Annotated in this window: 58 protein-coding genes and 3 pseudogenes (2 of these 61 cut by a window edge); 26 read left to right on the forward strand and 35 right to left on the reverse strand. The window is 48.7% G+C overall.

The genetic code is table 11. The features are described from left to right. The 12 genes from R9X49_RS11105 to R9X49_RS11160 form a co-directional block, all read right to left on the reverse strand. Positions 1-516, reverse strand: the 5' portion of a protein-coding gene (locus R9X49_RS11105) for a lysis system i-spanin subunit Rz (RefSeq protein WP_319848403.1). 15 nt of this gene lie to the left of the window's left edge; only the first 516 of its 531 coding nucleotides appear in the window; its start codon is at positions 514-516; its stop codon lies off the left edge, out of view. Continuing rightward, a complete protein-coding gene (locus R9X49_RS11110) occupies positions 513-1,136 on the reverse strand; it encodes a glycoside hydrolase family 19 protein (protein WP_319848405.1) in 624 nt (207 codons plus the stop codon). Before R9X49_RS11110 ends, R9X49_RS11105 begins: the two co-directional genes overlap by 4 nt. Positions 1,137-1,138: 2 nt before the next feature. Beyond that, positions 1,139-1,471: a phage holin, lambda family gene (locus R9X49_RS11115; protein ID WP_226309225.1), complete on the reverse strand. Its 333-nt coding sequence runs from the start codon at positions 1,469-1,471 to the stop codon at positions 1,139-1,141. A 107-nt stretch (positions 1,472-1,578) separates the two neighbouring features. Beyond that, a complete protein-coding gene (locus tag R9X49_RS11120) occupies positions 1,579-2,433 on the reverse strand; it encodes a DNA/RNA non-specific endonuclease (protein ID WP_319848406.1) in 855 nt (284 codons plus the stop codon). Between the two features lie 626 nt (positions 2,434-3,059). Continuing rightward, positions 3,060-3,767, reverse strand: coding sequence for a bacteriophage antitermination protein Q (locus R9X49_RS11125; protein WP_319848407.1), 708 nt, complete (start codon positions 3,765-3,767; stop codon positions 3,060-3,062). Further along, positions 3,764-4,777 carry a DUF968 domain-containing protein gene (locus tag R9X49_RS11130; RefSeq protein ID WP_319848408.1) on the reverse strand — a complete coding sequence of 338 codons (1,014 nt, stop codon included), beginning with the start codon at positions 4,775-4,777 and terminating at the stop codon, positions 3,764-3,766. The genes R9X49_RS11125 and R9X49_RS11130 overlap by 4 nt, the downstream gene beginning before the upstream one ends. Further along, positions 4,774-5,748: a toprim domain-containing protein gene (locus R9X49_RS11135; RefSeq protein ID WP_319848409.1), complete on the reverse strand. Its 975-nt coding sequence runs from the start codon at positions 5,746-5,748 to the stop codon at positions 4,774-4,776. The genes R9X49_RS11130 and R9X49_RS11135 overlap by 4 nt, the downstream gene beginning before the upstream one ends. Further along, a complete protein-coding gene (locus tag R9X49_RS11140; protein ID WP_319848410.1) occupies positions 5,745-5,918 on the reverse strand; it encodes a hypothetical protein in 174 nt (57 codons plus the stop codon). The genes R9X49_RS11135 and R9X49_RS11140 overlap by 4 nt, the downstream gene beginning before the upstream one ends. After that, on the reverse strand, positions 5,915-7,447 hold the full coding sequence (locus tag R9X49_RS11145; protein WP_319848411.1) for a DEAD/DEAH box helicase: 1,533 nt from the start codon (positions 7,445-7,447) through the stop codon (positions 5,915-5,917). Before R9X49_RS11145 ends, R9X49_RS11140 begins: the two co-directional genes overlap by 4 nt. Before the next feature lie 182 nt (positions 7,448-7,629). Continuing rightward, positions 7,630-7,929, reverse strand: a complete 300-nt coding sequence (locus R9X49_RS11150; protein WP_319848412.1) for a hypothetical protein — start codon at positions 7,927-7,929, stop codon at positions 7,630-7,632. 54 nt (positions 7,930-7,983) lie between these two features. Further along, positions 7,984-8,448: a YmfL family putative regulatory protein gene (locus R9X49_RS11155; RefSeq protein ID WP_319848413.1), complete on the reverse strand. Its 465-nt coding sequence runs from the start codon at positions 8,446-8,448 to the stop codon at positions 7,984-7,986. 25 nt (positions 8,449-8,473) lie between these two features. Beyond that, positions 8,474-8,728 (reverse strand): Cro/Cl family transcriptional regulator, encoded by a 255-nt coding sequence (locus tag R9X49_RS11160; protein ID WP_319848414.1) that lies wholly within the window; start codon positions 8,726-8,728, stop codon positions 8,474-8,476. Between the two features lie 71 nt (positions 8,729-8,799). Here R9X49_RS11160 and R9X49_RS11165 point away from each other — a divergent pair, with 71 nt between their 5' ends. The 14 genes from R9X49_RS11165 to R9X49_RS11230 all read left to right on the forward strand — a co-directional run bounded on the left by R9X49_RS11165 (position 8,800) and on the right by R9X49_RS11230 (position 17,707). Further along, positions 8,800-9,528 carry an XRE family transcriptional regulator gene (locus R9X49_RS11165; RefSeq protein ID WP_319848415.1) on the forward strand — a complete coding sequence of 243 codons (729 nt, stop codon included), beginning with the start codon at positions 8,800-8,802 and terminating at the stop codon, positions 9,526-9,528. 416 nt (positions 9,529-9,944) lie between these two features. Beyond that, entirely contained in the window at positions 9,945-10,169 is a 225-nt protein-coding gene (locus R9X49_RS11170; protein WP_319848416.1) for a hypothetical protein, read from the forward strand. Then, a complete protein-coding gene (locus R9X49_RS11175; RefSeq protein ID WP_319848417.1) occupies positions 10,108-10,659 on the forward strand; it encodes a DUF2335 domain-containing protein in 552 nt (183 codons plus the stop codon). The genes R9X49_RS11170 and R9X49_RS11175 overlap by 62 nt, the downstream gene beginning before the upstream one ends. A gap of 530 nt (positions 10,660-11,189) precedes the next feature. After that, a complete protein-coding gene (locus tag R9X49_RS11180) occupies positions 11,190-11,348 on the forward strand; it encodes a DUF1391 family protein (RefSeq protein WP_319848418.1) in 159 nt (52 codons plus the stop codon). A gap of 750 nt (positions 11,349-12,098) precedes the next feature. Next, the gene (locus tag R9X49_RS11185) at positions 12,099-12,470 is read left to right on the forward strand and encodes a hypothetical protein (RefSeq protein ID WP_319848419.1); all 372 of its coding nucleotides are present in this window, start codon (positions 12,099-12,101) and stop codon (positions 12,468-12,470) included. A gap of 40 nt (positions 12,471-12,510) precedes the next feature. After that, a complete protein-coding gene (locus R9X49_RS11190; protein ID WP_319848420.1) occupies positions 12,511-13,323 on the forward strand; it encodes a YfdQ family protein in 813 nt (270 codons plus the stop codon). Between the two features lie 78 nt (positions 13,324-13,401). Beyond that, positions 13,402-14,241 (forward strand): ParB N-terminal domain-containing protein, encoded by an 840-nt coding sequence (locus R9X49_RS11195; protein WP_319848421.1) that lies wholly within the window; start codon positions 13,402-13,404, stop codon positions 14,239-14,241. After that, positions 14,216-14,437: a hypothetical protein gene (locus R9X49_RS11200; protein WP_243405585.1), complete on the forward strand. Its 222-nt coding sequence runs from the start codon at positions 14,216-14,218 to the stop codon at positions 14,435-14,437. Before R9X49_RS11195 ends, R9X49_RS11200 begins: the two co-directional genes overlap by 26 nt. Before the next feature lie 40 nt (positions 14,438-14,477). Further along, positions 14,478-14,717: a DUF4060 family protein gene (locus R9X49_RS11205; protein ID WP_319848422.1), complete on the forward strand. Its 240-nt coding sequence runs from the start codon at positions 14,478-14,480 to the stop codon at positions 14,715-14,717. Then, the gene (locus R9X49_RS11210; protein ID WP_319848423.1) at positions 14,714-15,796 is read left to right on the forward strand and encodes a DGQHR domain-containing protein; all 1,083 of its coding nucleotides are present in this window, start codon (positions 14,714-14,716) and stop codon (positions 15,794-15,796) included. The genes R9X49_RS11205 and R9X49_RS11210 overlap by 4 nt, the downstream gene beginning before the upstream one ends. Beyond that, entirely contained in the window at positions 15,793-16,038 is a 246-nt protein-coding gene (locus R9X49_RS11215; RefSeq protein WP_319848424.1) for a hypothetical protein, read from the forward strand. The genes R9X49_RS11210 and R9X49_RS11215 overlap by 4 nt, the downstream gene beginning before the upstream one ends. A 1-nt stretch (position 16,039) precedes the next feature. After that, a complete protein-coding gene (locus R9X49_RS11220; protein ID WP_319848425.1) occupies positions 16,040-16,561 on the forward strand; it encodes a hypothetical protein in 522 nt (173 codons plus the stop codon). Next, positions 16,554-16,937, forward strand: coding sequence for a hypothetical protein (locus tag R9X49_RS11225; protein ID WP_319848426.1), 384 nt, complete (start codon positions 16,554-16,556; stop codon positions 16,935-16,937). Before R9X49_RS11220 ends, R9X49_RS11225 begins: the two co-directional genes overlap by 8 nt. A 212-nt stretch (positions 16,938-17,149) precedes the next feature. After that, the gene (locus R9X49_RS11230; RefSeq protein WP_319848427.1) at positions 17,150-17,707 is read left to right on the forward strand and encodes a 3'-5' exonuclease; all 558 of its coding nucleotides are present in this window, start codon (positions 17,150-17,152) and stop codon (positions 17,705-17,707) included. Positions 17,708-17,931: 224 nt separating this feature from the next. On the opposite strand, the gene R9X49_RS11240 is transcribed toward R9X49_RS11230, so the two are convergent. Then, positions 17,932-19,152 carry a tyrosine-type recombinase/integrase gene (locus R9X49_RS11240; RefSeq protein WP_319848428.1) on the reverse strand — a complete coding sequence of 407 codons (1,221 nt, stop codon included), beginning with the start codon at positions 19,150-19,152 and terminating at the stop codon, positions 17,932-17,934. Positions 19,153-19,544: 392 nt separating this feature from the next. On the opposite strand from R9X49_RS11240, the pseudogene R9X49_RS11245 reads away from it, so the two are divergent. The 3 genes and pseudogenes from R9X49_RS11245 to R9X49_RS11255 form a co-directional block, all read left to right on the forward strand. After that, positions 19,545-20,107 (forward strand): annotated as a pseudogene (locus R9X49_RS11245) (tyrosine-type recombinase/integrase); the annotation flags it as partial. Between the two features lie 322 nt (positions 20,108-20,429). Next, positions 20,430-21,551 (forward strand): DUF262 domain-containing protein, encoded by a 1,122-nt coding sequence (locus R9X49_RS11250; protein ID WP_319848429.1) that lies wholly within the window; start codon positions 20,430-20,432, stop codon positions 21,549-21,551. Beyond that, the gene (locus tag R9X49_RS11255; protein WP_319848430.1) at positions 21,548-22,198 is read left to right on the forward strand and encodes an MAE_28990/MAE_18760 family HEPN-like nuclease; all 651 of its coding nucleotides are present in this window, start codon (positions 21,548-21,550) and stop codon (positions 22,196-22,198) included. The genes R9X49_RS11250 and R9X49_RS11255 overlap by 4 nt, the downstream gene beginning before the upstream one ends. A 45-nt stretch (positions 22,199-22,243) precedes the next feature. Here R9X49_RS11255 and R9X49_RS11260 read toward each other — a convergent pair whose 3' ends face one another. Further along, entirely contained in the window at positions 22,244-23,506 is a 1,263-nt protein-coding gene (locus R9X49_RS11260; RefSeq protein WP_319848431.1) for an N-6 DNA methylase, read from the reverse strand. Between the two features lie 458 nt (positions 23,507-23,964). Here R9X49_RS11260 and R9X49_RS23170 point away from each other — a divergent pair. Then, positions 23,965-24,108, forward strand: a pseudogene (locus tag R9X49_RS23170) (integrase arm-type DNA-binding domain-containing protein); the annotation flags it as partial. A gap of 134 nt (positions 24,109-24,242) precedes the next feature. On the opposite strand, the pseudogene cml reads toward R9X49_RS23170, so the two are convergent. The 10 genes and pseudogenes from cml to R9X49_RS11310 form a co-directional block, all read right to left on the reverse strand. Continuing rightward, positions 24,243-25,415: pseudogene (gene cml, locus R9X49_RS11265) on the reverse strand (CmlA/FloR family chloramphenicol efflux MFS transporter); the annotation flags it as partial. Between the two features lie 353 nt (positions 25,416-25,768). Continuing rightward, a complete protein-coding gene (locus R9X49_RS11270) occupies positions 25,769-27,178 on the reverse strand; it encodes an FAD-binding protein (protein ID WP_319848432.1) in 1,410 nt (469 codons plus the stop codon). Positions 27,179-27,198: 20 nt separating this feature from the next. Then, positions 27,199-28,077: a TauD/TfdA family dioxygenase gene (locus R9X49_RS11275; RefSeq protein ID WP_319848433.1), complete on the reverse strand. Its 879-nt coding sequence runs from the start codon at positions 28,075-28,077 to the stop codon at positions 27,199-27,201. A gap of 238 nt (positions 28,078-28,315) precedes the next feature. Then, positions 28,316-28,537 (reverse strand): acyl carrier protein, encoded by a 222-nt coding sequence (locus R9X49_RS11280; protein WP_010300175.1) that lies wholly within the window; start codon positions 28,535-28,537, stop codon positions 28,316-28,318. Positions 28,538-28,552: 15 nt separating this feature from the next. After that, the gene (locus R9X49_RS11285) at positions 28,553-29,986 is read right to left on the reverse strand and encodes an AMP-binding protein (protein ID WP_319848434.1); all 1,434 of its coding nucleotides are present in this window, start codon (positions 29,984-29,986) and stop codon (positions 28,553-28,555) included. Then, positions 29,983-31,101 carry a membrane-bound O-acyltransferase gene (locus tag R9X49_RS11290; RefSeq protein WP_319848641.1) on the reverse strand — a complete coding sequence of 373 codons (1,119 nt, stop codon included), beginning with the start codon at positions 31,099-31,101 and terminating at the stop codon, positions 29,983-29,985. The genes R9X49_RS11285 and R9X49_RS11290 overlap by 4 nt, the downstream gene beginning before the upstream one ends. 129 nt (positions 31,102-31,230) lie before the next feature. Further along, entirely contained in the window at positions 31,231-32,367 is a 1,137-nt protein-coding gene (locus R9X49_RS11295) for a D-alanyl-lipoteichoic acid biosynthesis protein DltD (protein WP_319848435.1), read from the reverse strand. Between the two features lie 832 nt (positions 32,368-33,199). Then, on the reverse strand, positions 33,200-33,829 hold the full coding sequence (locus R9X49_RS11300) for a hypothetical protein (RefSeq protein WP_319848436.1): 630 nt from the start codon (positions 33,827-33,829) through the stop codon (positions 33,200-33,202). 11 nt (positions 33,830-33,840) lie between these two features. Next, positions 33,841-34,554: a hypothetical protein gene (locus tag R9X49_RS11305; protein WP_319848437.1), complete on the reverse strand. Its 714-nt coding sequence runs from the start codon at positions 34,552-34,554 to the stop codon at positions 33,841-33,843. 187 nt (positions 34,555-34,741) lie between these two features. Further along, the gene (locus tag R9X49_RS11310) at positions 34,742-35,635 is read right to left on the reverse strand and encodes a LysR family transcriptional regulator (RefSeq protein ID WP_319848438.1); all 894 of its coding nucleotides are present in this window, start codon (positions 35,633-35,635) and stop codon (positions 34,742-34,744) included. Positions 35,636-35,999: 364 nt separating this feature from the next. Here R9X49_RS11310 and R9X49_RS11315 point away from each other — a divergent pair, with 364 nt between their 5' ends. Continuing rightward, positions 36,000-36,440 (forward strand): cupin domain-containing protein, encoded by a 441-nt coding sequence (locus R9X49_RS11315; RefSeq protein ID WP_319848642.1) that lies wholly within the window; start codon positions 36,000-36,002, stop codon positions 36,438-36,440. An 85-nt stretch (positions 36,441-36,525) separates the two neighbouring features. On the opposite strand, the gene R9X49_RS11320 is transcribed toward R9X49_RS11315, so the two are convergent. Beyond that, a complete protein-coding gene (locus R9X49_RS11320; RefSeq protein ID WP_319848439.1) occupies positions 36,526-36,849 on the reverse strand; it encodes a PTS lactose/cellobiose transporter subunit IIA in 324 nt (107 codons plus the stop codon). 499 nt (positions 36,850-37,348) lie between these two features. Between R9X49_RS11320 and R9X49_RS11325 the strand changes: the two genes are divergently transcribed. The 3 genes from R9X49_RS11325 (at position 37,349) to R9X49_RS11335 (ending at position 41,196) form a co-directional block, all read left to right on the forward strand. Continuing rightward, positions 37,349-38,365, forward strand: coding sequence for an iron ABC transporter substrate-binding protein (locus R9X49_RS11325; protein WP_319848440.1), 1,017 nt, complete (start codon positions 37,349-37,351; stop codon positions 38,363-38,365). Between the two features lie 195 nt (positions 38,366-38,560). Next, positions 38,561-40,138 carry an iron ABC transporter permease gene (locus R9X49_RS11330; RefSeq protein WP_319848643.1) on the forward strand — a complete coding sequence of 526 codons (1,578 nt, stop codon included), beginning with the start codon at positions 38,561-38,563 and terminating at the stop codon, positions 40,136-40,138. 2 nt (positions 40,139-40,140) lie between these two features. After that, on the forward strand, positions 40,141-41,196 hold the full coding sequence (locus tag R9X49_RS11335; protein ID WP_319848441.1) for an ABC transporter ATP-binding protein: 1,056 nt from the start codon (positions 40,141-40,143) through the stop codon (positions 41,194-41,196). Between the two features lie 28 nt (positions 41,197-41,224). On the opposite strand, the gene arnF is transcribed toward R9X49_RS11335, so the two are convergent. The 8 genes from arnF to R9X49_RS11375 form a co-directional block, all read right to left on the reverse strand. Further along, entirely contained in the window at positions 41,225-41,617 is a 393-nt protein-coding gene (gene arnF / locus R9X49_RS11340) for a 4-amino-4-deoxy-L-arabinose-phosphoundecaprenol flippase subunit ArnF (protein ID WP_319848644.1), read from the reverse strand. Then, positions 41,617-41,958: a 4-amino-4-deoxy-L-arabinose-phosphoundecaprenol flippase subunit ArnE gene (gene arnE / locus R9X49_RS11345; RefSeq protein WP_319848442.1), complete on the reverse strand. Its 342-nt coding sequence runs from the start codon at positions 41,956-41,958 to the stop codon at positions 41,617-41,619. The genes arnF and arnE overlap by 1 nt, the downstream gene beginning before the upstream one ends. Then, positions 41,955-43,625 carry a lipid IV(A) 4-amino-4-deoxy-L-arabinosyltransferase gene (gene arnT, locus R9X49_RS11350; protein WP_319848443.1) on the reverse strand — a complete coding sequence of 557 codons (1,671 nt, stop codon included), beginning with the start codon at positions 43,623-43,625 and terminating at the stop codon, positions 41,955-41,957. Before arnT ends, arnE begins: the two co-directional genes overlap by 4 nt. A 17-nt stretch (positions 43,626-43,642) precedes the next feature. Further along, positions 43,643-44,536 (reverse strand): 4-deoxy-4-formamido-L-arabinose-phosphoundecaprenol deformylase, encoded by an 894-nt coding sequence (gene arnD / locus R9X49_RS11355; RefSeq protein WP_319848444.1) that lies wholly within the window; start codon positions 44,534-44,536, stop codon positions 43,643-43,645. Further along, the gene (arnA, locus tag R9X49_RS11360) at positions 44,533-46,551 is read right to left on the reverse strand and encodes a bifunctional UDP-4-amino-4-deoxy-L-arabinose formyltransferase/UDP-glucuronic acid oxidase ArnA (protein ID WP_319848445.1); all 2,019 of its coding nucleotides are present in this window, start codon (positions 46,549-46,551) and stop codon (positions 44,533-44,535) included. Before arnA ends, arnD begins: the two co-directional genes overlap by 4 nt. Then, complete coding sequence (gene arnC, locus R9X49_RS11365) at positions 46,548-47,531, reverse strand: undecaprenyl-phosphate 4-deoxy-4-formamido-L-arabinose transferase (protein WP_319848447.1); 984 nt, start codon at positions 47,529-47,531, stop codon at positions 46,548-46,550. The genes arnA and arnC overlap by 4 nt, the downstream gene beginning before the upstream one ends. Continuing rightward, entirely contained in the window at positions 47,524-48,672 is a 1,149-nt protein-coding gene (gene arnB, locus R9X49_RS11370; RefSeq protein WP_319848448.1) for a UDP-4-amino-4-deoxy-L-arabinose aminotransferase, read from the reverse strand. The genes arnC and arnB overlap by 8 nt, the downstream gene beginning before the upstream one ends. 212 nt (positions 48,673-48,884) lie before the next feature. Beyond that, positions 48,885-50,051 carry a nucleotide sugar dehydrogenase gene (locus tag R9X49_RS11375; protein ID WP_319848449.1) on the reverse strand — a complete coding sequence of 389 codons (1,167 nt, stop codon included), beginning with the start codon at positions 50,049-50,051 and terminating at the stop codon, positions 48,885-48,887. Between the two features lie 676 nt (positions 50,052-50,727). On the opposite strand from R9X49_RS11375, the gene R9X49_RS11380 reads away from it, so the two are divergent. The 3 genes from R9X49_RS11380 to ybcJ all read left to right on the forward strand — a co-directional run bounded on the left by R9X49_RS11380 (position 50,728) and on the right by ybcJ (position 53,698). Then, the gene (locus R9X49_RS11380) at positions 50,728-52,275 is read left to right on the forward strand and encodes a sensor domain-containing diguanylate cyclase (protein WP_319848450.1); all 1,548 of its coding nucleotides are present in this window, start codon (positions 50,728-50,730) and stop codon (positions 52,273-52,275) included. 314 nt (positions 52,276-52,589) lie between these two features. After that, positions 52,590-53,453: a bifunctional methylenetetrahydrofolate dehydrogenase/methenyltetrahydrofolate cyclohydrolase FolD gene (folD, locus tag R9X49_RS11385; protein ID WP_319848451.1), complete on the forward strand. Its 864-nt coding sequence runs from the start codon at positions 52,590-52,592 to the stop codon at positions 53,451-53,453. 32 nt (positions 53,454-53,485) lie between these two features. Further along, positions 53,486-53,698: a ribosome-associated protein YbcJ gene (gene ybcJ, locus R9X49_RS11390; protein ID WP_319848452.1), complete on the forward strand. Its 213-nt coding sequence runs from the start codon at positions 53,486-53,488 to the stop codon at positions 53,696-53,698. A 79-nt stretch (positions 53,699-53,777) separates the two neighbouring features. On the opposite strand, the gene cysS is transcribed toward ybcJ, so the two are convergent. Then, complete coding sequence (cysS, locus tag R9X49_RS11395) at positions 53,778-55,163, reverse strand: cysteine--tRNA ligase (protein WP_319848453.1); 1,386 nt, start codon at positions 55,161-55,163, stop codon at positions 53,778-53,780. A gap of 349 nt (positions 55,164-55,512) precedes the next feature. Beyond that, entirely contained in the window at positions 55,513-55,944 is a 432-nt protein-coding gene (locus R9X49_RS11400) for a DoxX family protein (protein ID WP_010307428.1), read from the reverse strand. Positions 55,945-56,365: 421 nt separating this feature from the next. Between R9X49_RS11400 and ppiB the strand changes: the two genes are divergently transcribed. Beyond that, positions 56,366-56,398: the 5' portion of a peptidylprolyl isomerase B gene (gene ppiB / locus R9X49_RS11405; RefSeq protein ID WP_180741836.1), read on the forward strand. Its footprint extends 462 nt past the window's final position; only the first 33 of its 495 coding nucleotides appear in the window; the start codon lies at positions 56,366-56,368; the stop codon falls past the right edge of the window.

Genomic DNA, 56,398 nt, shown 5'->3' on the forward strand with positions numbered 1-56,398 from the left:
ACCCTGCATCTCTAGCTCCCTGATGTATCTATGCAGGTAAATCAACTTCTCCTTGTCGTCCTTTATTCCAGCTCTGATATCGAGAATGTTTCGTCCAGCAGTTGTAGAGAGTTGGACGGCGGCTGCATTGCCCATGCTGCTGGCGCTGCGTACTGTTCCCGAGCTGAGCTCACAGGTTGCAAGGGCGGCACTGGCGAACTGCACGCGACGCTTACCGCTGACAATATCAGCGCGCAGGCGCTCATTTTCACGTTTCGCATTTTCCCGCTCCTTCGCATGTTCGGCGTCTAACGCTGCTATTTGCTGCTGAAAACTGTGCTCACGGCTACGAGCTGCTTCGCTATCTGCTGCCGCTCTGTCTGATACGGATTTCAGCACCAGCGCGTGCTCACTTTTCAGTGTCGCTATATCAGCGTCATAACTCGTTGATGTGATCCACCAGCAGAATGCGCCACCGGCGATTATTCCAGCCACCAGCACACCAGTGGCTAATTTCCAGTTAGGGATGATGCTCATACCAGAACCTGTCGAGCACGTTCGAAGCGCTCACGCCGATCGGTCAACCCATTACTCCCGCCGTTTATCAATCGGGTTACAGCAACAACGTCATCAGCCACAGCACCGCATTTACGTGAATTCCAGAACCATGCGGCAGAACGCATCGCATAAATGTCCTGTTCTAATAGTTCAGGTTTAGCAGTCAAATCCAAGCCCAATACCGCACCACAATGCATGTAGTTCGTCGCACCTGTGACTTGAATCAACCCGCGCCCGCGGAAGTTCCAGCCGTCACCCGCAGCCTTGTTCCCCATTCTCCCGCCATAAACCAGATTCGCTATTGCCGCCTGTCGGTTCAGAGGAACGGATTTTTCACCAGGCTGACGCCCCAGCATTGAAATCTGCTCAGCGCTCAGACGATGACCGAATGTCGCTTTCAAGCCATTCTGGCTGTAGTTGAACGACTCAACGATGTGAGAAAATCCGGCTGACTCATGACCCACTTGAGCAATAAACATCGCTTGTGCCACTGGCTGAGTGATGCCGTATACATCGAATGTGTCCTTAATAACCGGATACCAACGTGCAGCCAACTCGGCGCTGATATTAGCCGCCATTTGAAATTGTGATTGATTCATACTTATACCTGCGAGTTAGTGTCACCAGTCTTGCTGCCAACAACACGGCGAAGAATAGAGCTGATGTAATCAATGCCAAGGAATCCGATGAACACACTACCCATCGAGGCAAAGCTTGAATCCCATCCCAAAGCAGATAAGCCATCATTGATGTAGTAAGCCACCAGTGAACACATTGCAGCATCGAGCAATCGTCGTGACCAACTGTCGCGACCAACATACGCCGCTCGCAAAAGTGCCATGATTGCGGCAGCAACTGAGTAACCGACTTCTTTCTGTGTAAACCACGCAATAATTTGCGCCCACATGTCGGGGTTTTTGTCTGGCATTTTCATAGTCTCCACCTCCGTCTCGCGGGGCTGTGTGATTTAAGGGTAAAGAAAGCCCGCCACTGGCTTGCAGCGGGCTATGTGATTTATTGATTAGTTACTACTGAGCGGTATTAGCAGCCGAGGTCACTACCGAGCGAACCTTTCTGCGCTTTGATTGTGCTTGCGACGTTAGCTGGCAACGCTGACCAGATTGTCAGGCCTGTCTTCTGTTCGATTTCACTGACTGTCACTTGGAAATTACAGTAGTTTGCGTTCCGTGGAGTGTTCTGATCCATGATAAACGCAGCGTATTTCCCGTTCGCAGGGCTTGAGCCGGTAAACAGTATTTTCCAGTAACCACTCGGAATCTGGACTCCGGCCGCATTCGGTAATGTAGCAATATTGCGCTCGAACAGTGGGCCAGTCACTGTGTAGACAGTTTTACTATTCGACAGAGCCCGTTCCTTGTCCTCTAAGCGCACCCAGGCGCCCTGATTTAAGTCTGCCTTCTGCGGCGTGATGTTCGATAAATAATTCAAAGATTGCCAGTCTGACGAGCCCCCGAGCCCAGCCAATGGAGCCTGGTGACCTCGGTCAACAGCAAGGGCCGCATTCGCGCCAGTGTATGCGGCTGGTGCCAACGTATCAGCAGCGGGCAAATCAGGGTCTTGACGCCATGTGCGCGAACGACCACTTGCTTGGCTGGTAGACGTCATTTTATACGCTACCCAATTCGCGAATTTTGTCGCACTGTTATTGTTCAGCGTATATGCATCGCGAACCAGCGTCTGCGAACTGCCGCCGACTGGGCAGCCCACACCGCAGTTATCTTTCGACACTGCCGCGACAGCTGCAACGGCTGCTTGGCGAGCTGGTTCCGGCGCTACGGTTTGTTGCTGAGATTGTTCAGTGCTTTCTTGTGGTTGATATGTTGAGCACGCGCCCAACAACAGCACGGGTAGTAACTTGATGAAATTCATTTTCATGCGATGTATCCCTCTTTGATGTATGTACAGTTTATCCGTCGATAGGATGTGTTCAATGTACATTGAGGGATTACCGCGCCTTACTAAACTGGTTTACTGATTTCCAATCCGACAAGGAGGGCGATGGAGCGATCATCAGGCGCTAAATTGATGGAAAATGGATTAAACCTACGAACGTGAACCCCATAAACTCGCCAAATAAAAAACCCTTGCATTTCTGCAAGGGCCTCAATTGCTGGAAGGCATTCAGTTGTATATTGAGTATGCGCCGGGGGCCTCCCGTTACATCTAACACATACCTGTATCTAAGTAATCCTGCTTTTCGCGCACATTCCTAGCTAGCCACAAGCATCGGTGTGATGAACCACATAAATGCGCTATCCATTTCCCCTAACCTAGATTCCGCTTTATGGCTTTAACGGATTACACAAGGGGAATTTCAAAAAGTTTGCCAAAGGAAACCTCCTTACTCATCCTCTAGTATTTCAGGGAGAGTTATCCTCACGCATCCGTGTGTTTTCCGCATTGATCTGCATCACAAAACAATTTGGTATCAGAATAAAAATCCGTTCAATGGAACGGATTTCGCATTTTTGGCAATGTATCAAATATGATGAAAATATAGCTTAACTTGTTCGGTTTTGCAATGATTGTGCGTCGATTTGTTTTAAACGTGATTTATTTCTCTTTTTAATAATTGCATTCAACGAATCAGTATCCAGACGAGAAATACAATCAGCCAATCCTTCCCAGTGATGTTTGTAATTCTCTGACCATGTTGATTTGCTAACACCAGTCAAATCGGCTAACTCACTGTCTGTGTAATCATGAGATACCAGTTTGCACTCGAAACCAAATGCATAGTCTTGTACTGCCAGCCAAACCAATGATTGGATTCTTTTGCGAACCTTCTCTGTTGTTCTCTTCCCAGTTAGTGTTGGTCTGTATTCGTTCCAAACATGCAGGCAGATTGCTATCTGATACTCATAGTTCAGATCGTTGCCATAACAGTAGCGAACCCATGCAGCGTGCGGCGTTTCTAATTCACTGACAGCGCGACGCCATGATGCAGAGCCGTATGTTATTGGGTCAATCGGCGGGGCTGGTCTTCTCCTGCTGCGTGTTTCAGAACAGTGCATAGCATCTGTTTCAGCACAAACATTACGCCCCTTGCCTAAAGAAATGATTCTCCGCCGTTTGCGAGGAAATTTAGTCGTTCTGGTAATTCCCGCGTCTTCAAATGCTCCTAACTGCCCCTTTCCCGTTCTGTGTATTTCAGATAGGGCTGTACTGACACAATCACGTATACGCTCTAAATATTGATGGTTCATCATGCAGCCCTCTTTCTATCGATAACTATCGCGCCGATGCCCAGCGCATAATCAAGAAAACGGAACAGCAGCTCTATTTGACTGCCGTGTGCCGATTCCCACGAGTTCATGTCTCTGTGTAATGCGTCGTGACAGATGCGGCATAACGGGATAACAAACAGGTCGTGTGCCTTTGTTCCCATACCACCCTGTCCGTGACCAATGATGTGATGCGGGTCGTCTGAACGTTCGCCACACGCGCAGCACGCTTGCGTTTTTACCCATCGAGTGTATTTTTCGTGTTCCCAGCGTTTCAGTTTTGGACGTAGCATGAAGCCCGCCGCAGGCTCTGAATCAATAGCCAGCTTCAGGATGGGTTGGATTTTCCCAACGCGGTTTTCGATAATTTCTTTCGCCGGGACTACATGCTCACAAATGAGGTCACGTTCATTCTGTGGGCCTGGCTGTTCTGTGATAATCGGCATACGAAGTGCGGCGCGGATTGCGTCACGCGGGAGTAAATCTGAAACATTGTGCAGAACAGACCACCAGCTAATCTCTGGCTCTGTCAGTTGGTGACCTTCGGGAAATAAAAACCAATGACGAGCCGAATAGACGACATAGTTAGAAATATTTTGTGCTACGTGGACTCGAACCATATCAGGATTTTCACGTAGCTCATTATCGTGATGCCAGCACAAGCGGATCGCACCAATGCCATTTTCAAGAATTGTTATCTCTTCGTGGTGATAGTCACCGTGCCACTGACAACCAATTCCCTGTTTCAGCCATGCCACCAGCGCATTTTTTCCACCAGCAGCGTTAAAAACCCTCTCATGCGTCAGAAAACCCATCCACTTTTCGTTAATCAATGGCTGTTCTGTTTGCAGTACGCCAGACGGTTTGTCTTTCATGTCGTGCGTAGCAGAGCCCACAACAATGCGCTGACGGAACAGAGACAACTTGTCGCGACCAGGCCGCAGGATGACTTGCCCTAGTTCAGGGACAACAACAGGATTCAGCAGCATTCTCATTGAACACCGCCGCGATAAAATGTTTGTTCATAGACATCACGGCCCTCTGTCAGCAGGTCGTTGAAATCCCCGCTCTTAGGCCAGCGGACAGAAACACGCTGAATATCATTATTTTTTGCCATCAGGTTTGCATGAGCACACGCGAATGCCGCAGCATGACCTGTAGCATTGTCATCCATGTCAGCGAAAATGATCAGATGCGTCACGCCTTTAGGGGCAAGGAACTTCTTCATGAATCCTGAGTTAATCACTGACCATGTGTTGCAGCCGGTGATCTGATGGCATGACAGCGCGTTTTCGATCCCTTCCGAGATACCCAGCGTTGTAGCGACAGGAAACATGCGAATTGCGACTGATCTGGCGTGTTCAAGATAGCTTTCCGATTGCAGTTTCATGAGGCGTTTCTGTGATTGGCCTATGTCTGCTTTCTTGTCACCATCCAACAGCGTGCGGTGCAGATAGCAGAGATTGCCTTTGTCGTCGGTAGCCAGTGAGTAGATAGCCTGGAATATTTTCCCCATCGCACGCTGGCTGTCACAATAGCGGATAGCATCTGTCGGTAGACTTGTTATGCCGCGATTAAATAGATATTGAGCAGCTGGCGTTCCGCGTAGTTGTGCCAGTGTGGGAAATTTGCGGATAACCTTTTCACGATGTGCTTGTGGGGCGCTTTTCGGCGCTGGGGCTTGTTGTTCGTCACGGACGTAAACATTACCGATCAACTCATCAACTTCAGGGGCCAGCGTCTTGAAATCCTTCCCAGTCGCTTTTGTTAGCATTGCCCAGCCGTCACCCGCTCCGCATGTACAGATGTATGAACCAGTTCCGTTTTTATCATCAATGCGGAGTCTCCCACGGCTTCCGCATAGCGGGCACTCGCCCTTAAAATGTTTTTTTCCTGTGACTGGGGGCAATCCGTAATAGTCAAAAATTTCAGGCCAACGCCCGATCGCGGCTTGTGCTGTGTTCATTGTTTTTCCCCTTCGGACTTTGCCTTTTCAATCGCCATGCGAGTGATTAATTCACATAACGGCATGTGTAATTCTTTGAGACGTTGCAGACACAAAAAGATAGGGCCGTCGTATCCGCTCAATCTGAAATATGCAGCGATAGTGTTGGCATCACTGGCTTCCAGTTTCATGCTGCGTTCCCCTGTGATTTTTCCTGCTGTTTGGCGTACGCAATGCGTATTGATTTGATGTAATTCATTACCTCTGGTGAGGTTTCCTGCGGGGTGCGGTGTAGACCTTTAGGCCAGACGCCGAATTTCTTGCGGTATGTGTGAGAGCACCAGCCGTCTGAAACTGGTTTTCCCTGCGTGCTGCGGATGCGCTGATAGAACAGAATCTGTGACCACCAGGCTTGTTTCATTTCAGCGGTGTGCTTTTCTTTCGTTTTGCTTACTTTTGCCAGGCCACGGCTGCGGTCGGTTTCCACGTCTTCACCTGCCAACGGTTTGAAGCCGCACTTAGGGCAGATGTAAATTCCGGCTGGCTTAATGAAATGACATGACGGGCACTCCTTCGGCAAGCGCTCTGGCTGGTCTGTTTTTGACGTGTTAACTGGCGCATCTTCCATGCCGTCAGAGCTGGACAGCAGGCCGTCATACTCAATGTCATCTGGATAACCCAACTTGTGGACGGTGCCGGAGTGATCGAATATCAGGCAAAAATCTTTGTCTGGAGCTGAACGGAGGCCGCGACCTAGGCACTGAATCCAGCGAATCTCTGATTTTGTGGGCCGGGCGTAGATGATGCAGCGCACGTCACTGTCAAACCCTGCAACCAGTACGCCCACATTGACGATGATTTTTGTGATGCCCTGTTCAAAGCGGCGGATGGTCAACTGGCGCTCGTCATGCGGTGTTTTTGCCGTCATGATTTCAGCCGATACGCCCAGACGGTTAAATTCAATCGCTACGAAATTTGCGTGCGCTACGTCAACGCAGAAACAGACGCTTTGGCGGTTTTGTCCGTTCTCCAGCCAGTTCTGAACGATGTCGGCAGTCAGCTTGGTGTCACTCATGACTTGAGATAACTGGGTTTCGTTGTAGTCAGAACCGTAATCGCTATTGCCTACGGTCTTCACATTGCTCAGGTCTGGCGTAGATGGGGCGTAGAATTCGTATTTGCTCAGTGCGCCGATTTCAATCAACTCCTTCATCGTCGTCGGCTTGATCAACTTCTGATAGTAATTACCGAGGAATTTAGCGAATGGCGTACCGGACAGACCGATCACTTTCGTCGCGGTGTTCTTTGTCAGATGATCGATGGTTTCCAGAATCTTTTTGCGCTTCAGATGGGCTTCATCGATAAACAGCAGGTCGATATTGTCCGGCATTTCACGGCGAATCAGCGTATCAGCCGACGCTATCTGAATAAGACGCGTCGGGTCATACGCCGGATGATCGCGCCACACATAGCCGATCTCTTCCGCTGGAAGTCCGTATTCAACGAAACGCGTTGCGGTCTGGTCTAACAGCACTGTGTAGGGGGCCACAAACATTACGCGCATGTTGCGAGAAATTAGGCCGTCAGTGATGAATGCAGCCAGCCCGGTCTTACCGCTACCAACGGGGCTGTAAATCATGAAACTGGCTGTCGTCTTCCAGTTCGCACGCAGGGCATTCAATCCCCGCGACTGCGCTAAATTTGGCGTAATGTTCAGCATTTTCTGTTTTTCACCCCGCTACTGTATAAATAAACATGTCCGGCAATTCACTGATCGATCCCTTTAGATCATCTCTCTTTGGTAGAGCCTTCCCTTCCCCCACACCCTGCCCCGATCTCCCCCCCTTTCCCCCCTCTTACCCCTTCCCTCTCCCCCGCATAAAAAAACACCGTCTAAAAATTTCATGCTGCAATCCTCCCGTTTGGTGCCATCGGCGGCGGTGATGCAAATCCCTGACTGGCTCTTGAATACCGCTCGACGTACAACCGCAGGCGCGTGTTTGCTGCGTGTCGCCCTGCGTTTTCCTGCCGATACGAAACCGGTTCGCCGTCGTGGGCTTCGCGGTATGCGTCCGCGTAGGCATACGCGATTTTTTCCCGCTGCACGCGGGGTAACTTTCCCAACATTTCCTGAATCCAAGCGGCATCCTCGCGGCAATACACGGATGGCATAACAGGTTTCACATAGTTGAATGTGTCCATCTGGCACCTCTATAAATCAAATAGTTGTGTGATTACGGCAGATGGCCATCTGAGTTATTCTCGTTTGACGCGATGACGACCAAACAGTGAGAGGATTGAACGGATTTCAGCCTCACGAGCGGCAATATGTTTGTTATGCAACGTTAAAATTTGCTGGGCTTCATCGTCATCAATCACGCCATCTTCAATCGCTTTCTGAATCATCAGATCGACTTGCCCACGTTTAGCTGCTGTACGCACAGAGCGGCTGTATAACTCGACGTGATCGAGGTCTTCAAACTTCGGAACGTCCACCAGCAATGCGCCGCGACGTTGCGCGAAATATTCGGCCAGCAGTGATGTACCGGAAATGTCTTCCATCGCTTCTAATTCATGAAGCTCAAAGAAACGACAGCCGTTTTTCTCGTAAAGATTGTTGTTGAATGCTTCGGTAGACATGCCCAGCGCACCAGCCATTGCGGATCGTCCGCCTGGGTACGCTTTGCACATCGCCTTTATCGTTTCTTTGATGTCTACCATCACGCTTTACCTTTGGTAGTTACTGTTAAACCGCTGATTCGTTAATATTTGGTTCGTCAGCATTAGCTTTTTTCAGCGTCTTTATTTCCAACTCGGTATATTTTCCGTTGGACGCCGCAGCTATCTTTTCTGCGTAGTTGGTTTCATCAGTGAATTCAGTTCGGGGTAAGGAACCACGATCAATCCACTTGTAAATGGCTTTTGGAGTTAACCCGCAAGCCTTGGCAACTACCGAAACTTTGATGTCTCTGATGACATCGCCGAGCACAAGAGACTGCATGTCTCCTCCTCATCATTAGTGAACTTTAAGTACATATTATGACGGAACTGATAGTACACGCAAGCAGATATATGATTGAACCTATGGTTCAAGAAGAAAAAGTGCGGCAAATCTTTTCTCGCAGGCTGGCACTAGCCTGTAACAGAGCGGGAATGGAAAATCATGGACGCCAAGCAGATATAGCTGCGGCGCTTGGCGTCACGCCTAAAGCCGTCAGTAAATGGTTCAATGCAGAGTCAATTCCCAGAAGGGGAAAAATTGCTGAACTAGCCGACTATATCGGGGCACAGACTAACTGGTTGCTTGGTGAAGGAGAGGAAGATCAAGCAACATCTGTAGACGCAAAGTACAACACAAGAAATAGCTTTTATCGTGTTGATGTTCTGGATGTTAAAGCCAGTGCCGGTAACGGGTATTTGGTGTCTACTGATTTTATCGAAACCATTCGAGCCATTGAGTACACAAACGATCAGGCCATTGCTCTCTTTGGTAATCGCCCTGCGGAATCAGTAAAAGTGATTACTGTTAGCGGCGATAGCATGGAAGGCACTATCGAGCCCGGAGACCAAATTTTCCTTGATATGAATGTCACTGAATTTGATACCGACGGCATCTATGTATTCGTGTTCGGTAAGACTCTGCATGTTAAACGTCTGCAAATGCAAAAGAACCGCATTGCCGTTCTGTCAGACAACAAACTTTACGAACCTTGGTACATCGAAGAAGGTGACGAAGATCAGTTTCGCATCATGGCTAAGGTTATGCTTCGGCAGTCCATTGAGTACAAACGTTTTGCCTGAGAGTCCTTCCAGGATGTAACTCAGCTTTTCTACCTATGCCATTAAACGCTTACTGTAAGACAAGCGACACGTTGATCACTCGTTAAGTTCATCTAAAATCAATCTTGTAAGAGCTTCTAAGGAACTCTTGCAAGACTGTGACTACATAACGTTAGTAAAACGCATTAATAGGATAGAAAATGTAGCTTGTTTAAGCTTAGAGTCTCGATAAAACGGAACTAAACTTAATCTTTAAACACTTGTCACAATGATTACGGTCAACCTATCTATCGATTAGATAGTTGCAATGTTACTTACTTCACCCTTTGTTCCTATTGCGAACATTGTGATTTTGGTACAAACTTCTGTCACACGGATCCGTACAGCAATTATGCTATACCGTTTGGTGTGATGTATAACATGAGAGGACACCCCACATGAAAGGTACGACTAAGCGCTTTTTAGGTGCGATGGGTTCTATCCTTGATATAAGCCCGTCTGGAAACTACAGCGAATACCGGAATGTTTCTTCAGATGCAGAGCTAATACGAGAAGATTGGATGTCTGTAGGTAATCAAATCAGGGAAGCTATTGCCAACCATGAACCGCAAGAAAACACATCGAAAATCTATCCCAAAGCAACAGTCAGGCCAACTTGTTAATCAGCCCGCAGCGACATCAACCAGGGCTCAAGATGGCAAGGCAGAGCTTTTAGTTAATGAGGTTGTAAAAAACCCCCAAGTCTTAGAACGTCTATTGCATAGACCTGAAGTGGCGGGTTTTATGATGCAAATTTCAACAACGCATCGTTCTGGACCTCTGCCCGAAGCTGAAGAACTCGCCAGATACGACAAGGTTTCTCCCGGTTTTGCGAGAGAAATAATGGATATGGCTAAAAGCGCTCAGGAATTTAGACAAGATCAAGGTAAAAAATCTCTGTCAGGTGCCATATGGAAAGACAGGATTGGACAGATATTCGCATTAGTGTGTGTTTTTGTTTTTTCCTATATAGCTATAGAGATGATCAATAAGGAGGCGTATGGATACGCAACTATCTTATTAGGCGTTGAACTTGTGGCTTTGGCTGGCGTTTTCGTCTTTGGCCGAACCGATAACAAACCACCCAAAGAAGAACAAAAAAAGAAAAAATAAATACTTTATCTATAATCCCGCTAAAACTATGGCGGGATTTTTTTCGTCTGTAGTTTGGTGATTCCTCCTAGCTCCGCCCTTCTCGGTACTTACGCCTTCCCTATCGTAAAAATAAATCCATTTAAAGTTCATAAGGTTAATTACTCTTTTTTATAAATGTACTTTTTGTACTTGATTGAAATGAACCATTGGTACATTATTCATTTCAACAAGTGACCGCTTAGACCCCCAGCACTGCAAAACTGGGGCGAGTGCGAGGGGTGCAGGGGTAGTGAGAGCTACGTCGTGACCAGAGCAAAGGATAAGTAAACAACTACAGGAGATAAGCCAATGAAGTAATAACCTAACGCGACGACGGTGTTACAGGTCGGGTTCCCACGGCGACGTAGTGAGGGAAAGGAGGCGTAAAGCATCACTTAGTTACGGGTGGCGTCCGATTTAACGCGTAAGCAGCCTAAAAATGAGCGGATTTACCCTGCCTCTGCCAGTTCGGGGAGGTAGGCATAAAACCACTGAATGAGGGCAGAAACATGAAAACTCTCGACTTAGGAAATAACGAAACCATTTCTCGCGGCATAGCAAAAAACGCTGATGGCACGTTTACCGCGTTGAGTTTCACAAAGAGCAAGACATTCAAAACAAAAGCTGGCGCTGAGCGTTGGCTAGCACGAATGACTCCAGCTGAATGAGGGTAAGAGGATGAAGATTCACGTTAGAAGAGGAACGGGGAACGGCTGTGATGATATCCCACTCTGTGGGTTCAATAACGCCAGACGGTACAAACATCTTCCCGCCAGTTTTGTGAAGTCCGCAAAAGAATTCCGCGACACTACTAGCGAAGAGCGCTGTCAGCACTGTGAACAATTGTACCTGATTCAACGTAACAAGCAGCGAAAAGCAAAAGGGAAGCCGCCAGTCAAAACAGCATTTGAGGGTTTTTAGTGACTTCACCCTGCGCCCACCAGCTGCACGGGCGCATGAATGAAATCTCTACCACCAGCAGTTGAGGTCATTATGAAACCTGACACCAACAAAAAACGCCTATCCCCCGCACAACATTTATGGCTGGTTCAGCGTATGCGGTCGTATGGAAACTGTCTGGAAAATGCAGGCATTCCACCAGCAGCAACATTCCGGCTCGCGATGTTATCGGGAAAGAGGATTCTCGCAGAATTACAGTAATTTCGCCTTCACCAGGGCATAACCGGGCGCGGCTTCGCGTCGCCGGATTCGTAACCGGCGCACAACAGGTAAGGGCATTGGTTACGCACAAAATCCGTGAGGTGCTTAACGTAGAGTGTGAATCAATGCCCTTACCGTTGTGGTAATACTGCCGCAACACCCTTGTATCTCTTGGCGGTCAACCGACCTTCTAACCATCTACGGAGGTGACGATAGAGTTCTGCGGTTGACCGCCCTTTTTACAGAGAGAAATAGCCATGTCTGAAAATGCTGAAAGCAAATGCACCAATTTCAGCCAACAGATCGCCTACATCAATAAAGGCACTCTGGATGCTGAATTGACCGAAACGCTTGCAATGATTATTCAAGCTGTTCGGGAAACCCGCAAAAAAGGCTCGGTGACACTAACACTGAGCGTCGAAATGCTGAACACTCGTACAGATGATCAGATGAAAGTAACGCCAGACGTCAAATTCAACAAACCGAAACTGGAACTGGCCGACACGATCATGTTTTCAACTGCTGACGGCGACCTGCTCCGCGATGACCCTGACCAAGTTCAGATGGATTTAAAGGTTATCGAAACAAAAAGCGGCGCTGCACCAATCCGGCTGCAATCTAACAGCTAATTTCTTCAATTAGCTATCCCTCTTAAAGAAGGAAATACCTATGTCACAAGTTGTTGACGGCTCTGCCGTGTCTGAAATTCGTAATCTGGCTATTGAAGCGCATAAGCTGGATACCAATATTCCGACATCTGTTGTACCTACCAGTCATCGTGTCGAATCTCTGGAACAGTTTCAATTAAACCCGTATCTGATTCGTCATAACGTTGACCTGATTTCAATCACATCGCTCATCGCGTATGTCCAAAAATACAAAGACGAGCGCACCGCGATTTTTGCTGACAACACAAAAACGAAAGTGGTTGCCGTTCTTGACTATCACGCCTCCCATTCATCGCCTGAATGGGGAAAACATAAGGCCGTTTACGATTGCCCATTCTCGAAAGAGTGGCAAGAGTGGGCTGGGCGCAATGGACGCATGCAAAGCCAGATCGATTTCGGTGAATTTATCGAAAACCATATCAGCGATATTGCTGCGGTCGGCGAAACCTACGCTGGGCCGTCTGGTGTGGAACTGCTGGAAATGGTTCTGGCATTCCAAGAAACGCGTAAGTCTGAATTCAAGTCTGTTAAACGTCTGCATGACGGTACAACGCAGTTTGCGTATTCAGATGAAAAATCAGGCGGCGGCAATACTCAGTTGCCGGAAAAAATCAGCCTCGCTATCGCGCCCTTTCATAACGGCAACACATATCAAGTTGATGCCCGATTCCGTTACCGCATCAAAGAGGGTCAGTTGATTCTTTGGTACGAGCTGATCGACCCTGAAAAAATCGTAGAGCATGCATTCAGTGAAATCGTTACTGAACTGCAAACCGCATTCGAAAACGTCCCGATTTACGAAGGTTCTATCTAACCCACCCTAAGTAAGTGAAGCCTTATGCGCGGCCTGTGCTGCGCATAGTGAAGCATTTACCCGACACAGGAAAATACTATGGCGACATTAAACCAACGCTATGCCAGCAAAGAAACTGGTATCACGGTTAGAAAAACCCACCTCGTCCCAATCTCAGAAATTTATGCCGAGGACGGGTATAACGTCCGCGAACTGGACCCAGCACACGTAGCTGAGTTCAAAGATGCGTTTATTGCTGGGGAATATATTCCGCCGTTAGCTGTAGAAGTAACAGAGCACGGCGTAAAGGTGATTGACGGTCACCACCGTTTTGCTGGCGCTAAAGCAGCAAATGAAGCGGGTCATGAGATTTTGCGACTTGAGTGTAAAGATTTTGTCGGAACAGAGGCCGATAAAATCGCGTTCATGGTCACGAGCTCTCAAGGGTTGGCGCTAACACCACTGGAGCGTGGGGCAGCATATCACCGCTTATATAATCAGGGCTGGTCAAACGCTCAGATTGCAGCGAAAGTGAAGCGGTCTGAATCCGACATTATTCAGCACCTTCAGTTACATCAAGACTGCTCACCGTATTTAAAAAGCCTCGTCCGCTCTGGCTCTCTGAATTACGCGCTAGCTATCGATATCAATCGCGAGCACGGTGTTTATGCCGATAAAGTTGCATCGGGCCTTATGGAGAAAGCAGAGGCGGCTGGTAAAAAGAAAATAACAAAATCTATCGCCAAACCCCAATTCCCAGCAGCAAAAACCAAACGGCTGATCGAACTGATTTATAAGTCGGCTCCAATCGTTAGCGAAGGGAGCAGTCGGGATTATTTGCTCTTGCCTGTCGGCGTTAAAGACGAAGTCGTGCGCATTCTGGATGAGTTCAAAAAATACTGTGAGGCAGAGAATGCAACTGAATCTCAGCCAGAATAAAGCCCCGTTGTGGATTTCAGAAAAGGCGTGCGCCCTTTTAAAACAGGTAAGTGCTGGTCGAGTTATTCCCCGTAAAACATACGGTAAAAAATATCAGACGTTACGCGTAAATAAACGCTGGCGTCTGTTGTGTCGGGATGGCACGAGCTGGGAGCTACTCACTCACAATGATTACAACAACCTGATCGACAAATAACGAGCCTCGCCACCAGCGAGGCTTTTTTATTGGAGGTTTTATGCGTCACATCATAAGGGGAAAGTTAACCCCAGCAGAACGTGAAGCGGCTATAGAAGCCCTGAACAGCCACCAGCAGCGATACGGAAACTACGCCAAACCAAAAACCAGCTCAACATATCGCGTCAAAATAGATGGTCGTATTGTTCCCGTCGAAATCGTCAATAGAAGCGCATCTTACGTTGCAACCGTAATGAATGGTCATCGTTCTCTGCAAAAGATGTGCGGGGTGCCAGCATGAAAAAAGAGAGCAGCAAAATAGGTGATTATTTCTTTGAGTTCCCAGCATCGCGGGGGTTGCAGGGCGATACCCTTGTTCTGATGATGACCGTTCCGGCTCGTACTCTTTCGCGCGTTTTAGCATCAGATAACGTGGGAGGCACTCTTGAGCGGTCACAGCGTGAGCTCAACCCCGCACGGGCAAAGAAATTTTATCAGTACCTGGTGAACGCGTACGAAAAAAAGGAGCCATTCATCATCCCACCGCTTGTCGGGAACTGTAACTCGGAAATTGAGTTTGACGAGTTCGGCAATACAAATGTCGGAGTGGTCAGATTCCCTATGGACGCCGAGATTAAGCTGTTCGACGGTCAACATCGCGCGGCAGGTATTACAGAATACTGTCGCACCATAGATGAGCCGCTCCACGTGCCGCTTATGCTGACACATAAGTTACCACTGAATACTCGGCAACAGTTTTTCTCTGATATCAACAACAACGTTTCTAAGCCCGCTGCGGCTATCAATATGGCGTACGACGGGCGAAATAGCGCAGCCCAGGAGATAGTGAAATTTCTCACGCAGCACACTGTGTTTGCTGAAATCACTGATTTTGAGCACAACGCTGTACCAGCGAAAAGCAATATGTGGGTCAGTTTTAAGGCACTTAGCGATGCTACAGATAAGTTCTCTACCGTGGCAGGTAAAAGGCTGGAAGCCGGAGACATTGAAGCCATCTGGGAAGCGTGGCTGTTAATGACCGCCATTGATGATATTCGCCACGGTACTAATCAGGGGGAATATAAACGCGACTACATTCAATTCCACGCTGTGATGATCAATGCGTTTGGTTATGCCATCCAACGCCTACTTGCCGATCACTCCGTGCGTGAAGTAACAGCGATGGTTGAGTCTCTCGCTCTCGATACGGGGGTCTCTGAGCTCGAAGATTTTTTCCTGATATCCAGTTGGGGTGGGATTTGCGCCAATACCGACAAGGAAAAACCTACTGTCATTGTGAATGTGGCTGCACAGAAGGCGGCAGCGGAGCGTTTAGTTAGTGCAATTAAATCAAAAAAACTGCGCGGAGGTGGGGTGTGAGTTTCTTCATTGAAATGCGCTGTGAAAAACGCGGAGAGGGTCGTTCGCCGTATGGTGGGAACCGCTGTTTGTCAGACGACAACAATGGCCCGTTTGTCATGGCTGATGACAGTAAAAAATCGGTCAATGACGTTATGTCGGATTTATTGAGTGATGCTGTCGGTTCTGGTTGGAAACGTATTCGCGGTGTCGGTTGGGTATGTCCGAATTGCTTAAAGCACATGGCTGAGAATGGTGAATAACATGAATACTTTGACGAATGAAGCGATTAAAAGTCGTATTGAGGCGCTTCGAAACAGCCATGCGCAAAACAAGAATGCTATCACATCAACCTATCTCGTTGATGCCAAAGCGCTTGAAGAATTGCTATCACTCCGTGCACTACTGGCGGCTTATGATAAGGCGGCGAAAGAGCCTGTGGCATACATCGTGCAAGACAAGTACGAGCGAGAAAGCGGCAAGGCTGGATACCTAAGTTATTCTCCTGCATCAAAGTATATTTCTGACACAGATATTAACGCGCATGAAATCACATGCACGCCGCTATTTAAAAACGCACCCATGCCTGTAGTGATAGATGATGTTTTATCAGCAGCTAAAAAGATAGTAAGAGAATTTGAAGAGGCCGAACGGAACAGGGGGCCGATCCGCGATAGATATATCAACCCCATGACCCGTAAGGAGGAAATAAATCACATTATGGTTTCTATACCTAAAATTCGTAGTCTCGCCGCAGCAATACTCCAGGGGGCTAGAAATGATTAGCCGCGACAAACTTGAGCACATCCTCGCATACGCAAAGCAGCAAAAAGAAATTGGCGCGATGCGTTGTAGTGCCCTTCCTGATGACCTGATTGAAATCGTTGAACGGCTTCTGGCGGGCAACTCTCAGGTAATTCCTGACGGTTACTGCATCATGCCGCTTAAATTGACGGCGGATAATGGCGCTAAAGGTGCGCTGTCTGGCGAGTTCCACATTTCCCGCACAGTTACCTGTCATGAGTGCGGCGGTGAAGGTTGTGAGGATTGTAACGATCGGGGAAGTTGGGAGGAAGAAATATTAATCGGCTGGGACATTATTAAGCTGATTTACCAATCTGCTGTTGATGCATGTTCGAAGACAGATAAGGCTTCATCATGATTATCGGCTTCATTCTTCTCGTCAGTGCCTGCGGTAATGATTACTGCGATGCCCTGCCCGTTTCTGAGCGCGTTATGACGTTTAACGAGTGTCAGAACTGGGTAACCCTGATACACGAAAAACGACCAGGAGCCACGCTATTGTGTCTCCCCGTCAATGACGACTAACCAGCCTCGCTAATGCGGGGCTTTTTTTTGGCCTCTGGAGAACCGATGAACAACTTAATGATTGACTTAGAAACGATGGGAAGTAACCCGCAGGCTCCAATTGTAGCTATTGGCGCTGTTTTTTTTGAACCAGCAACAGGTGAACTGGGGAGAGAGTTTTATAGTCCGGTGAGCCTTGAAAGCGCTATGCATGGTGGCGGTATTCCCGATGCTAAAACAATAATTTGGTGGACAGAGCAAAGCGAAGAAGCAAGAGCAGCAATTAACAAAGGGTTTGCGTTGATTGTTGTTCTGCATGAACTTAAGAAATTTGTCGACACAAACAGCGACCCCAAATATCTACGCGTATGGGGGAATGGTGTGGGATTCGACAATGTCATTCTTCGTGAGTCATGCAAGAGAGAATGCTTCGGGGATATCTGGCAGTGGTTCAATGACCGTGACGTCAGAACCATTGTCGAACTGGGGCGGGAAATTGGCTTTGATCCAAAAAAGGACGCGCCATTTACTGGGGAACGTCACCACGCTCTTGCTGATGCAGTACATCAGGCACGGTATGTTTCAGCTATCTGGCAGCGCTTACTTGCGCCCCACCAGCAATAAGAGGTATCAGATATGGCCACTCGATACATTGGGCTGAAAGAAATGTGTAAGTTGACGGGGAAAAGTCATCCAACGCTTTGGCGTATGTATGCCAAAAAGAAGGAGTTCCCCGCCCCACAAAAAAGCGCCAGCGGTACATTTCTTGGCTGGCCTGAGCACGTATATGAAGATTGGGTTCAGCAACAATCTCAAAACTAATAAACCGCCGTACTCGCGGCGGCTATTCATAACAAAGACTTTAGCTTCTCCTCCCACAACGCGATTACTTCGCGCTTTTCCTTCAAATAGTCATACCTGTCATAGTGCTTGCGTGATACGCCCGGTCTTTTGTGATTCTGGACGATATCGCGCAGCTCTGAACTAATTCCCATATCCCCAGCCAGCGTTTTAAACGTTCGTCTAATATCTCTTGGCGTAAATGCCGAAAACTCAGTTTTTGCACAAAATTTACGAAGCTGTTTACTGAATTCAGCTGACAACAACCGCCCTTCTTTAGTGTCAGCAGGGAAGAGAAAGGAGGAGTCTGGATATAGTCGTTCTTGCTCTTCCAGAATTTTTATAGCCGGATCGCTTAGAGGGATGACGTGATAATCTTTATTTTTTGATATATGCGGCGGCACTGTTAACATTTTGCCTTTTTTATCCCAATTTTCGCGCGTGTTAGTTAACAACTCCCACGGTCTTTGTCCGCATGTATACAAACACAACAGCGCCAGTCTGGAATAGTCAGAGTTTATCGGGCAAATTCCTTCAGGGGCGTTTAATAGTAATAATAATCGTGATAACTCATCCCATGATAAAAAACGGTCAAGAGCCTTATCTGCACCCTTTTGCGCAGGGACGACTGACACCGGGTTCCTATCTAACCCGTATTTTAAGTTCCCGTTGATATTTGCGGGATCGTTGTCTGCAAACAAACCAAAATTAAAAACGGCGTGAAGATTGGTTCTGACTTTATTCGCGCCAGCAAGTGCGCCGCGTTTTATAAATTCTGCCAGCACCCGTTTTATCTGATCCGGTGTTACGTCCTTTGCTGGCATGGAGGGAGATATATGCCCAGTAGCCAACACCTGGTTAAGTCTGTTCTCAGTCTTATCGTATGAGCGACGCTCCAGCCTCTTTTGATCTGCAATGTAATCATCAAATAGCTGCTTCAGTGTAGCGTGCTCAAAAACCACCAATTCAGGCACTGACACATTAGCCGCAGCCTCCAGCGCTTTAGCTGTTGCATCTGCGAGTGAAAGATGGGGATAATCCCCCAATGATAAAAATTTCCTCGCTCCATCTTTGTGGTATTTGTACACAAAGACTTTACGGCCAGACGGGTAAATCTTTATCCCTAATCTACCAGTGCCACGAGTTGCCGCAGCTTGCCAAACATAGTATGCCGAGTCCTTTGGTTTGATGCCTTTTATCTTACTGTCTGTGAGCAGTATTCCAGCCATTACAGGTGCCTTTACGGGTGTCGTAATGATGAAATACTATGATATGAAATGAAATCAAACAACATCTTAAAATCATTATATATCATATAGTTGAAATCCATTGAAATCATATAAAATCAATAGAAACAGCTAGTTAACGGACTTCTAAGCCGTAGGTCACAGGTTCGAATCCTGTAGGGCGTACCATTTTACGTTCTCCCAGACTCTACCGAATTCAACAAAACCCCGTTATATTCATTGATACCACTAGGATTTTCTGTCGCTGAGCTCCACCGAGGTCAACCCAGCATACCGGAAATCAAGTCGATGTTGGGGGCCTCTATGGGGGCTCTTCTTGTTCAATGACTATTAGGGGCTCCCACGATGCCACTTAATGCTCGACAGATAGAAACCGCCAAGCCTGTAATCAGGTATTCCGTTACGCGATCGTCACTAGCCAAGCAGAAAACAACCCGGCATCAGAACTGGCAAGCGCTCTTCCCCCACCAAAAGCTACACACTACCCTCACCTGTTGCCTGATGAACTGCCGGATTTTCTACGTACGTTATCAACTTATTCGGGTAGTAAGGTCACACAATTGGCAACACGTATCCTGATGCTTACTGGCGTTCGAACTATCGAACTACGACAAACCGAATGGAAGGAGTTCGATTTTGAAAAAAGGCTTTGGGAAGTACCGAAAGAACGCATGAAAATGCGCCGCCCTCACCTCGTTCTCCTATCCAATCAAGTGATCGATGCGCTGCAACAGCTCTACGCCGTTACCGGGCGATACAATCTGGTTTTCCCTAGACGCAACGACATCACTAAATCGATGAGTGAAGCCAGCATTAATCAGGTACTGAAAAGGATTGGTTATCACGACAAAGCGACAGGACACAACTTTCGCCACACAATGAACACCATACTACACGAACAAGGTTATACGAATTGCAGCTTGCTCATGTGGATAGATTGGACAGTAATGAGAGTGTCATAACGATGAAAAAAAGCATAAGATCATGATATCGACAAATGTCAATGCTAGCTTAGGATTCCGTTTCAACTCTATAAAAAATATGGATAATTGAAATCCACACTTCATTATCGTAAATTTTAGTTAATCTTAAAACCACTTCTTCAAGAGGTAGTTTTAAGCTGATAATAAAAAGATGTAGATGCAATTGGTTTAGTCAGACAACACTTATCTGCATGACCACTCGTAAAAATACGTCGTATTTTATAAATCATAAAAACCTATAGCATATTAGTATCATCTACTTTTCAAGGATATAAAATGTCTCTGATCGATGAAATAAACAAAGCTAGACTGCAAGTACATACCGATTCATACCCTATGTCGATAGGCGAAATGGTCAACTTATACAGAGATGGAGATTTAGATATACATCCAGAATTTCAGCGAGTTTATAGGTGGAGTGAAGAGCAAAAAAGTAAACTTATAGAATCCATTTTGTTAGGTATCCCATTACCTTCAATATTTGTTTCACAGCGCCCAGATGGAGTATGGGATGTTGTTGACGGTTTGCAAAGATTGTCAACAATTTTTTCTTTTCTTGGAGAGTTAAAAAAGACAGATGGCTCTTTAGCAAAACCCTTAGAGTTAAGAGCTACTAAATACCTACCATCATTGGAGGGGAAGGTATGGGATGATCCACAAAACCCTGCACGTGAAGTTGATATGGAAATAAAACGCGTTTTTAAACGCGAAAAACTTGATATAAAAATAATAAAACGAGAAAGCGAGGGAGATACTAAGTTTGAACTTTTTCAACGATTGAACACTGGAGGTTCAAAACTTTCAGATCAAGAAGTACGTAACTGTATGCTTTTGATGCTTAATGCAGAAGCATTTGAATGGCTACAAACTATTGCACAAGATGATAATTTCCGTATTACAACTCCATTATCAAGTAAACAAATACAAGAATGCTATGCGCAAGAACTCGCTTTTCGCCTGATTGTACAGCGTCATTATGATGAAGAACTGCGCAAAGCTCATTCAGATGTTGGCCCTTATCTTAATGCTGAATTAGGTCGTATTTTCTCTCAGGAAAAACCTATTATTGATTACGGAAGCGAAAGAGCTGTTTTTGAAAAAACATTTGAACTATTTAATTTAGCTTTAGAGGATAATTCATTTAAAAAATTCAACCACGAGAAACATCGCTTAGAAGGTGCTATTTCAATTCCTGTCTACGAGGCTTTGGCCACCGCATTGTCACTATATATTGAAGCCAACCCCGAACACGATGAAACTCAAACCATCCAGAAGATTAATACTGCCAGCAAATTATTGACTCAAACACAAGAGTTTTTGGATGTGATAGATAAGTCTGTTCGCCCTCTAGACAGAATGATAGCGATGATATCCATTGGGAAGGAGCTCATTAAGTGAAGATTAGAAGCCTACTCGAACTAGAAGAGGCTCTAGATAACGATCTTGCATGGAGAAAGCATGAGATATCGCTAATTACAGGCCAAGTATCTAAGTCTAAAAATAAGATCAGATCAACCTTAATTAGAGCCGCTATAACTTTAATGTATGCTCACTGGGAGGGACATGTAAAAAAATCTGCACAGATTTACCTTACGTTTTTAAATCATAAAGCACCAAAATACTCAGAAATGAAGGATAATTTTTGTCACATTAGTTTATATGAAAAATTCGAAGAGGGTTTTTCAATTAAAAGATATACATCACAAAAAGAAATATTTGAATATATATCCTCTGGGCTAAATTGCAATTTTAAAGTTAATTGCGATAAAGTTGTCGATACAGAGTCAAATTTAAAATCTCAAGTTTTCTTAAATCTGATGTATCAACTGGGTTTAGATACCACACCATTTGAATTAAGGAAAAACTTTATTGACCAAAAACTAATAAAAAATAGAAATGCAATTGCTCACGGAGAAAAAGTAAGTGAACGGGAACTAGAAGAAGCGTATGATGATATTTCAAATAATTTATTATCTATGATTCAAACAGTTCACAATATGATTAAAGCTACAGCATCAAATAGTGGATTTTTGAAGTCGAATTAAAAACAATATACTAACTATAGCTAAGGAAGCTATAGTTAGTATTTCCTACCAAAATAAAGGAATATCTTTTACCACTCCAACTGTAAGATGCCTCATTCTAGCGCGATCATTTAAAAAATCATTAGTCCGTTCTAACTTTAATACTTTCAACAATTTCTTACAGTCAGATAATTTCTCACTCTTAGGCATTAAGATAATCATATGATTCTCAACAGCCACAGGTTCATTTATATCTATAATAGTTCCTGATGCACGATATCTGTCAGAAGGACTAGAAGTCCTTTTAATTAAAATAAAAGGTGGTGTAAGTACTACTCCCTCAAAGCAGCGATATTCTGTCGCAACAGTTATTGTGCACCAAACAGGACTGTTTTTTGGATGAAAATAAGGATACTTGGGCCCAGAATCAGGATCTCTATATGCAACCAATGGGCCGACTCGAACATGAAAATATTCCGATAGTTTAGTATATTTACCCAGATCAGTATACCAACCTATTGATTTTTTATAACAATTTCCTTTTGCTCCTGAAAGGATAAATACATCAACATCAGTTTGATCGTTAAACCTTCCCCACACCCGACATTTAGCATTCATTTCTGAAGAAATAAATGTTCTAAAATCATGATATCGGCTTCCTGACCTTAACACATCTGGAAGAATTATACTTATATTACAATTAACTGGCAGTAAACGAATAAAATGGTCAAAGATAACTCCTGCCGAGTTTACTCTCCCCTTTTTCCAATAATTTTCTTGGGGGGAATCCCAACCTATAAATGGAGGATTCATGATTGCGTGCGTAACATCACATAATTCATCAATTGTTACGTCCATAGCATCTTTTACTTTAAAATGCCTTAAATACCCTAGAGCTTCATCAAGAGGACAATCTTTTATCGCGCCTCGAGATAATGCTTCGGTTATTATTCTAAGCTTCGACGCCTCTACAAACTCATCATATAAATCATATCCCCTTAATATGTTCCCCCATAGTCTAAGTGTGTCAGAGAGTTTTTCTTCTACTTTTAATTTTCTCGAACACTCAACCAATAAATTACCGGCACCACAAGTAGGATCCAAAATCACCGATTTTGATGTGATTTCCGACGGAAACGAACTAATTGCTTCCGTTGCCAACTTTCGCCCTGTAAAGAATGCACCTGCCTGTCTCATTACTTCGATAGACAATAAATCTCGCAATACACTATCCATAGAGTCTAAATCAATGTTTGAAAATGATTTATTTTCCTTAAATGAATCTATACTCTGCTTTAATTTATTATTGTAAGGGGCTAACTGATTCATAATCTTAATCTTAATCTATATAGTGAATTATGCTCACTATAGCTTTTTTTTTAAAAAAACTCTATAGAAAACATCATAACGCACTGATATAAAAGGATTAGTTCAATCCAAAAACAACCTTATTCTGCAGATAAAACATAGACTTAGACCAGCGTTCTAAGAATTAATAGCTTATCAGGTTCACTCTATAAATAGCCCATATAACCTATAGTGGCGAACTGATGCTCTTTTTACGGAGAAGAAAGTGAGATCTTCCCTTTATTCAGTACCAACTTTAGCAAGGTTTCAGAGCTAAGAGATCAAGTCATTTCGGTTTTCTCTGCCCCCCCCCCCTAATATTGCTGATTTTTTGTCGAAAGCTCAACCGTTTTACCCAAATAAATGGACTCTAGGGGACTTGCAGACTGCTTTTCACTCAATAGAAATTGAGGATTATCCTGCCACTTGATGCACGGTAGATTGAAATTGCCAAACCAAGAGAAAAAGAAAGAGAAAGAGAAAGAGAATACAAACTGGCGGATAACAGAGGACTATATCTTTTGATTAAGCCTAACGGCGAAAAACATTGGCGTTTGAAGTATTGTGTATTGGAAATAGAAAAAGGCTATCCGAGAATATTAACATTCAAGGTAGTTATCGATGACACCTTGTACGCAAAGATATTTTTATGCGTACAAGAATGACAAAACTAAATAGCTAACAGGGCCTAATTGCCAATACGATTAGCCGACACAAGTATGCTGGACAAAACGATAGCAATCGCCGCGAGTATGAAGCAAAAAGCAACGATCGGCCAACTTGTGCCAACTGGGAAAATAGAGATGATGACCGTCCCAATACTCCCTAATATTATTCCACCTAAGCAGAAATAAACCGCAGTAACCGTTCCTGCAATCTCATCAAATCCCTGTAAAGCTCCATTAGGCGCAATGGAAACTGACATAGTAATACCTATTCCTATTACCCACATTGGCGCAATAAAGCCAGGAACCCAAGACGGAAGAAATATTTCACTTATTACCAGCATCATTCCGCCTGAAATAAAGCATCCCATCGCTATTCGCATGACTTTAAAGCTTCCCCAGACAGGAATTAATTTCCCCATCAATCGAGCCGTAATCATCATTGCGATAGCGACGGTAGAAAAAACCATGCTGAATAAAAGCGGTGACAGGCTTTGTCTGCCCATCATTATTTGTGGTGCGGTTGAGAAAAAAACAAAAAAACTCCCCATCCCTGCGCTGTAACAAAAGGTATAAAGCCAGAAATTCATTTTTTTCAGCGGGAGTAAAAGCTGTGACCAGCGTAAATCAGCGGTTCTTTGATGGCGGGTTTCAGGCCAGAATCGCCATGCAGATACATAAGCGATTGTCATCAAAATACCGAGGACGGCAAAAATTAGCCGCCATCCCATCCACATATCGATTAACGCCCCAATAATAGGCCCAACCGCCGGTACGATGGCGAGCATTGAACCTAAAATTCCATAGATAACATGACTTTCCTCACGGCCTGCGTAGATGTCGCGCACAATTGCAAACATCGCCACCAAGCAAGCTGAAGCCCCACACGTCTGCGCGAAACGACAGACCAAAAATAGATTTATTGAAGACGAAACGGCAAGTCCAAATGATGCAAGCAGGTAAACAAAACTGCCCCATAGCAATATTGGACGACGGCCAAAGCGGTCAGACAGCGGACCGAATAACAGCTGTCCGGCCCCGATCATGACGAGATAAATTGATAATGTCAGCTGAATGACTTCTGGAGTCGTACCTATAGCATCTGGCATATAGGATACAACAGGTAGATACATATCCATGCCCAGTGAAGACAGCAAATCAAAGAGGGATAACAGTAATAACGTTACTGTAAGCGAGTAAGGCCAGATAGTGTGATTTGAGCGCACAAGTTTATCTCCTGAATAAAGGATCTAACGGCGCTCTAAGAGCAAAGGGAGCTTTGGGAACGCCGCAACAACGTAAATGGGAGCTGTTGCGGCTTAGTTATCTGCTTTTTTTGTCATGCTCTCAGTTTTCATCACTCGGGGATAATGTCGCATAGTAACGGATTGGGAGATTATTGGCGACGATAGGTGCGCACACTTCTTGAACGGAAATAGTCGGCAAGAGGGTTTTCACCATTAACATTCTGGCACTCGACATCACGTCAATTTTCAACGAAATATGTGTTTGGACCACCACGTTTTCAAACCTATGGAAACCAGCTCAGTGCAATCCCACGGAGCCGGCAACGTTTATGCTATTGAACTCGCCAATCACTAAAGTAATGACCGATCGCGGAAGGGTGGTCGAGAGGAGCGGTGGCGGCTATATAGCCATCTGGCCGAACTAACAGGTATTGATCAGAATAGGGGCTACTTCCCGTTTCAACGTGCAGAACATTGACGATATCAGGCAGTGATGCAGGTACATCTGCCGTGCCAATGATGAGCAAACTGTAATTGCGATAATTTAGCTGTGAGTAAATTCTGCCTGACTGACCAGATTGAGAATCTCGCCACATAAAATCATGCAGCCTTTCGCCAACACTCCCGTCTGTTCCATAGCGAACGCCCATACCCGTGATGTAACCCGCACGTTTTTCGACAATCTTGACGTAATCATCGGCATGGTTGCCTGTCTCTGAGGTTTTGGTTGAACGTACAAGCTCCGCTGACGTTTTTACCACTTCCAGCGCGACCGCTTTTCGCTCCGTTTCGTAAGTCTGTAATAGCGTTTGGGGCGCATGATGACGGGTAACCATCGCTATTTTCCAGATGAGGTTAAAGGCATCGGCCAACCCCGTATTTAACCCCTGGCCACCATTTACCGAGTGAATGTGGCTCGCATCACCAGCGATAAATAATTTATTTTCAAGGATATAGTGTTCTGCCACAGACTCTTTAACCGAGAATTGCGAGTACCACTCAATCGATTTAAAACGCAAGTGATGCGGTTGCAGAGCATGATTAATTTTATCTATCGCCTGCTGTTGCGTGAAGTCCTCACTGTCCATCTGGATATAGAAACGATCAAGATTACCTTCACGTGGTATCCAGGCAACATCGGCGGTTTCTGCCTGGAAAACAATAATTTCCGGTACTTTGGGAAAATCAGTTTCTATTTCACCATCAATCACTGCCCAGGTAATCTGTGGTCGCGTGATCTCAAACGGGATAGCAAAGTGTTGGCGCACAAACGATCGTGAACCATCTGCGCCAATCAAATACCGGGAACGAACAGTCTCACCACTGGTGAGCGTGGTGAGGCAGCCGTCTTCCTCCAACACAATCTCTTCCACAGAGGTATTGCGGCGCACGGCACTATTTAGTTCGGTGAGCTTATTATCGAGTGCTTGTTCCACATAAGCCTGACCAATCATTAAAAAATGCTTGTGAAAACAGCCTTGTAAAGCATCCCACCAGGTAGACTGGCGTGAAATAAATTTACCTTTTGACCAGACTGAGCTGGTATTACAGGTTTTGCCCAAGGGATAAAGCTCATCGAATAAATCAATAATTTCAAACAGCTGCAAACTACGGGCATTTAGCGCATCAGCACGGCCTACCGTTAGCGGCCCCTGTGATTTATCGATAATGACGGTGCTTAAACCTGACAGCTGAGCAAGATAGGCACAGGCCAGGCCGACAGGCCCCGCGCCGATAATCATGAGATCAACATGCTGTGGTTTCATGACGGTTGCACCAAATGTGGGTTATTCAGTGGCTGTTTAGCATGGATATGTACCCGACGTAGATGACGGCCGCTCTGGCTGGCATACGATTCACGACCGTGTAATAACGAGTAGTTATCTGCAATGACTATATCGCCGCTTTGCCATTGGTGAGCATACTGAACCCGTGGATCATATAAGGCATGCTGCAAGCTGCTGAGTAATTGCTCTTGTTCTTCGGGTTCAATACCGGAGAAGTGATAAGTGGACGGATTCAAGAATTCTTTATCACCAGCAATCGGCGGCTCACAAAAACGAATCACGGGATGAGTGCGGTAAGGGTGCTGCTCTATAATAGGGGCCAGTGCGGTACTGCTGTATAGCTCGACTGCGCGTTGATACTGACCAGTTGCACGCTGCCATAGCGCTTTGGTTTCGGGTGATGCCAGACGTAACGCCGTGGTGGTACTCGAAAACGTGGTTCGCCCACCCTGCCCTTCGCCAACGGCTGATACGCATTGAAAGACTTGTAGTTCAGGCACGGTTTTCAGGTACATGCCGTCCCAGTGTAAGGGAACATAGTTGTTAGCAAAAATATGGTCGGTAGCATCGGGTTGTTCAACCAGTTCCAACACGGCACCAAACGGCCATTGCATAATGTCACCGATGGCTGCGCAATATGTTGTTAAATTTTCTGCACTCGTAAAACTATCAAAGCCCCGCAGTACCACTAGTTGTTCGTTTTCTACTAATGTACGCAGCCAGTTAGGCGATAATTCGCCAATATGCACACCTGATTTTTTTGGCTCAATACGTACACCAAAATGACAGGTTTCACCTTGGGAATGAGTTAAAGGCTGATAATCAAAGCGATCTTCTAAAGTGAATGAGTCCATTTTACTTCTCCGTGTATTATCCATTGTTGAAAGATCTTTCAGATAATATCGGCAACAAATATTCAACACCACGGATACAATTTTAATAATTAGGAGGGTTTGAATAGAGAATCACTGCCCTCCTCTTTTCACTACTATCTAATGATGTAATGGACCTTGATACTCCCCCACAATTAAAAAACCCCGGATAAACGCACCCAGGGTCTTTGAATCGAGCACAACCGTCGCTGCTTCAGGCTTAGCCGCGGTTCTCTTCGATGTAGCGAGCCAAGTCTGCCGGCGTCTTCAGAACGGTAGCAACTTCGGTCGGTGGGATCACACAGCCATAAACGTCCTGCACTTCCAGCACCAAATCAACCGCCAGAATAGAGTCGAGAATATCAGACTCAATCAGCTCATCATTAAAGCCCACTTTACGGGATAAGATCTTTTCAAACAGCGCGAGTATTTCTTGTTCCATCATTTTTCCTGAGTATTAGATCGTGCGGGCATGGGTATCCAGCAGCTTACGGTCGATTTTGCCGTTAGGGTTAAGCGGCAACGCATCTTTGATAATAATTTGGGAAGGCACCATGTAGGGCGGAATCACCTTCGAGAGCGACATTTTAATCGCTTCAGGCGCTAAATTCGTCACACAGAACGCCGCAATACGCAGAACGCCACCGCCTGATTTCATCAGCGGCAGAACAACCGCTTCGCTGATGTCGGACATCGCCAGCAGGCGGTTTTCAATCTCGTTGATTTCAATGCGGTAGCCATTCAGTTTAATCTGGCTGTCATTGCGTCCCTGACAGTATAGCAGCCCATCCTCGTAGCCCAGATCGCCGGTTCTGTAGCCCCGGAATGCTTCGCTCTCCCGATGCAGCAACTTCTCGGCATTCTCTTTCGCCAGCCCAAGGTAGCCGCGCATCACGTTTTTGCCCCAAATGATCAGCTCACCTTCAGCGGTAATTTCCATTCTGGAGTCCGGCATCATCGCGCCGACCGGCAGCAAGTCATTGTCGCTGTGCAGAATTTCATCGGTGATTTCAATAACGGTGGTCGCGATAGTCGCTTCCGTTGGGCCATAGGAGTTGAGAATTTTGGCGTGCGGGAAGCGGCGGCGTAACTGTTTTACCAGCGCTTTGTTCAGCACTTCGCCAATGAACACAAAGACATTGAGTTCAGGTAAATACTCACTGTTGAACTGGGGGGAAAGCAGCCTCTGGTAGGCGAAGGATGGCGTTGAAACCCAGGCGGAAACGCCGTTGTCTTTCAGGCGATCGAGCCAGTTTTCTGCCGCGATATCCTCTTTCGCATTCAGAACGATATGCCCTCCGGTTGCCAGATTCGCCAGCAGCGGGATCAGAGAGAGATCGAAACTGAACACCGCATGGTTCATCAGCACCGGCACGTCCGGCAGCGAAAAGTCCTGACGCACCCATTTCATGAAGTGCCACAGACTTTCACGTCCGATCTGCACCCCTTTAGGTTTTCCGGTACTGCCGGAGGTGAACATAATATAGGCGAGATCCTGCTCCACCAGCGCCTGTCCGGCTTCTCCGGTCGCAATGAACTGTCGGGTCGCGACATCGTAATAGTAAGGCGCGCTCGCCAGATGACAAATCTCGTTAAGCCGCTCCTGCGGATAGATGCAGTCCACCGGGATATACGGAATGTTATGCAGCAGACAGCTATAGATCGCCACGGCAAACTCCGCCTGCTGATGCCCATATAACACGATCGGCGGCCCCGCAGGTTGCCGACATTGCTGGTAGCGCTGTGCCCAGTCTGTCACTGCAACAGATAACTGTTGCCAGGTCATCGCTTCATCGCTGCCGCTAATCGCCAACCGATCTGGGTTAGCGGGGTTAAGCAATGCCGCACGGAGGAAATCTTGCAGTTCCTGAAGCTCGCAGTGTTGGTTCATAGAGGAGACATTCCGCTAAAGATGTAGAGGGAGGCCGCAGCGCTTGCCAGCGTCAGAATACGACCGATGAACGCAATAACCGGATGATGTAGACAATTGCTCAGCGCTGGGCTGCGTTTGGCTGACCACAGCAACATGTTATGAGCAACGGAAATGGCGCCAAACAGCGCGCCGCTGATGACATAGTGTCGTTCAAGCCCGTTCCATGCCCCCATACAAAACAGGGTGCAGAAGATGCCAATATTCTGCGCCAGCGTTTTGTTCTGTCGGAAAAAGTCGAGCTTCATCAGATTCATATAAATCGGCATAAAGACCACGTCTCTCAGCCATTCAGACAGGCTGATGTGGAAGCGCCGCCAGAAATCCTGCGGGTTTTTAGCCAGAATAGGCAGATTAAAGTTCGCCGGGATATTCAGGCCAAATAAGCGCCCTGCCCCGATAGCCATATTGCTGTAGCCGGCAAAATCAAAATAGAGATAGGCGCTGTAGGCCAGCGACATCACGACGCCAACGCTTAACGTAAACGGGCGCTGGCTCCACGATTCAATCACTAGGTTATTGATCAGCATGGCAAATAAGAATTTCTGAATAATGCCGGTAAAAATCTGCTCCATCGCCACTAAAAACTGCTCACGAGTGATCGTGAAGACCGGTTTAGTAATGTCATTAACCCATGTCCGCCAGCGATACATCGGGCCAGCCAGAATAATGAAAGGCATAAAGAGGTAGCAAAAGTAATGCAGGAAATGCTGACCATCTTTTTTGCTGCGATAAAGCAGCACATCAATGGCGCGGAAGGTCATAAAGGACAGGCCGATCATGCCCCAGTGGTTGTTGAGGTGTAATTTCACCAAAAACAACGGCAGCAGCGTCAGGCTGACTGCCTGCCAGGTTTTTAACCACCCTTTCTCTTTTAAGGTAACAAGAATATAAAAGCTCAGGAATACCGCCACGGGAACAATATGATCCCCCTGGAAAATATATCCCCAGCCTAGCACCGCCAATACGGAGAAGGCGGATAAATACGTCAGTCGATAACTGAATACGCGATTAACCAGCGCAAACAGTAACGCTGATGAAAACAGAAGGAAAAAAAACATTCCGGAGCTGTACATCATTCATCCTTCAGAATTTTTGATATTCAAAATTCACTTTTAAACTCATGCTTTCATCAACAGAGGTCCATGCGACGATGGTGACTGCCAGAAAGAGATAAAGGAAAAAAAGGCGAATAGCGGTTTTCATCATTTAAAACTCTCTGCAATAAATTGATCCATCGCGACCCATGCCGGATCGGTTGGGTGCAAGCGGTCCCAATTCCAGCCGTTTTGATAAGGCTGCGCATACATATCAAAATAGCGCACCTGATTTGCCTCCAGCATCGATCTGATCTGGCTATCGACTGGCTGAAATTTCTCGGAATTTTTAATCGCCCACGGATTAATCGGATCGACAATCACGATAAACTGGACGTTGCGCGCTTTCAACAGTTTGATCGTCGCCGATAACGCTTCCATCTGCGCCGGAACAATCGGTGCATCGTCCCACTCTTCCGGTGTTTTATCGTCGGCAAAAACAGACTTATCCATCCACAATGTGTCTGCACTTTGCTCGCGGGACTGATTCAACACCTGAGCCTGCGCCAACTCGCGATTCCAGTCAGGAATCGTATTGACGGTTGACCGATGTGGCCACGGTTGTGTTGGCTGGGGAATAATACCTAGCATCGACAGCCAGTCGTTTTTTATTAGCTCGCAGAAATTAGCAAATTGATAACTCACTTCCTGCCAGATAATTTGCGGATCCCAACCATAGACTTTCATTTGGCCGAACGTTAAATGGCTTATCTCTTCTTTATCGATATGCTGTAAGTAATTGACCAAAAAGGATCGCGTCTGGTCATCCTTCATCAGAGGATTAAAAATAGATGCCGGGAAATTGTTGGCAAAAATTGCCGGGGGAATACCGTCTGAATAAAAACTATCGGGCGCAAGCAGCAAAACAACTTTACTGTTCGCGTTAAGATCGTTTTTAAAACGCGAAAGCAGTAAAAAATGTGTGACGTTATCGACATAGCTATCGCCATAGGCCACGACAGGACGATGTAACTGGTTATTAAAGTAATTATAGACAGCGTAATGTTCATCTTCCGATGTAGAGACCTCGGAAGCCCCGAGAAAGAAAATCGCATTGCCCTGCAACGCATGGGAAAGGGTGGCAATCTTTTCCTTTTGTTCTTTTGCCGTCCCTTCCATTGTTTTAATCAGCGGCTGGAATGTCAGCGCCGGATCGACGTTCTTCACCAGCGGAGGAACGCTAAGAAACAGGATGGCAAGGGTAGCCATCAGGATATGTAGGCAGAGAGTATTTTTGATTTTCATTATAAAGTAAGGCTACATGATATTTATTGTTTGAAATTTGTGAATTTTTATCTTCACAGTAAATCAATCCCTGTGTTTTTGGATTATATACCAGGCTTATCGCCGATGATGAGCATTGCTGTGTAACGGTATGTACAGTGTTTATGTCTGTCACAATAATCAGTCTGAACACCAGATAGGAGAAGGGTTTTCAGGCCGTCATTATCATCTACGCCGCCTGAATATGAAGTAGTAAAGGGCTGTCGACAGCCCCCGAGTGCTCAGATTTGTTAGTGATTTCAGTGATGATGGCGTTCAAGAATCTTTGGTGCGATGAATAAGTACGAATAGCGTGATCCTCACCTTACTTTTTTATTTCATCTGACAAGCTGCTCTCTTAATGTTAACTTAATATATTCGCAATATTACGCACTCGTTCGGTATACCTCTCTCTGTTTTACAAAGCTATGCGTCATTGCAAAAAGATTAAAAGGAGAATTGATGAAAAATGATCAGGCCACGATCCCTCGGCTATTAATCGTCTCAATCACCCTGTTTGTTATCGCCTGCTCATCCAGCACGAAAAGATCCCCTACGGATGAAACGCCAGCATGTATGAAGTATCGTTCTATGATGACGGCACCCCTGCCACCAGCGGAAATGATGAGGCTAAAAAATCAGTGCGAGCAATCAAGGCATTAATATAGTGGGGATCGTCAGCACAGATCCCCAGAATTTCTATAGCACGCTATAACACTAATGATGACAAGCCAATAAATCGCGCCTTCGTGTATTGCCAGAACAACAGGCATGTTATGCGAGAACCCTAACACGACTACCTGAGATACCTGTGTTATTCTTCAATATCCATCAAGGAAAAGTGCTGTTTTATCTTTTCAACCAGCTTTTCTGGCCCATCTTCTTGTACAAAATCGGTGAGAAGAAACTTGAAACCTATTGTCTTAACCAACCCCTTATTACCCAATTCAACCTCAGACTCAAGCTCAGGATAAGCAGCATGACGCCAAACTCGATCGAATATCTCATTGTTATTATGTATCTGCTTAATTGGGCTAAATAGATAGATTGCCAGATAAGTCTCTGTCTGTTTTATCGTTTTATTTAGTTCACAGGCATCTGGCTCTTGCTCCGCATAGACCTCTTTACGATGTTCCCATTCCAGTTCACTATCGGTGATAAGCCTGACATCCAAAATATAATCATTTGGGCAGAAATAGCGTGAAGATGATTTTTTGATGAATGTAAAAGAAGTATCTATCAACGGTAAAAAATTCCATCCCCAGTACTTGAATGGGTTCACGCTTCTTGATGGTGGCGTATCAAAACTAATCGGGTTCCACTGCAAAAACTGTACACTCATCAATTCCCCTACTCGTTCTATACGGGGTAATACCTGCTGATAAAATCCTGCGCAGATACGATGTGCCTGTCTGACTTGCTGAAGCGAGTTATCAATATCCATTTTTAACATTCTTATTTGTTGTCAGAAAAAGAAGAGAAAATATTTTTAGTTCCCTCATGCAGAGGAAACGCAGTAATAAGCTGAGATAATTTTTTATACTCTGGCAAAGCCACTCGAATACCATATAAGGAAAGTGCAGACAGACAATCCCTAACAATATGCTGCTCATGGATGTCCACATTCTGTAAAGACAGTAATGCGTTCTTAGCATTGTGCCACTCTCTCTGTATTACCTTTGTATTATCTTTGTAGTTTCCTATTAATTTATTATTAAACTCCCCTAACGATTTGGGAATATTCCCTAATGCAATAAAATAGAGTTGTTCTTTTCTTCTCTCATCCTGATGATAGGCAGTAATCTCTCGTTGCCATTGTTGATGGTATTGCCAACCCCCCTCAGGTGGTTTAACTTCAATCAAAATATCGGCTTTTTCAAACTCCAGAACAACATCAGGTTCGACACTGTTCTGGTAAACATCTTTCATTTTCAGAGAATAACGAGGCCAAAAATTCACCTGACGATACTCACCTAATTCTGATTTCGATAAACCTAGAAACTCACTAATGAACAAGAAACGACTTTCTGCACTCAAATAACCAATTCGTGTCCAAAATGCTGCCGTCAATAAATCCTCTCGTTTTTTAAAGACATTACGCCAACTCTCTGGCGCTTTCCCTTCTATTTCCACTCTGCCTGCTTTTCCTTGCATAATGGCCTGAAGCATCTAATTCTCCTGATAAACCTAATAGATCACTCGGAAGGTACTCTGCCTAAATGGTGTGATCTGAACGCCAGACTTACGACCAACCAGACCGAGCCGTACCGATCATAGCATCGTCCTCCAACGATGAACGATGCCTAATTAGAAAAACAAGCCAGAAAATACGCGATAAAACGCGTTCCCCCAACCGCTAACGCGGGTAGCGCAGCGCTTCCACAAACAGCGAGAAAGCAGTGGTGTGCTGTTTGCGGCTGGGATAGTACAGATAGTAGCCAGGGAACGGCGGACACCATTCCGCCAGCACCCGAGTCAGGCGTCCGCTGGCAATGTCATCTCGCACTGCATCTTCCGGCACATAGGCCAGACCAAGGCCGATGAGTGCCGCGTCGATTCGCTGGCGCAGGCTATTCATCGTCAGCTGTCCTTCAACACGCACCTTGATTTCCCGACCGTTTTTCTCAAACTCCCACGCGTAGATCCCCCCCATCGTCGGCAGGCGCATGTTGATACAGCGGTGATGCTGCAAATCCTGTGGCGTCGCGGGGGCGGGATTACGCGCGAGATAGTTCGGGGAGCCGACCACCGCCATACTCATATCCGGCGCGACACGCACGGCGATCATGTCTTTCGCCACCTGTTCACCCAGGCGAATCCCCGCATCGAATCGGCCAAGAACAATATCGGTTAACGCATTATCTACCGTAATTTCAACGTTAATATCGGGGTAATTCGCCAAAAATGGCTTTAACACCGGCCATAAGATGGAATCAACGGCATGCTCCCCCGCCGTGATGCGAATATTGCCCGCCGGACGCTCGCGCATATCGCCCAGCGCCACCAGTTCGCTTTCAATATCTGCAAAGCGTGGGCCAAGGCTATCCGCCAGCTTCTCCCCTGCTTCCGTTGGCGCGACGCTGCGCGTAGTTCGGGTCAGTAAGCGCACGCCCAGCCGTTCTTCCAGGCCACGAATCGAATGGCTTAGCGCCGACTGGGAAAGCCCGAGCTTCGCCGCCGCTTTGGTAAAACTGCGTTCTCTTGCCACCACAAGGAACGAAATGAGGTCATTAAAATTTTCTTTTAACATCAGCGTGTCCAAATAGTGGTGTCATGAATGATGTCCATGTGAAACCATCCATCGCTCATTAAGCCGCGCTGAAAGTCGGCAACGGGAATAACTCCCCTGCATTACGCGGCGTGATTAATGAATATAATTCATAACCTCTTGCGGGTTTTGCCCTCTGGTGCTTCCCCATAAATCGCAGTAACGTTTTTCACCACGACGCTTTCAATAATCACAAACTTTTCAATAACAGCTACGCTTTCCAGCAAGGAATAAAAAACGTAGGGAACGTTTTTCAACGTCGCTTGCGACGACCCGGCCCTCAGGGTGACGTACAAGGATGTCCGCCATAAAAAATGAAATGACTTGCCGCCTCTGCCTGTTATCCATGTTAGCCCCGGCAGCGATTGCCGAAACGGAGGAAAAATTGAAAATTACCCGCAGCGGTTCACTCCCGTCCCAGCCAGGCCCGGAAAGCTATTTTTCCGGCAACGTACGCATCGATGCACCTTTCCAAGGCACCGCACCCGCTCGGGTTGGCGGCGCGACCGTCACCTTTGAACCCGGTGCCCGCACGGCATGGCACACCCATCCACTCGGCCAGACGCTGATCGTCACGCAAGGTCGGGGCTGGCTTCAGGAATGGGGTGGCGACATTCAGGAGATCAATCAGGGCGATATCGTTTGGATACCTGAAGGCATAAAACACTGGCACGGCGCGACGGCACAAACGGCGATGACGCACATTGCGATTGCCGAATCGCTTAACGGCAGCCCGGTTGAATGGCTGGAAAAAGTCAGCGACGAACAGTACGAAAAAGTGAAGTAGCACAAGAAAAAGGCGTGACAGATAAAAACAGCAAAGCCACTCAGCGTGAAGACTGAATGGCTTTTCTACTTGCTCTGCGATGCGGTTAGCGTAGGTGGAGATTAACGCCAGAGACCTCTTTCCTGAGTTCAATAATCTCTTCAGCCAGTTCACGGCATAGCATCGCATTCATCAGGTGATCCTGTGCGTGCACGACGATAAGTTCGAGATTCGTTTTTTCCTTACTTTGGTTGCCAATGAATCCGGTCTGAATCAATTGCGCCCGGTTCAGCGCCACCGCAGCCATTTTTAATAATTCATCGACATGATCCCACTCCCCTCGGCGAGCAGATCTCAGGGCTTCCATTGCGCAGGAACGTGTTTCGCCAGATTTAACGATAAGCTCAATCATCCGCGTTTCTACATCCATTTTTCCATCCCCCGAATATCAGTTGCTGTGTCACCTTTTTGTCGGTCAATTAACCCCAAATTGCAGACAAGCGCACGTGACACCGAAGAAATACGGTGCATTTATTGTATCGCTACTCACAGCCTGCACATTAAATATAGATGATGAATCAGGATTTGTTTCTGTAAATCATGATGTTATATCTCATTTCTGGTGAAATAAATTTCACATACGCACTCGGCTGTTTTTTAAGCGATGGATTTATACAATTTCACACCGTGACATGTGCTGAAATAAAGTGATGACCGCTATGTCACACCCACCGGAACCTTAATTTAACCTTAAGAAAGCGAAATAATAATAACTATCATTATTATTATCGATATGTAAAATCCATCCTCGACTGCCGCTACATATCGGCCTGTGTCGCTAAAATAGCGTGGCTATCGTGAGCGACACACGGGCTTCCATGTAGGCCAGCAATACGCAAACACGACAGGTATTGATAAGGGTAAATAATATGAAGCTTGGTTTTGGATTACTGAGTTCTGCCGTTTTATTCGCTTCCGGTTTGGCTCTCAGCGCATCAGCAAATGCAGCAGAAAACGATGAAGGGATTGTGATTTACAATGCCCAACATGAAAACCTCGTGAAATCCTGGGTTGACGGTTTTACCAAAGAAACCGGCATCAAGGTAACGTTGCGCAATGGCAGCGACACCGAATTGGGCAACCAGCTGGTGCAGGAAGGGAAATCGTCGCCTGCCGATGTGTTCCTGACCGAAAACTCACCGTCGATGGTGCTGGTCGATAACGCCGATCTCTTTGCTCCGCTGGATAAAGCCACCCTCGCGCAGGTACCGTCTGACTATCGTCCGTCCCACGGCCGCTGGATCGGGATTGCCGCGCGCTCCACCGTCTTTGTCTACAACCCGGCCAAATTTACCGACGCACAGTTGCCGAAATCCTTAGCCGATCTGGCGCAGCCAGAATGGAAAGGCCGCTGGGCCGCCTCCCCGTCCGGCGCAGATTTTCAGGCCATCGTCAGCGCCTACCTGGAGCTGAAAGGTGAGAAAGCCACGCAAGACTGGCTGAAAGGCATGAAAGAAAACTTCACCGCCTATAAAGGTAACAGCACGGTGATGAAAGCCGTGAACGCGGGTCAGATTGATAGCGGCGTGATCTATCACTATTACCGTTTTGTCGATCAGGCTAAAACCGGCGAAAACAGTAACAACACGAAGCTGTACTACTTCAAACATAAAGATCCGGGCGCATTCGTCAGCATTTCCGGTGCCGGCGTGCTGGCATCCAGCAAACATGCGAAAGATGCACAGGCCTTTATTAAGTGGATTACGGGCAAATCTGGTCAGGAAATCTTGCGCACCAACGATGCCTTTGAATATGCCGTTGGCGTCAACGCGGCCTCAAATAACAAACTGGTTCCGCTGAAAGATCTGGATGCACCGAAAGTCGATGCCGCCAAACTCAACAGCAAAAAAGTCGTGGACCTGATGACGCAAGCTGGCTTGCTGTAACGCATAGGTTTTAACGCATAGGTTTTAACACGTAGTTTTTAACGCACAGATTGTCGCGCATGGGTTATAGCACATAGATGTCATGACCCACCTTTCGTCAGGGCGTTCGCGTCCTGACGAATCATCACCTGAATGTCCGCATATAGCGGCTTCACCGTCTTAACCTATCGTCCTGACGAGGCAGCTACAGGCAGTATGACAAACGTTAGCTACAGCGAAACGACCCCGTTCACCGCACCCTCTCCGCCATTACGCAAGCCAGCCGCGCTGCTTACCCTCATAGCTCTGACGCTATCCCTACTGGGGTTTGTTCCGCTCGGCTTTGTGATTGGCGTGAGTATTGATACCGGTTGGGAAACGGCGCGCGCCCTGCTCTTTCGCCCACGCGTCGGCGAACTGCTGACCAACACGGTGCTGCTGGTCGTCCTGACGCTGCCAATTTGTACGGTTTTGGGCGTGCTGCTGGCCTGGTTAACGGAACGTACCACTCTGCCCGCCCGGCGCCTGTGGTCACTGCTGCTCACCGCACCGCTGGCGATCCCTGCATTTGTACAAAGCTATGCCTGGATCAGCACTGCCCCCGGCCTGCATGGTCTACCGGCTGGCGTGTTTTTATCCGTCGTAGCCTATTTACCGTTTCTCTATTTACCCTGTGCCGCGACGCTGCGTCGGCTTAACCCCGCGCTGGAAGATGTCGCCGCCACGCTGGGCGTCCCTCCCATTACCGTCTTTTTTCGCGTGGTGCTGCCACAGCTAAAGCTGGCTATCGGCGGCGGACTGCTGCTGATTGCGTTGCACCTGCTGGCGGAGTACGGCCTGTTCGCCATGATCCGCTTCGATACCTTTACCACCGCGATTTTCGATCAGTTTCAGTCAACGTTTAATGGCCCGGCGGCCAACATGCTGGCTGGCGTACTGGCGCTGCTGTGTCTGTTTCTGCTGTGTGCGGATGCCCGCGTACGCGGCGTCACCCGCTATGCGCATGTCGGTTCCGGCGCGCCGCAGGCTGTCACACCGATACGTCTGTCGCCGTTTCCGCTGTTGCTGGCTCTGCTGTTACTGGCAACACTGATACTGCTAACGCTCGGCGTGCCTTTTATTACGCTGTTTCGCTGGCTGTGGTTTGGCGGCTGGGAAGTCTGGCAGCGCCGCGAGCTGCTCGATGCCTTTCGCCAGACCATGACGCTGGCGCTGAGCGGTGCCGCACTGACGACGCTGGCGGCGATTCCGATGGCCTGGCTGACGATCCGCCACCCTAGTCGCCTGTATCGGTTTCTGGAAGGGTGCAATTACATCACCAGTTCTCTGCCGGGTATCGTCGTCGCGCTGGCGCTGGTGACCACCACGATTCACCTCATCAGGCCGCTCTACCAGACTGAATTCACCGTGCTGCTGGCTTACCTGTTGATGTTTATGCCACGGGCGCTGGTGAATCTACGTGCGGGTATCGCCCAGGCGCCCGTGGAGCTGGAGCAGGTCGCGGCCAGTCTGGGGCGTTCGCCGTTGCAGACGCTGATGACCGTGACCATTCGGCTGGCCGCGCCCGGCGTCGCCACCGGGGCAACGCTCGTCTTTCTGGCCATCGTCAATGAACTGACCGCCACGCTGCTGCTGGCCCCCAACGGCACCCGCACGCTGGCGACCGGATTTTGGGCGCTCACCAGCGAGATCGATTATCCGGCGGCGGCACCCTACGCGCTTATTCTGGTCTTACTGTCGCTGCCGTGGACCTGGTTTCTCTACACGCAATCACAAAAAATGGCGGGGCTGTAATCATGTTGGAACTTCATCGCGTCAGTAAAGGCTTTAATGGGCGCACCGTGCTGTCTGACATTCATCTGACGTTGGAGAACAGCCGCCGCACGGCGATTGTCGGCCCATCCGGTTCAGGAAAAACCACGCTGCTGCGCCTGATTGCCGGGTTTGAAAAACCGGATACCGGTGTCATCACGCTGAACGGGAAAACGCTCTGCGATAACGGACTTTCCGTCCCCGCCCATCAGCGTGGAATCGGCTATGTACCGCAGGACGGCGCACTGTTCCCGCACCTTTGTATCGCGGATAACATCGCCTTTGGGCTCAAAGGCTCGAAGGCGGAAAAGCAAAAGCGCGTGGATGAGTTGATGGCGCTGGTTTCCCTCCCCGCACATTTACAGAAGCACTCGCCGCATGAGATTTCCGGCGGTCAGCAGCAGCGTGTCGCACTGGCTCGCGCGCTGGCGCAGCGCCCTGCATTGATGCTGCTGGATGAACCCTTTTCCGCGCTGGATACCGGCCTGCGTGCCGCCACCCGTAAAGCGGTGATGGACGTATTACAGCAGGCGAATGTAGCGTCGATTCTGGTAACCCACGATCAGGGAGAAGCGCTGTCTTTTGCCGATCGGGTCGTCGTCATGCGTGACGGCCAACTGTCACAATCCGGCTCGCCGTGGACGCTTTACCATCAGCCCGCCAGCGAAGACATCGCGACCTTCCTCGGCGAAACGCTGATTCTCGATGCGCAGGTGACTGGCGGTCAGGCTGACTGCCTGCTTGGGCGCATCGCGGTGGATCGCCCAACCGCAAGCGGTAAAGCCCGCATCATGCTCAGGCCGGAACAGATCGTGATTCAGAGCGCTGAGGTTGATAGCGCTGAGGGGAATAGCACAGCGACGATTCGAGCAACCATCCGTAAGGTTGATTTTTCCGGCTTCGTCTCTACGCTAACGCTGCATGTCCACCACACAGCCGCTGACATTATTGAACTGAAAACCGTCAGCCACGCCGCTTTCGCCGTTGGCCAACAGGTCAGCCTGAGCGTCACGGGTACCGCACACGTCTTCAGTCAATAACATCAACCGCTAGCGGCGCGCAGGCGGCTTATCGCGCCGTCTGCGCGTGACGACTCACCAGCCAGACGCCCAGCATGATAATCAAAACGCCGAGGTTTTTACGCAGGCTCATCGGTTCATTCAGCCACGGCAGGAAAACCGCCGCAAGGTAGACCACCGCATAGCTCAGACTAATGAGCGGATAGGCGCGACTTAGCGACAGATAGCGCAGCACCATGAACCAGCACACCATCGACAGACCGTAGCAAACAATCCCGCAGATCACCGCAACCACAGGCCAACCGCCCATTAAGGTGCTAAGCGGCGGCCAGTGCGTCAGGGAAATACTCGGTAGCGCCAGCATCCCACTTTTCATTAACACCTGCGCGGCGCTGGCTAACACAATACTGCCAAGCGCCCAGACATAGCCTTTTTTCGCCATCATCCCCCCTGCATCAGATAGATACCGGTGACAATCAGCGCAATGCCCCACCAGTGGTGCCGGTCCACTCGCTCGCCAAACCAGTAGTGCGCCAGCAGCGTGACCAGAACAAAATTAATGCTCAGTAGCGGGTATGCCACGCCAAGCGGAATATGCTGCAACACCACAAGCCACAGCAGCAGCCCGATACCCAACAGCAAAGCCGCCAGCACCAGCCATCCCAGCGTCACGCGCTGGCGTCGATCCGTCGGCAAACGCCGCCAGCACTCCGCCGCCTGTTTCTGGCACAGTTGTCCCAGGCTGGTCAGCAGGCAGACGATAGCCACCAGTAGATAACTCATGGCGCTATCTGCTTATAAAACAACAGCACGTAGCGGTGCGATTTTTTCAACTGATCGGGGGCAGGCAGACTGCTGTATTCTTCATCGGTATCCCTATCGACCTTCAGCACCAGCGCGACATTTCCGCTACGCCGTTTCTCAGCCAGCCAGGCCGGGAAAGCGCCCTCATCCACAAAACGGTCAGTGGAATCAGCGTAGTCCAGCCCGTAGTTCAATTCGCCCCGCGCCTTGAATAAGGTGATATCGCTACGTTTGAGCTCCCATGCCAGTCCGGCGGCCAGCCCAACTTCATCGCTAAGCACATAGCGGCTCTCCTCCAGCAGTGGCTGGTGACTACGAATAAAGGTTTGAGGATTCTTTGAATCAACCACGCTCGCCGGAATACTCCCGCCGACGAGCAGCGCCAGAAATAGCGGACAACCCGCGACCAGATATCCCCACGATCGCTGCTTTTTAAGGCTGACAGCAGCAAAGGCCACCCAGCCAATAAAACAGACGACACCGGATACGATGGTCAGCCCTTCTCCCGGTTGATAGAGATGCGGCATGATAATGCCGAGGCCCAGCGCCGCAACGGCGAGCGCCAGCAGGCTGCCAAACGCAATATTGAGCCAGCTATTGATACGCAATAAACGCTCGCGTACCGCAGGGGCCAGTCCGGAAATCCACGCCGCCATCAGCAACGCCAGCGGTGCAAAGCACGGCAGAATATAAGTCAGCAACTTGCCTTTAGCGATGCTGAAAAACAGCAGCGGCATCACCATCCAGCACAGCAGAAGGAACCGTTCCGGGTTCGCTTTTCGTTCCGTCCAACCGCTGCGTAACGCGCCCGGCAGCAGCGCCAGCCAGGGGAATGCGCCGACAATCAGAACCGGCAGGTAATACCAGAACGGCGCTTTATGCTGCGCATCGTCTTCTGCAAAACGCTGGATATGCTCAATCCAAAAGAAGTAGTGCCAGTAATCAGCTTCTCGCGCATGCACCGCCAGCGCCCACGGCGCACTCAGCAAAACCGCGACGATAATCGCCAGCGGCCCGAACAGCAGCAATTCCTTAATCCGCTTTTGCGCCAGCGCTACCGGCAGCACGCTGATGACCGGCAAGGCCAGCGCCAGAAAGCCTTTGGTCATAAATCCCATGCCACAGGCCAGCCCCATCAGTCCCCAGGCCATGAGTCGTTCGCGCGTCAGCGTGGCACGCTGAATCAGCACGTGGCTGAACAGCGCCGCCGTCATCCAGAGCGTCACCATCGGATCGAGCACGCTGTAGGTGCCAATACCATACACGAGCAGCGACGTCAGATAGATCGTCGCCGCCAGCAGCGCAGTACGCCGGTTTTTCCACAGCAGCATCGCCAGCCAAAACACCAGCAGCGCGCTCAGCGCAGTAGAAAATACCGAACCAAAGCGCACGGCAAAATTGGTATGACCAAATAACCACTGGCTGATGTTATTCAGCCAGTAGCCCGCAACGGGTTTCTCAAAGTAGCGAACGTCCAGCAAATGCGGCACGATCCAATCGCCACGCTGAAGCATCTCGCGGCTGATTTCCGCATAGCGCGTTTCATCCGGTGACCACAGCCAGCGGCCGTTAAGCGGTAACAGGTAGAGCAAAGCAAATAACACCAGTATTACGGTACTTTTTAGCTTTATCATGCCTTTTTCCATGCTATCTCCTGCTTTATTTATTCTTCCGCTTGTACGCCAAGCCACCCTTCCCGTCCGGGAAACGGCGCGCGTACAATCCGCCCGACGGGCAGCGTGGCTCGGTCATCAGGCAGCAATGAGGAAAGCGGACAAAATTCGATGTGCTGCTGACGGGCACGAAGCAGCAACTGACGGAACAGCGCCAGCTTCGCTCCCCCTTCAACCTCCGCATGGATGGTGTAGACCGGCACGCCGCGATCCTGCTGGATCGCCTCAAGAATAAAGTCGTTGAATTCACCGTCACTCACGCGCTCGCCGATGACTTCATCATAGGTCGGCAGCGTAACCGGGATCTGCACGGTACCCAATTCACCGCTTTTCAGGCGCGGTCGAAAAGGTCGGGTACCGCGACAGTCGCTGTTATAGTCCAGATTCCAGTGCTGCTTCATCTCAACGACGCGCGAATCGGCTCGCCAGCCCGCCACCGCGGAACAGCGCACCGGTGATGGCAGTATCGGCGTCAGCGCATCCATTCCTTCACGGAACTGCGTGGCTAATTGCGCATCCGACCAGCGGGCGACATTCGCCTGCCAGCCGTGATGATCCCAGGCGTGTAGCCCCACCTCATGCCCGGCGTCGTGCGTCTGGCGGATTAACGAACCAAACCGTGCGCCGATATGGCGCCCCGGCCACGCCGTGCCGGCCAGCAAGATATCCCAGCCGTAGAGCGAGGCCGCGTTGGAACGCAGCATCTTCCATAAAAAGCGCGGACGCAGCAGGCGCCACAGATGACGCCCCATGTTGTCCGGCCCGACGCTAAAAAAGAAACTCGCCTGGATATCGAACTCCGCTAACACATCCAGCAGCGCGGGCACACCGTCCCGCGTACCACGCCAGGTATCGACATCAATTCGCAGGCCAACGCGCGTCATCCCTGCGTATCCGTGACGTCATCAGCGTGCTGGGGATCAACGGTACGCAGGAAATAGTCCAGCGTTTCCGCGACGGTTTGCTCCATCTTCACCGTCGGCTCCCATTCCAGCAGCCGTTTGGCGTTGCGAATGCTCGGCGTGCGGTGCGCCACATCCTGATAACCTTTGCCGTAATAGCTGCTGCTTTCCACTTCAATAAACCCGGCGAACGGCGGGAAGCGGTCACGCAGCGGGTGGGCATTAAAGCTGGTCAACAGCATTTCGCCCAGTTCGCGGATACTGGCTTCATTGTGCGGGTTGCCGATGTTGATAATTTGCCCGTCACACTGGCCGTTGCGGTTTTCAATAATACGGAACAGGGCCTCAATGCCGTCGTGAATATCGGTAAAGCAGCGCTTCTGTGCCCCGCCGTCCACCAGCTTGATCGGCGATCCTTCCACCAGATTGAGGATCAACTGGGTAATCGCCCGGGAGCTGCCGATACGCGCGGCATCCAGCGTATCCAAACGCGGCCCCATCCAGTTAAACGGACGGAACAGCGTAAAACGCAGGCCGCTTTTCGCGCCGTACGCCCAGATCACCCGGTCCAGCAGTTGCTTGGACACAGAGTAAATCCAGCGCTGCTTGTTGATTGGCCCGACAATCAGGCGTGAGTTATCTTCATCAAACTCTTTGTCATCACACATGCCGTACACTTCTGAGGTGGACGGGAAGACAATGCGTTTGTTGTAGCGCACGCAGTCGCGCACAATTTTCAGGTTCTCTTCAAAATCCAGCTCAAACACGCGCAGCGGGTTACGGGTGTATTCGATAGGCGTTGCAATCGCCACCAGCGGCAGAATGACATCGCATTTCTTGATGTGATATTCGATCCATTCGTTATGAATGCTGATATCGCCTTCCACAAAATGGAAACGCGGATCGCCAAGAAAACGGGCGATGGCATCCGAACTGATATCCAGCCCGTAGATTTCATAGCGATCGTCACGCAGCAGGCGTTCAGTCAGGTGGTTACCGATAAAACCATTCACGCCGAGGATCAGGACGCGCGTGCGGCGTCGTTGCACACGGCTGGCGAGGTTACCCAGTTTCGCCTGTGGCACCATGCCCATTTCCGCCGCCAGTCGGCTACCCGACATATACAGCCCGGTCTCACTCTGTCCGCTGACGATCTCAAGCGCGTCTTCACCGCAGGACACCACCAGCGGCGATGTCGAGATGATCGAGCCCGGTTCATGCTTCACCCCATTGGCCCTCACATCGTTGCTTTTAACCACGCGGGCACGCCAGACGATCACTTTACGCTCACCGAGGAACGTAAACGCCCCTGGGTACGGTTCCGTCACCGCGCGGATCAGGTTGTTGATCTCACGGGCGCTTTTTTGCCAATCGATCAGCCCGTCTGCCGCCGTGCGGCGTCCGAAGTAGCTGGCCTGACTTTCATCCTGCGGCGTCAGCATAATCTCACGCGAGCGGATCTGCGGTAGCTGCTGCGCCAGTAAAGCCGCAGCGGCGGTACGGCATTTTCCATGCAGCGTCAGCGCGGTATCTTCAGCGTCAATCGCCACCACCGACTGGGCAACGATATCGCCAGCATCAGCGCGAGACACCATCTTGTGCAGCGTCACGCCCGTCTGCGTTTCACCGTTCACCAACACCCAATTCACCGGTGCCCGTCCACGGTAGCGTGGCAGCAGCGACCCGTGCAGATTGAAAGCGCCAAACGACGGCAACTGGAGAATGTCGTCGCTTAATAGCGTGCGATAATAGAAGGAAAAAATAACATCCGGCGCCAGTTCCCGAATGCGGTTCACCCAAAGCGGGTGGTTAACGTCTTCCGGCGCAAACACCGGCACATCCATCTCGGCTGCCGCTTTCGCTACCGACGCATAGAAGTGATTCTCGCCCGGCGCATCGCTGTGCGTGAACACGGCCTGAATCTCATAGCCCGCGAGCTTTAACGCCTCAAGGCCGACGCAGCCGATATCGTGGTAGGCAAATACGATCGCTTTCATTCTTCTTCATCCCGTAAACTGGTGGTCAGTGGCGTTGCCGCACTCACTGTTTTTTGCACAAAATAGCGTGGCCGGGCCCGCACATCGGTATAGATACGACCGATGTATTCCCCCAATAGCCCCATCCCGACGAACTGCGCGCCGATAAACATAAACAGCACGGCAAACAGCGTGAACACGCCCTCTGCCGCCCATTCCGCCCCTAAGAACAAACGCAGGCCGATCAACAACAGCGCCAACAGGAAACCCGACAGCGCAACGACGCTGCCGATCAGGCTGAGAATACGCAGCGGCGTCGTCGTCAGGCAGGTCAACAGGTCGTACATCAGGTTAATCAGCTTCAGAAAACTGTATTTGGACGTGCCAAATTCACGTTCGGCGTGCATCACGTCGATCTCAATGGTTTTCCGCGCAAACGTGTTGGCCAGAATAGGAATAAAGGTGCTGCGTTCATGACAGCGCAGCATCGCGCTGACAATGTGACGACGATAAGCACGCAGCATGCAGCCGTAATCCGCCATGGATTTCCCGGTCGAACGCCGGATCATCATGTTGATGGTTTTCGAGGCCAGTTTGCGGAACAGCGAATCCTGTCGGTTTGCCCGCACGGTGCCGACCACGTCATACCCTTGCGCGGCATACTCTACCAGCCGTGGGATTTCCTCCGGCGGATTTTGCAAATCGGCATCCAGCGTGATGACCACATCGCCCACCGCCTGCTGAAACCCAGCCATAATGGCCGAGTGCTGACCATAGTTACGGTTCAGCAGCACAGCGATAATGTGCTTTTCCGGGTCGCTCGCCGCCTCAGTCAGCAATTCCGCCGAGCGATCGCTGCTGCCGTCATCAACCAGAATAATTTCCCAGGGTTTACCGATCTGCCGACAGGCCGCCAGCGTGCGTTCAATCAGCACCGGCAGGCTCTCTTCTTCGTTATAAACGGGAATCACAACAGACACATTTTTGATGTCATCAATCACGAACAGACTCCAGAATCGAGGTTAGCGCCGCAACGACGCGATCGACATCGCTGTCCTGCATATCGGGGAACAGCGGCAGCGTCATCAGCGATGCCGAATTCCACTCCGTTTCCGGCAGGTGCAAATGAGGATAGCGCTCACGGTAATATTTTTGTGTATGCACCGCTCTGAAATGCAACCCGGTGCCAATGCCGCGCGTTTGCAGTTCCGCCATCAGGCTATCGCGCGATATGCCGCACTGCGTTTCATCCACCCGCACCATAAACAGATGCCAGGCATGCAGATGGGGATAATCAGGAACAGCCAGCGGCTGGAGCGGCAGCGAGCGCAGCTGTGTGAGATAACGCGCAGCAAGCTGCTGACGGCGGGCGTTGATCGCCGGGAGTTTATCCAGTTGCACCAGCGCAATCGCCGCATTGATATCCGCCAGATTGTATTTAAACCCTGGCGTCACTACTTCAGCCTGCGGCTTGCGCCCCTGTCGCTGTCTGTCGAATGCATCAACACCCAGCCCGTGAAACTTCAGGCTGCGTATGCGTTCAGCAAGTGCTTCGTCGTCCGTCACCACCATGCCGCCTTCCGCACAGGTGATGTTTTTAATCGCGTGAAACGAGAAAATGGCGGTTCCACGCGCGCCGATCCACTCATCGCGATATTGCGTACCGACGGCATGCGCCGCATCTTCTATCAGCGGGATGCCGTAGCGCTCGCTGAGAGCACGCAGCGCCGTCAAATCGGCCGGAGCGCCAGCATAGTGCACGGGAATAATGGCTTTGGTTTTCGGTGTGATGGCCGCCTCGACATCCTGCGGTCGCACCATCAGCGTATGCCGATCCACGTCAACCATCACCGGTTCCGCTCCCAGGAGCGTGATGATATTGACGGTTGAAACCCAAGTCTGGGACGGCGTAATCACCTCGTCGCCGGGGCCAATACCAAGCGCCATCAGCGTCACGTGCATCCCGCCCGTCGCAGAACTCACCGCAATTGCCTGTCGACACCCGACCTGCTGGCAAAACGCCTGTTCCAATTGCTGACATTTCGGCCCTGTGGTTATCCAACCGGAGCGTAATACTTCCGCCACGGCAGCAATTTCCTCTTCGCCCATGTTTGGGCGGGAAAAAGGCAAAAAATCCGTCATAACGTATTCCCAAAATAAATAATGGCGACAAATCATCACTGAGCAGTCTAAATAATGAAGCCTTAAGCCAACCTTAATTTATTGCGATAATCATAAAATCACAGATAAACGGCACAACGTGACGAAGCGGCAAGAAGACGTAATTAATTACACTGCAAAAATGAACTTTTCGCGAATCGCGAAATGTCGATTTATTGATTTACGACAAGAAATCAATCCTCACCAAATAAGTCTCTTGTATAAACTTTCCCTATCACATCGTTTAATTCGTCGGCATAACGATTGGTAATAATAATGTCACACTGTTGTTTAAAACTGTCGAGTTGGTGAATGACAGGGAAATCCAGGAAGTCATCATCATCAATCCCAGGTTCATAAACCACGACATTGATTCCTTTCGCTTTTATCCTTTTCATAATGCCCTGAATGGAAGAAAAGCGAAAATTATCCGACCCCGCCTTCATGATAAGACGATGAACGCCAACGGTTTTCGGATGACGGCGGATAATCGTGTCGGCGATGAAATCTTTCCGCGTATGGTTCGCGTCCACGATCGCCTTGATAAGGTTATTCGGAACAGTACGATAGTTCGCCAAAAGCTGCCGGGTATCCTTCGGCAAACAGTAACCACCGTAGCCGAAAGAAGGATTGTTGTAGTAGTTGCCAATACGCGGATCGAGGCACACGCCTTCAATAATCTGCCGGGTATTCAGCCCCAGCGATTCGGCATAGCTGTCCAACTCGTTAAAGTAGGCGACGCGCATCGCCAGGAAGGTATTCGCAAACAGTTTTATCGCTTCAGCCTCTGTCGGGTCGGTAAACAGTACGCGAATATCTTTTTTTAATGCACATTCCATCAATAGGTTAGCGAAAAATCGGGCCCTTTCCGACCGTTCACCCACCACAATCCGCGACGGGTAAAGGTTGTCGTGCAGCGCCTTTCCCTCACGCAGAAATTCGGGTGAAAAAATGATGTTATCCGTATCCAACTGCTGGCTGACTTTCTCGGTGAAACCTACCGGCACCGTCGATTTAATCACCATAATGGCCTGCGGATTAATCGCTAGTACATCGCGAATGACCACCTCTACCGACGACGTGTTGAAATAGTTCGTCTGTGGATCGTAATCTGTCGGCGTAGCGATAATCACGAACTGCGCATCGACATACGCTTCATATTTATCCAGCGTAGCGGAAAAATTCAGCGTTTCGTGTTGTAAAAAACGCTCAATCTCGGCGTCATTAATTGGCGATTTTCGTTGATTTAGCATCGCCACTTTTTCAGCCACAATATCTAACGCCACAACCTGATGCTGTTGTGCCAATAATAATCCATTCGATAAACCGACATATCCCGTTCCGCTAATCGCTATTTTCATGAAGGGCTCTTTATTTCATCACTGGCTGAAAACCATATTCCGCCGCAGTATCTTTCTTATTTTTCAATCTGAATAGAGGTGTTACATTTCAATTTATTTCTTGTCCCTTTCTCGCGATGAGCACACCACCTTCATGCAGGAACGTCACTCTCATCAGCCGAAACGTAAAAAGCACAATAGCCTTATCATTAGCAATTCCAGTTAAACGCCAATTAAACATAGCGTGTTTAATGCTAAATAAAAATTTCCTTACATCTTGTGACGATCGCTAATCGCTAGCATGAAAACGAATTTTCATGACGTTGTGTTACACAACGTCATTTATCTTAGATGATTTTAGTGAATAAACACGATGATACCGGTTTATTTTCGAGTTTTTATCAACGCTACATGGAGATAGTGTGTAGAGACGTTACTTTATTATTAAAGCGGCTTATTATTCGATAAAAATCGACAAAAAAGCATAAGCAATGCTCATCAATATACTCTAAATAATTCGAGTTTCAGGAAGGCGGCAAGAGAAGGAATCCCGATGAGCTTACACTGGTAAGTGATTCGGGTGACCGAACGCAGCCAACGCACATGCAACTTGAAGTATGACGAGTATAACGGCGCAAATGGCAGAAACGTCTACACTTATCATCAGTCATCTCTCTGGCTAAGGATGGGAAGGACAATGAAGGTCAGCACGCGCGACAAGGCCAGCCACTATCAAATGCCGCTCCAAAAATTAATGATTGTTTTTATGCTATTCATCATCACCACTGTAGTGGCACTGAACGGATGGGCAGTATTCAATTCTCACCAGCAGCTTATCGATTCCACTGAACGAAACGCCAAAAACCTGTCGTTGTCGCTGGCACGCCATGCCGAAGACACGTTTTTACAAGTTGATATCTTGTTACAAGACTTACAAGAGCGTATCGAGCAGGATGGTCAATCGCCCGAGCAACTAAACCGTCTGGGCGATATTCTAAAAAGCCGTAAAGCGGCGCTGCCGCAGCTGCATGGCATCTTTATTTATGATGACAAAGGTGAATGGCTGGTGAACTCCGGCATAGCAAAACCCGCCAATGCCAATAACGCCGACAGAGAGTATTTTAAGTATCATCAGAGTAACGTTAGCAAAGACATGCACATCGGCAGCGTGATTCAAAGCCGCTCTACGGGGGATTTGATCATTCCGGTCTCGATGCGTATCAACAAACCAGACGGCAGCTTTAACGGCGTGCTACTTGCCACCCTCTCGCTGAACTATTTCAAGCAGTATTACGGCTACTACTCCATGGGGAACATGGATGTGCTCGCCATTTTGCTTTCCGATGGCCGGATTCTGTACGGCCGCCCTTATGACGATTCATACGTCAATCGTAATGTGTCTAACGGCCCGCTCTTCTCCGAACATCTGAAACAGTCCGAAAGCGGAACGGCGACATTCGTCTCCACGCTCGATCACATCGAACGGATTTATGGCTATACAAAATTAAAGCGCTATCCCATCGTTATCGCCGCAGGCTACGATCTCAACTTAGTCCTCGAAAAATGGCGAACAGATAGCCTGGTTTATGGCGCGATTACGCTCATCCTGCTGTTCACCATTACCCTGCTCGGCCTGATCGTGCTGAGGCAAATTCGCATCAATCTGAAAAATCAGATCGATTTAACCATCGTGCGCGATGAACTTACGTCGGTTAACCATACCCTGCAAACGCTGGCGCTGTTCGATGGCCTGACGGGCTTAGCCAACCGTCGTCAGTTCGACATTTTCCTGCAACAAACCCTATTGCGGGTTGCGGAGACGCAGCAGTGTATGGCGCTGATCATGATCGACGTCGACGCCTTCAAGAAATATAACGACCACTACGGGCATGTGGCTGGCGATGAGTGCTTACGCAAGATCGGTAACATCCTGAGCAGCATGCCGAGGCGCAAGGAGGATTTGGTCGCCCGCTATGGTGGTGAGGAGTTCGCGATCATCATCACCGAGACGGATAAGCAAGGTGCCACCACGCTCGCTCAGCGTGCGCTGGATTTGGTACGCGCGGAAAAAATCCCTCATGAAATGACGCTATTCCCGGAAAAAATCGTCACCATTAGCGCCGGTGTCTACGTGTTCTGCGCGGATAACCCACCGCCAACAGCGTCGTCCATTATCGATATTGCCGATGCCGCGCTGTATCGCGCCAAAAATGGCGGAAAAAACCGTATCGAGGCGAGTGAATAGCGAGAATAATTGGGACATATACCCTAAATAATTCGAGTTTCAGGTAGGCGGCAAGCGAGGGACAAATTCGTCGGGAACGAATTTGACCAGCCAGCGGCTGGCCTCCGGTGAGAGACAGGATGTCTCTCATTTCATCCCGATGAGCTTACTCAAGTAAGTGATTCGGGTGACTAAGCGTAGCCAACGCACATGCAACTTGAAGTATGACGGGTATAGAAACAATTAATGTTGATGCAATACCTGACAGCACGCACAGCTTCTGACAGAATAGCGGCCATCTCCCCCCTATTTCAAATTGATGGGTCTCATCTCAGATGGCAGCAAAGATTATTGATGGTAAAACGATTGCGCAGCAGGTCAAAGACGAAGTTGCCGCACGAGTCACGCAGCGTTTGGCAGCAGGAAAACGCGCACCGGGTCTGGCTGTTGTGCTGGTCGGCGAGAATCCGGCGTCACAGATTTATGTCGCCAGCAAACGCAAGGTGTGTGAAGAAGTCGGCTTTATCTCCCGTTCTTATGATTTGCCCATCACCACCACGGAACCAGAACTGCTGGCACTTATCGACCAGCTCAACGCCGATCAGACAATTGACGGTATTCTGGTTCAGCTTCCGCTGCCGGAAGGCATTGATAATACCAAAGTGATCGAACGCATCGCGCCAAGTAAAGATGTCGATGGTTTCCATCCTTACAACGTGGGTCGTCTGTGCCAGCGCGCGCCAATGCTGCGGGCCTGTACGCCACGCGGCATCATCACGCTGCTGGAACGTTATAATATCGACACCTTCGGGCTGAATGCCGTTGTCGTCGGCGCGTCTAATATTGTGGGCCGTCCGATGAGCCTGGAACTGTTGCTGGCAGGCTGCACCACGACCGTCACGCACCGTTTCACTAAAAACCTGCGTCACCATATTGAAAACGCCGATCTGCTGGTTGTCGCCGTGGGTAAACCGGGCTTCATCCCTGGCGAATGGATTAAACCGGGCGCGATTGTGCTGGACGTGGGTATCAACCGTCTGGAAAGCGGCAAAGTGGTCGGCGATGTGGAATTTGAAACCGCGCAGGAAAGAGCGTCTTATATCAGCCCTGTGCCGGGTGGCGTCGGCCCCATGACCGTTGCCACACTGATTCAAAACACGCTACAGGCATGCGAAGAGTACCATGACCGCGCCGAATAACTAGCGAGTCAAACACGAATAAGCAGGAACTTATGGCAACCTTTAATCTTGAAAAACATCCGCACGTTGAACTGTGCGATCTCTTGAAATTGCTGGGCTGGAGTGAAAGCGGCGCAGCGGCCAAACTGTCTATCGCCGCTGGCGACGTGACCGTTGACGGCCAGACGGAAACGCGTAAGCGTTGCAAAATCGTCACCGGTCAAACCGTTCAGTTCGATGGTCAAACGGTAAAAATCGCCGACTGACGCTTAAGACATCGACGATGGTGAAAAAAAAGCCCGCAATGTAGACGTTGCGGGCTTTTTATTAACAGAAAGATCGGCGTTACTTACGGCGCCAGATCGTTCCTTGTGGGCCGTCTTCCAACACGATCCCCATTTCATTCAGTCGATCGCGAGCCTGATCGGCCAGCGCCCAGTCTTTCGCCACGCGCGCATCTTTACGCTGCTGGATTAACGCTTCGATTTCTTTCACTTCGTCGTTATCCACCTGTGCGCCGTTTTGCAAGAACTGTTCAGGATCCTGTTCCAGCAGGCCGAGCACCCCAGACAGTTTACGCAGTGCCGACGCCAGCTGATTCGCAGCCTGCACATCTTCCGCTTTCAGGCGGTTAACTTCACGCGCCATATCAAACAGCACCGAGTAAGCTTCCGGCGTGTTGAAATCATCGTCCATCGCTTCGCGGAAACGGGCTTCAAACTCATCACCACCGTGTGCCGCAACGCTAGCATCCGTCCCACGCAGCGCCGTATACAGGCGTTCTAACGCCGCACGCGCCTGTTTCAGGTTGTCTTCGCTGTAGTTCAACTGGCTACGATAATGGCCTGACATCAGGAAGTAACGCACCGTTTCCGGGTCGTAATACGCCAGCACATCGCGTACGGTGAAGAAATTGTTGAGCGACTTTGACATCTTCTCGCGGTCAACCATCACCATGCCGGAGTGCATCCAGTAATTCACATACGAGCCATCGTGTGCACAGCTAGACTGTGCGATCTCGTTTTCGTGGTGCGGGAACATCAAATCGGAACCGCCGCCGTGGATGTCAAAATGCGTGCCCAGCTGTTTGCAGTTCATGGCAGAACATTCGATGTGCCAGCCAGGGCGCCCTTCTCCCCACGGAGAAGACCAGTGCGGTTCACCCGGCTTGGACATTTTCCACAGCACGAAGTCCATTGGGTTACGCTTCACTTCGGTAATTTCAACGCGCGCGCCAGCCTGCAATTGCTCCAGATCCTGACGAGACAACACACCATAGCCCGGCGCGGTATCAACGGAGAACATCACATCGCCATTACTCGCAACATAAGCGTGGCGACGGGCAATCAGCGTTTCTACCATTTCGATAATATCGGCAATATGGTGCGTCGCACGCGGCTCGGCATCCGGACGCAGAATATTCAACGCATCAAAATCGGCGTGCATCTCTGCAATCATGCGGGTCGTCAGCTGGTCGCTGGTTTCCCCATTTTCGGTCGCACGTTTGATAATTTTGTCGTCAATATCGGTGACATTACGCACATATTTCAGTGAATATCCCAGATACCGCAAATATCGCGCCACCACATCAAACGCCACGAAAGTACGCCCGTGACCGATATGACACAGGTCATAAACGGTGATGCCACACACATACATGCCCACCTGACCGGCGTGGATGGGTTTAAATTCCTCTTTTTGGCGACTCAGCGTATTAAAAATCTTTAGCATCAGGGCGTTCCAGTGTTTTTATAAAAAATGGTTTTCACAAAAAAATGGTTTTCAAAGAAATGGTTTTCACAACCGTACAACGTTCCAGGAGGCGTAATGTTAAAAAACATTCGTGTTAAAAACATAGCGCTCAAAAAACGTAGCATACACACGACAGGTCAATCACAGCCGCAGTTAGCGTCAGTAACATCAATGCATTCAGGGTTGATACCCAACGGCGTATTGAAACCTGAACCCTACTGTATTGCAAGGTGAATAAGAAGAGGGAATCGGCGAGAAAGGGTAAAAATGAAATGGCCCGGATTTTCCGGGCCATTTCACACCATTAGCGGCTGCTGACAGAAAACCATTAACGCCAGCGCGGATTCGACATCACAGAATATTTTCCGCTGCCGAGCAGGGCAATGGCGATGCCCGCAAAGAAGAACACCGCCGTGCCTTCAACACCCCAGGCACCGGTTTTAGCCAGCGTGACGAAGCCACCAGGGTGAACCAGCAACGTCGCCACCACCATCGTGAAAGAGAAGATGAGCGCAGAAGGACGTGTAAGAATCCCGAGAATCATCAGAATCGGGGTGATGACTTCACCGACATAGACACCGTAACCAACAAAAGCAGGGAGCCCTGCCGAGGTCAGCATGCCTTCAATGGCACCGATTCCACCGTGTACCTTATGCCAGCCATGAAACAACATCAACACGCTGAAAGATACGCGCAAAAACAGTTTGCCAAAATCCGGTTTGTCTAATAAACGATTAACACTATCCAGAATACCCAGCATAGTTCACCTATCTCTTTAGAGTTATTTAGGAAGAATAAGAATTACTCTCAGATTAATCTGAGCCGTAAAAAAAGAACACGTTGATTACGCAAAACATTGATCTGGGGCAACAAAAATCTCATTCAAATTAATTAACTGTTATTTGAAATTTTGATCAATTTATTTGTTTTTAAAAGTCCCTATTGCCTGATTAACGCCTTATTGCGCAATATTCTTCAGCGCACATACTATTTGACGCCTACCAAAATCAGAGTAGTAAACCTTTTTATACGATTTTCTCATCCATCCAACGACCAACAACGGTGCGGTAAGCGCGAAGTACTGACTCAATCGACCAGTTATGCTATAACAGCGCTCTTGCTGTTCACCGCCTTTTGTGAGCAGCACTCTTAATCACTAAGGCTATCTAGGGTTCATTATTATGATTACGCTTCATACCAACCACGGCGATATC

Origin of the sequence: Pectobacterium carotovorum (assembly GCF_033898505.1) — a bacterium.
GTDB classification, from domain to species: Bacteria; Pseudomonadota; Gammaproteobacteria; order Enterobacterales; family Enterobacteriaceae; genus Pectobacterium; species Pectobacterium carotovorum_J.

What these genes read in the sequence shown, in the direction of transcription:
- R9X49_RS11110 (WP_319848405.1), bottom strand. Translation starts at nt 1,136, where the DNA reads ATGAATCAATCACAATTTCAAATGGCGGCTAATATCAGCGCCGAGTTG.
- R9X49_RS11115 (WP_226309225.1), bottom strand. Translation starts at nt 1,471, where the DNA reads ATGAAAATGCCAGACAAAAACCCCGACATGTGGGCGCAAATTATTGCG.
- R9X49_RS11120 (WP_319848406.1), bottom strand. Translation starts at nt 2,433, where the DNA reads ATGAAAATGAATTTCATCAAGTTACTACCCGTGCTGTTGTTGGGCGCG.
- R9X49_RS11125 (WP_319848407.1), bottom strand. Translation starts at nt 3,767, where the DNA reads ATGATGAACCATCAATATTTAGAGCGTATACGTGATTGTGTCAGTACA.
- R9X49_RS11130 (WP_319848408.1), bottom strand. Translation starts at nt 4,777, where the DNA reads ATGAGAATGCTGCTGAATCCTGTTGTTGTCCCTGAACTAGGGCAAGTC.
- R9X49_RS11135 (WP_319848409.1), bottom strand. Translation starts at nt 5,748, where the DNA reads ATGAACACAGCACAAGCCGCGATCGGGCGTTGGCCTGAAATTTTTGAC.
- R9X49_RS11140 (WP_319848410.1), bottom strand. Translation starts at nt 5,918, where the DNA reads ATGAAACTGGAAGCCAGTGATGCCAACACTATCGCTGCATATTTCAGA.
- R9X49_RS11145 (WP_319848411.1), bottom strand. Translation starts at nt 7,447, where the DNA reads ATGCTGAACATTACGCCAAATTTAGCGCAGTCGCGGGGATTGAATGCC.
- R9X49_RS11150 (WP_319848412.1), bottom strand. Translation starts at nt 7,929, where the DNA reads ATGGACACATTCAACTATGTGAAACCTGTTATGCCATCCGTGTATTGC.
- R9X49_RS11155 (WP_319848413.1), bottom strand. Translation starts at nt 8,448, where the DNA reads ATGGTAGACATCAAAGAAACGATAAAGGCGATGTGCAAAGCGTACCCA.
- R9X49_RS11160 (WP_319848414.1), bottom strand. Translation starts at nt 8,728, where the DNA reads ATGCAGTCTCTTGTGCTCGGCGATGTCATCAGAGACATCAAAGTTTCG.
- R9X49_RS11165 (WP_319848415.1), top strand. Translation starts at nt 8,800, where the DNA reads ATGATTGAACCTATGGTTCAAGAAGAAAAAGTGCGGCAAATCTTTTCT.
- R9X49_RS11170 (WP_319848416.1), top strand. Translation starts at nt 9,945, where the DNA reads ATGAAAGGTACGACTAAGCGCTTTTTAGGTGCGATGGGTTCTATCCTT.
- R9X49_RS11175 (WP_319848417.1), top strand. Translation starts at nt 10,108, where the DNA reads ATGAACCGCAAGAAAACACATCGAAAATCTATCCCAAAGCAACAGTCA.
- R9X49_RS11180 (WP_319848418.1), top strand. Translation starts at nt 11,190, where the DNA reads ATGAAAACTCTCGACTTAGGAAATAACGAAACCATTTCTCGCGGCATA.
- R9X49_RS11185 (WP_319848419.1), top strand. Translation starts at nt 12,099, where the DNA reads ATGTCTGAAAATGCTGAAAGCAAATGCACCAATTTCAGCCAACAGATC.
- R9X49_RS11190 (WP_319848420.1), top strand. Translation starts at nt 12,511, where the DNA reads ATGTCACAAGTTGTTGACGGCTCTGCCGTGTCTGAAATTCGTAATCTG.
- R9X49_RS11195 (WP_319848421.1), top strand. Translation starts at nt 13,402, where the DNA reads ATGGCGACATTAAACCAACGCTATGCCAGCAAAGAAACTGGTATCACG.
- R9X49_RS11200 (WP_243405585.1), top strand. Translation starts at nt 14,216, where the DNA reads ATGCAACTGAATCTCAGCCAGAATAAAGCCCCGTTGTGGATTTCAGAA.
- R9X49_RS11205 (WP_319848422.1), top strand. Translation starts at nt 14,478, where the DNA reads ATGCGTCACATCATAAGGGGAAAGTTAACCCCAGCAGAACGTGAAGCG.
- R9X49_RS11210 (WP_319848423.1), top strand. Translation starts at nt 14,714, where the DNA reads ATGAAAAAAGAGAGCAGCAAAATAGGTGATTATTTCTTTGAGTTCCCA.
- R9X49_RS11220 (WP_319848425.1), top strand. Translation starts at nt 16,040, where the DNA reads ATGAATACTTTGACGAATGAAGCGATTAAAAGTCGTATTGAGGCGCTT.
- R9X49_RS11225 (WP_319848426.1), top strand. Translation starts at nt 16,554, where the DNA reads ATGATTAGCCGCGACAAACTTGAGCACATCCTCGCATACGCAAAGCAG.
- R9X49_RS11230 (WP_319848427.1), top strand. Translation starts at nt 17,150, where the DNA reads ATGAACAACTTAATGATTGACTTAGAAACGATGGGAAGTAACCCGCAG.
- R9X49_RS11240 (WP_319848428.1), bottom strand. Translation starts at nt 19,152, where the DNA reads ATGGCTGGAATACTGCTCACAGACAGTAAGATAAAAGGCATCAAACCA.
- R9X49_RS11250 (WP_319848429.1), top strand. Translation starts at nt 20,430, where the DNA reads ATGTCTCTGATCGATGAAATAAACAAAGCTAGACTGCAAGTACATACC.
- R9X49_RS11260 (WP_319848431.1), bottom strand. Translation starts at nt 23,506, where the DNA reads ATGAATCAGTTAGCCCCTTACAATAATAAATTAAAGCAGAGTATAGAT.
- R9X49_RS11270 (WP_319848432.1), bottom strand. Translation starts at nt 27,178, where the DNA reads ATGATTATCGGCGCGGGGCCTGTCGGCCTGGCCTGTGCCTATCTTGCT.
- R9X49_RS11275 (WP_319848433.1), bottom strand. Translation starts at nt 28,077, where the DNA reads ATGGACTCATTCACTTTAGAAGATCGCTTTGATTATCAGCCTTTAACT.
- R9X49_RS11280 (WP_010300175.1), bottom strand. Translation starts at nt 28,537, where the DNA reads ATGGAACAAGAAATACTCGCGCTGTTTGAAAAGATCTTATCCCGTAAA.
- R9X49_RS11285 (WP_319848434.1), bottom strand. Translation starts at nt 29,986, where the DNA reads ATGAACCAACACTGCGAGCTTCAGGAACTGCAAGATTTCCTCCGTGCG.
- R9X49_RS11290 (WP_319848641.1), bottom strand. Translation starts at nt 31,101, where the DNA reads ATGTACAGCTCCGGAATGTTTTTTTTCCTTCTGTTTTCATCAGCGTTA.
- R9X49_RS11295 (WP_319848435.1), bottom strand. Translation starts at nt 32,367, where the DNA reads ATGAAAATCAAAAATACTCTCTGCCTACATATCCTGATGGCTACCCTT.
- R9X49_RS11300 (WP_319848436.1), bottom strand. Translation starts at nt 33,829, where the DNA reads ATGGATATTGATAACTCGCTTCAGCAAGTCAGACAGGCACATCGTATC.
- R9X49_RS11305 (WP_319848437.1), bottom strand. Translation starts at nt 34,554, where the DNA reads ATGCTTCAGGCCATTATGCAAGGAAAAGCAGGCAGAGTGGAAATAGAA.
- R9X49_RS11310 (WP_319848438.1), bottom strand. Translation starts at nt 35,635, where the DNA reads ATGTTAAAAGAAAATTTTAATGACCTCATTTCGTTCCTTGTGGTGGCA.
- R9X49_RS11315 (WP_319848642.1), top strand. Translation starts at nt 36,000, where the DNA reads ATGTTAGCCCCGGCAGCGATTGCCGAAACGGAGGAAAAATTGAAAATT.
- R9X49_RS11320 (WP_319848439.1), bottom strand. Translation starts at nt 36,849, where the DNA reads ATGGATGTAGAAACGCGGATGATTGAGCTTATCGTTAAATCTGGCGAA.
- R9X49_RS11325 (WP_319848440.1), top strand. Translation starts at nt 37,349, where the DNA reads ATGAAGCTTGGTTTTGGATTACTGAGTTCTGCCGTTTTATTCGCTTCC.
- R9X49_RS11330 (WP_319848643.1), top strand. Translation starts at nt 38,561, where the DNA reads ATGACAAACGTTAGCTACAGCGAAACGACCCCGTTCACCGCACCCTCT.
- R9X49_RS11335 (WP_319848441.1), top strand. Translation starts at nt 40,141, where the DNA reads ATGTTGGAACTTCATCGCGTCAGTAAAGGCTTTAATGGGCGCACCGTG.
- arnF (WP_319848644.1), bottom strand. Translation starts at nt 41,617, where the DNA reads ATGGCGAAAAAAGGCTATGTCTGGGCGCTTGGCAGTATTGTGTTAGCC.
- arnE (WP_319848442.1), bottom strand. Translation starts at nt 41,958, where the DNA reads ATGAGTTATCTACTGGTGGCTATCGTCTGCCTGCTGACCAGCCTGGGA.
- arnT (WP_319848443.1), bottom strand. Translation starts at nt 43,625, where the DNA reads ATGGAAAAAGGCATGATAAAGCTAAAAAGTACCGTAATACTGGTGTTA.
- arnD (WP_319848444.1), bottom strand. Translation starts at nt 44,536, where the DNA reads ATGACGCGCGTTGGCCTGCGAATTGATGTCGATACCTGGCGTGGTACG.
- arnA (WP_319848445.1), bottom strand. Translation starts at nt 46,551, where the DNA reads ATGAAAGCGATCGTATTTGCCTACCACGATATCGGCTGCGTCGGCCTT.
- arnB (WP_319848448.1), bottom strand. Translation starts at nt 48,672, where the DNA reads ATGACGGATTTTTTGCCTTTTTCCCGCCCAAACATGGGCGAAGAGGAA.
- R9X49_RS11375 (WP_319848449.1), bottom strand. Translation starts at nt 50,051, where the DNA reads ATGAAAATAGCGATTAGCGGAACGGGATATGTCGGTTTATCGAATGGA.
- R9X49_RS11380 (WP_319848450.1), top strand. Translation starts at nt 50,728, where the DNA reads ATGAAGGTCAGCACGCGCGACAAGGCCAGCCACTATCAAATGCCGCTC.
- folD (WP_319848451.1), top strand. Translation starts at nt 52,590, where the DNA reads ATGGCAGCAAAGATTATTGATGGTAAAACGATTGCGCAGCAGGTCAAA.
- ybcJ (WP_319848452.1), top strand. Translation starts at nt 53,486, where the DNA reads ATGGCAACCTTTAATCTTGAAAAACATCCGCACGTTGAACTGTGCGAT.
- cysS (WP_319848453.1), bottom strand. Translation starts at nt 55,163, where the DNA reads ATGCTAAAGATTTTTAATACGCTGAGTCGCCAAAAAGAGGAATTTAAA.
- R9X49_RS11400 (WP_010307428.1), bottom strand. Translation starts at nt 55,944, where the DNA reads ATGCTGGGTATTCTGGATAGTGTTAATCGTTTATTAGACAAACCGGAT.